60 protein-coding genes and 1 tRNA gene (2 of these 61 only partly in view) are annotated in these 52,060 nt (G+C 71.2%); 32 read left to right on the plus strand and 29 right to left on the minus strand.

Going from position 1 to position 52,060, the window contains the following annotated elements; translation table 11 throughout:
- Together B2W79_RS00335 and B2W79_RS00340 are read left to right on the plus strand one after the other, a co-directional pair.
- Nucleotides 1-406, plus strand: the 3' portion of a protein-coding gene (locus B2W79_RS00335; RefSeq protein ID WP_071329064.1) for a MarR family winged helix-turn-helix transcriptional regulator. The gene continues 62 nt to the left of window position 1, outside the view; the window shows 406 of its 468 coding nt (coding positions 63-468); its start codon lies beyond the left edge, outside the window; its stop codon occupies nt 404-406.
- 39 nt (nt 407-445) lie between these two features.
- Nucleotides 446-1,558 carry an alkene reductase gene (locus B2W79_RS00340; RefSeq protein WP_071329063.1) on the plus strand — a complete coding sequence of 371 codons (1,113 nt, stop codon included), beginning with the start codon at nt 446-448 and terminating at the stop codon, nt 1,556-1,558.
- A gap of 16 nt (nt 1,559-1,574) precedes the next feature.
- On the opposite strand, the gene B2W79_RS00345 is transcribed toward B2W79_RS00340, so the two are convergent.
- A complete protein-coding gene (locus B2W79_RS00345) occupies nt 1,575-2,360 on the minus strand; it encodes a DNA/RNA non-specific endonuclease (RefSeq protein ID WP_071329062.1) in 786 nt (261 codons plus the stop codon).
- A gap of 52 nt (nt 2,361-2,412) precedes the next feature.
- Between B2W79_RS00345 and B2W79_RS00350 the strand changes: the two genes are divergently transcribed.
- The 3 genes from B2W79_RS00350 (at nt 2,413) to B2W79_RS00360 (ending at nt 5,382) form a co-directional block, all read left to right on the plus strand.
- Nucleotides 2,413-3,285 (plus strand): phosphotransferase, encoded by an 873-nt coding sequence (locus B2W79_RS00350; RefSeq protein ID WP_292785882.1) that lies wholly within the window; start codon nt 2,413-2,415, stop codon nt 3,283-3,285.
- A gap of 133 nt (nt 3,286-3,418) precedes the next feature.
- The gene (locus B2W79_RS00355) at nt 3,419-4,852 is read left to right on the plus strand and encodes an MFS transporter (protein WP_292785884.1); all 1,434 of its coding nucleotides are present in this window, start codon (nt 3,419-3,421) and stop codon (nt 4,850-4,852) included.
- Between the two features lie 44 nt (nt 4,853-4,896).
- Complete coding sequence (locus tag B2W79_RS00360) at nt 4,897-5,382, plus strand: universal stress protein (RefSeq protein WP_292785886.1); 486 nt, start codon at nt 4,897-4,899, stop codon at nt 5,380-5,382.
- A 57-nt stretch (nt 5,383-5,439) separates the two neighbouring features.
- Here the strand turns inward: B2W79_RS00360 and B2W79_RS00365 are convergent, their stop codons facing one another.
- Nucleotides 5,440-6,129: a DedA family protein gene (locus B2W79_RS00365; RefSeq protein WP_292785888.1), complete on the minus strand. Its 690-nt coding sequence runs from the start codon at nt 6,127-6,129 to the stop codon at nt 5,440-5,442.
- 182 nt (nt 6,130-6,311) lie between these two features.
- Here B2W79_RS00365 and B2W79_RS00370 point away from each other — a divergent pair, with 182 nt between their 5' ends.
- The 4 genes from B2W79_RS00370 (at nt 6,312) to B2W79_RS00385 (ending at nt 10,152) form a co-directional block, all read left to right on the plus strand.
- Nucleotides 6,312-7,667 (plus strand): aminotransferase class I/II-fold pyridoxal phosphate-dependent enzyme, encoded by a 1,356-nt coding sequence (locus B2W79_RS00370; protein ID WP_292785889.1) that lies wholly within the window; start codon nt 6,312-6,314, stop codon nt 7,665-7,667.
- Nucleotides 7,664-8,911, plus strand: coding sequence for an aminotransferase class I/II-fold pyridoxal phosphate-dependent enzyme (locus tag B2W79_RS00375; protein WP_292785891.1), 1,248 nt, complete (start codon nt 7,664-7,666; stop codon nt 8,909-8,911). The genes B2W79_RS00370 and B2W79_RS00375 overlap by 4 nt, the downstream gene beginning before the upstream one ends.
- Nucleotides 8,912-8,924: 13 nt before the next feature.
- Nucleotides 8,925-8,995, plus strand: a tRNA-Cys gene (locus B2W79_RS00380).
- Between the two features lie 44 nt (nt 8,996-9,039).
- The gene (locus B2W79_RS00385; protein WP_071329057.1) at nt 9,040-10,152 is read left to right on the plus strand and encodes a DegT/DnrJ/EryC1/StrS family aminotransferase; all 1,113 of its coding nucleotides are present in this window, start codon (nt 9,040-9,042) and stop codon (nt 10,150-10,152) included.
- Nucleotides 10,153-10,154: 2 nt separating this feature from the next.
- Here B2W79_RS00385 and B2W79_RS00390 read toward each other — a convergent pair whose 3' ends face one another.
- Nucleotides 10,155-11,006: an AraC family transcriptional regulator gene (locus tag B2W79_RS00390; RefSeq protein WP_071329056.1), complete on the minus strand. Its 852-nt coding sequence runs from the start codon at nt 11,004-11,006 to the stop codon at nt 10,155-10,157.
- Nucleotides 11,007-11,128: 122 nt separating this feature from the next.
- On the opposite strand from B2W79_RS00390, the gene B2W79_RS00395 reads away from it, so the two are divergent.
- Nucleotides 11,129-11,674 carry a carboxymuconolactone decarboxylase family protein gene (locus B2W79_RS00395; protein ID WP_071329055.1) on the plus strand — a complete coding sequence of 182 codons (546 nt, stop codon included), beginning with the start codon at nt 11,129-11,131 and terminating at the stop codon, nt 11,672-11,674.
- 65 nt (nt 11,675-11,739) lie between these two features.
- Here the strand turns inward: B2W79_RS00395 and B2W79_RS00400 are convergent, their stop codons facing one another.
- Nucleotides 11,740-12,453, minus strand: coding sequence for a glutamine amidotransferase (locus B2W79_RS00400; protein WP_292785895.1), 714 nt, complete (start codon nt 12,451-12,453; stop codon nt 11,740-11,742).
- Between the two features lie 26 nt (nt 12,454-12,479).
- Between B2W79_RS00400 and B2W79_RS00405 the strand changes: the two genes are divergently transcribed.
- A complete protein-coding gene (locus B2W79_RS00405) occupies nt 12,480-13,160 on the plus strand; it encodes an HAD-IA family hydrolase (RefSeq protein WP_292785897.1) in 681 nt (226 codons plus the stop codon).
- Here the strand turns inward: B2W79_RS00405 and gabT are convergent.
- Nucleotides 13,144-14,487 carry a 4-aminobutyrate--2-oxoglutarate transaminase gene (gene gabT / locus B2W79_RS00410; RefSeq protein ID WP_292785899.1) on the minus strand — a complete coding sequence of 448 codons (1,344 nt, stop codon included), beginning with the start codon at nt 14,485-14,487 and terminating at the stop codon, nt 13,144-13,146. The genes B2W79_RS00405 and gabT overlap by 17 nt on opposite strands.
- Before the next feature lie 72 nt (nt 14,488-14,559).
- On the opposite strand from gabT, the gene B2W79_RS00415 reads away from it, so the two are divergent.
- Entirely contained in the window at nt 14,560-15,339 is a 780-nt protein-coding gene (locus B2W79_RS00415; protein WP_292785901.1) for a YggS family pyridoxal phosphate-dependent enzyme, read from the plus strand.
- Between the two features lie 7 nt (nt 15,340-15,346).
- Here B2W79_RS00415 and B2W79_RS00420 read toward each other — a convergent pair whose 3' ends face one another.
- From B2W79_RS00420 to B2W79_RS00445, 6 genes are all read right to left on the minus strand, one after another.
- Complete coding sequence (locus B2W79_RS00420; protein WP_292785903.1) at nt 15,347-15,553, minus strand: CDGSH iron-sulfur domain-containing protein; 207 nt, start codon at nt 15,551-15,553, stop codon at nt 15,347-15,349.
- Nucleotides 15,550-16,596 carry an iron-containing redox enzyme family protein gene (locus tag B2W79_RS00425; protein WP_071329049.1) on the minus strand — a complete coding sequence of 349 codons (1,047 nt, stop codon included), beginning with the start codon at nt 16,594-16,596 and terminating at the stop codon, nt 15,550-15,552. Before B2W79_RS00425 ends, B2W79_RS00420 begins: the two co-directional genes overlap by 4 nt.
- A 104-nt stretch (nt 16,597-16,700) precedes the next feature.
- Complete coding sequence (locus tag B2W79_RS00430) at nt 16,701-17,564, minus strand: endo alpha-1,4 polygalactosaminidase (protein ID WP_292785906.1); 864 nt, start codon at nt 17,562-17,564, stop codon at nt 16,701-16,703.
- The gene (locus tag B2W79_RS00435; RefSeq protein WP_292785908.1) at nt 17,561-18,967 is read right to left on the minus strand and encodes an MFS transporter; all 1,407 of its coding nucleotides are present in this window, start codon (nt 18,965-18,967) and stop codon (nt 17,561-17,563) included. The genes B2W79_RS00430 and B2W79_RS00435 overlap by 4 nt, the downstream gene beginning before the upstream one ends.
- 38 nt (nt 18,968-19,005) lie before the next feature.
- The gene (locus B2W79_RS00440; protein WP_292785910.1) at nt 19,006-20,082 is read right to left on the minus strand and encodes a carboxylate-amine ligase; all 1,077 of its coding nucleotides are present in this window, start codon (nt 20,080-20,082) and stop codon (nt 19,006-19,008) included.
- A 5-nt stretch (nt 20,083-20,087) separates the two neighbouring features.
- On the minus strand, nt 20,088-20,354 hold the full coding sequence (locus tag B2W79_RS00445) for a DUF7218 family protein (protein ID WP_025102516.1): 267 nt from the start codon (nt 20,352-20,354) through the stop codon (nt 20,088-20,090).
- A gap of 121 nt (nt 20,355-20,475) precedes the next feature.
- Between B2W79_RS00445 and B2W79_RS00450 the strand changes: the two genes are divergently transcribed.
- A complete protein-coding gene (locus B2W79_RS00450; RefSeq protein ID WP_164498167.1) occupies nt 20,476-20,640 on the plus strand; it encodes a hypothetical protein in 165 nt (54 codons plus the stop codon).
- A 69-nt stretch (nt 20,641-20,709) separates the two neighbouring features.
- On the opposite strand, the gene B2W79_RS00455 is transcribed toward B2W79_RS00450, so the two are convergent.
- On the minus strand, nt 20,710-20,898 hold the full coding sequence (locus tag B2W79_RS00455) for a CsbD family protein (protein ID WP_370670658.1): 189 nt from the start codon (nt 20,896-20,898) through the stop codon (nt 20,710-20,712).
- A gap of 210 nt (nt 20,899-21,108) precedes the next feature.
- Here B2W79_RS00455 and B2W79_RS00460 point away from each other — a divergent pair, with 210 nt between their 5' ends.
- Entirely contained in the window at nt 21,109-21,510 is a 402-nt protein-coding gene (locus tag B2W79_RS00460; RefSeq protein WP_292785914.1) for a hypothetical protein, read from the plus strand.
- A 21-nt stretch (nt 21,511-21,531) separates the two neighbouring features.
- Here the strand turns inward: B2W79_RS00460 and B2W79_RS00465 are convergent, their stop codons facing one another.
- Nucleotides 21,532-21,879, minus strand: a complete 348-nt coding sequence (locus tag B2W79_RS00465) for a hypothetical protein (protein ID WP_292785916.1) — start codon at nt 21,877-21,879, stop codon at nt 21,532-21,534.
- 291 nt (nt 21,880-22,170) lie between these two features.
- Between B2W79_RS00465 and B2W79_RS00470 the strand changes: the two genes are divergently transcribed.
- Nucleotides 22,171-22,662 carry an FBP domain-containing protein gene (locus B2W79_RS00470; protein WP_292785918.1) on the plus strand — a complete coding sequence of 164 codons (492 nt, stop codon included), beginning with the start codon at nt 22,171-22,173 and terminating at the stop codon, nt 22,660-22,662.
- Here the strand turns inward: B2W79_RS00470 and B2W79_RS00475 are convergent.
- The 5 genes from B2W79_RS00475 to B2W79_RS00495 all read right to left on the minus strand — a co-directional run bounded on the left by B2W79_RS00475 (nt 22,659) and on the right by B2W79_RS00495 (nt 27,404).
- Nucleotides 22,659-23,480: a PaaX family transcriptional regulator C-terminal domain-containing protein gene (locus tag B2W79_RS00475; protein ID WP_292785920.1), complete on the minus strand. Its 822-nt coding sequence runs from the start codon at nt 23,478-23,480 to the stop codon at nt 22,659-22,661. The genes B2W79_RS00470 and B2W79_RS00475 overlap by 4 nt on opposite strands.
- The gene (locus B2W79_RS00480) at nt 23,470-24,741 is read right to left on the minus strand and encodes a kynureninase (protein WP_292785921.1); all 1,272 of its coding nucleotides are present in this window, start codon (nt 24,739-24,741) and stop codon (nt 23,470-23,472) included. Before B2W79_RS00480 ends, B2W79_RS00475 begins: the two co-directional genes overlap by 11 nt.
- Nucleotide 24,742: 1 nt before the next feature.
- Complete coding sequence (locus tag B2W79_RS00485; RefSeq protein WP_292785923.1) at nt 24,743-25,729, minus strand: amidohydrolase family protein; 987 nt, start codon at nt 25,727-25,729, stop codon at nt 24,743-24,745.
- On the minus strand, nt 25,729-26,580 hold the full coding sequence (locus B2W79_RS00490) for a tryptophan 2,3-dioxygenase (RefSeq protein WP_071329041.1): 852 nt from the start codon (nt 26,578-26,580) through the stop codon (nt 25,729-25,731). Before B2W79_RS00490 ends, B2W79_RS00485 begins: the two co-directional genes overlap by 1 nt.
- 299 nt (nt 26,581-26,879) lie before the next feature.
- Nucleotides 26,880-27,404 carry a TetR/AcrR family transcriptional regulator gene (locus B2W79_RS00495; protein WP_292785925.1) on the minus strand — a complete coding sequence of 175 codons (525 nt, stop codon included), beginning with the start codon at nt 27,402-27,404 and terminating at the stop codon, nt 26,880-26,882.
- 78 nt (nt 27,405-27,482) lie between these two features.
- Between B2W79_RS00495 and B2W79_RS00500 the strand changes: the two genes are divergently transcribed.
- A complete protein-coding gene (locus B2W79_RS00500; protein WP_292785927.1) occupies nt 27,483-28,193 on the plus strand; it encodes an MBL fold metallo-hydrolase in 711 nt (236 codons plus the stop codon).
- A 243-nt stretch (nt 28,194-28,436) separates the two neighbouring features.
- On the opposite strand, the gene B2W79_RS00505 is transcribed toward B2W79_RS00500, so the two are convergent.
- Genes B2W79_RS00505 through B2W79_RS00515 form a run of 3 tightly spaced genes read right to left on the minus strand, consistent with a single transcriptional unit; the run spans nt 28,437 to nt 31,791 of the window.
- Complete coding sequence (locus B2W79_RS00505; RefSeq protein WP_292785929.1) at nt 28,437-29,027, minus strand: cysteine hydrolase; 591 nt, start codon at nt 29,025-29,027, stop codon at nt 28,437-28,439.
- A complete protein-coding gene (locus B2W79_RS00510; RefSeq protein ID WP_292785931.1) occupies nt 29,024-30,463 on the minus strand; it encodes a purine-cytosine permease family protein in 1,440 nt (479 codons plus the stop codon). The genes B2W79_RS00505 and B2W79_RS00510 overlap by 4 nt, the downstream gene beginning before the upstream one ends.
- 44 nt (nt 30,464-30,507) lie before the next feature.
- Nucleotides 30,508-31,791 (minus strand): M18 family aminopeptidase, encoded by a 1,284-nt coding sequence (locus B2W79_RS00515; RefSeq protein ID WP_292785933.1) that lies wholly within the window; start codon nt 31,789-31,791, stop codon nt 30,508-30,510.
- A gap of 227 nt (nt 31,792-32,018) precedes the next feature.
- On the opposite strand from B2W79_RS00515, the gene B2W79_RS00520 reads away from it, so the two are divergent.
- The gene (locus B2W79_RS00520) at nt 32,019-32,882 is read left to right on the plus strand and encodes an EamA family transporter (RefSeq protein WP_071329036.1); all 864 of its coding nucleotides are present in this window, start codon (nt 32,019-32,021) and stop codon (nt 32,880-32,882) included.
- Between the two features lie 9 nt (nt 32,883-32,891).
- Here B2W79_RS00520 and B2W79_RS00525 read toward each other — a convergent pair whose 3' ends face one another.
- Complete coding sequence (locus tag B2W79_RS00525) at nt 32,892-33,545, minus strand: response regulator (protein ID WP_256209438.1); 654 nt, start codon at nt 33,543-33,545, stop codon at nt 32,892-32,894.
- 226 nt (nt 33,546-33,771) lie between these two features.
- On the opposite strand from B2W79_RS00525, the gene B2W79_RS00530 reads away from it, so the two are divergent.
- A complete protein-coding gene (locus B2W79_RS00530; RefSeq protein WP_292785938.1) occupies nt 33,772-34,914 on the plus strand; it encodes a sensor histidine kinase in 1,143 nt (380 codons plus the stop codon).
- 215 nt (nt 34,915-35,129) lie between these two features.
- On the opposite strand, the gene B2W79_RS00535 is transcribed toward B2W79_RS00530, so the two are convergent.
- Complete coding sequence (locus tag B2W79_RS00535; protein ID WP_292785940.1) at nt 35,130-35,873, minus strand: GntR family transcriptional regulator; 744 nt, start codon at nt 35,871-35,873, stop codon at nt 35,130-35,132.
- 170 nt (nt 35,874-36,043) lie between these two features.
- On the opposite strand from B2W79_RS00535, the gene phnD reads away from it, so the two are divergent.
- From phnD to B2W79_RS00565, 6 genes are read left to right on the plus strand one after another with little or no spacing between them, the layout of a single operon-like run.
- On the plus strand, nt 36,044-36,967 hold the full coding sequence (gene phnD, locus B2W79_RS00540) for a phosphate/phosphite/phosphonate ABC transporter substrate-binding protein (RefSeq protein ID WP_071329032.1): 924 nt from the start codon (nt 36,044-36,046) through the stop codon (nt 36,965-36,967).
- Nucleotides 36,968-36,995: 28 nt separating this feature from the next.
- Nucleotides 36,996-37,823, plus strand: a complete 828-nt coding sequence (phnC, locus tag B2W79_RS00545) for a phosphonate ABC transporter ATP-binding protein (protein ID WP_071329031.1) — start codon at nt 36,996-36,998, stop codon at nt 37,821-37,823.
- A complete protein-coding gene (gene phnE / locus B2W79_RS00550; protein WP_292785943.1) occupies nt 37,820-39,589 on the plus strand; it encodes a phosphonate ABC transporter, permease protein PhnE in 1,770 nt (589 codons plus the stop codon). The genes phnC and phnE overlap by 4 nt, the downstream gene beginning before the upstream one ends.
- The gene (locus tag B2W79_RS00555; protein WP_292785945.1) at nt 39,586-40,725 is read left to right on the plus strand and encodes a TIGR03364 family FAD-dependent oxidoreductase; all 1,140 of its coding nucleotides are present in this window, start codon (nt 39,586-39,588) and stop codon (nt 40,723-40,725) included. Before phnE ends, B2W79_RS00555 begins: the two co-directional genes overlap by 4 nt.
- A complete protein-coding gene (locus B2W79_RS00560; protein WP_292785947.1) occupies nt 40,722-41,429 on the plus strand; it encodes an HAD family hydrolase in 708 nt (235 codons plus the stop codon). The genes B2W79_RS00555 and B2W79_RS00560 overlap by 4 nt, the downstream gene beginning before the upstream one ends.
- Nucleotides 41,430-41,439: 10 nt before the next feature.
- Nucleotides 41,440-42,528, plus strand: coding sequence for an alcohol dehydrogenase catalytic domain-containing protein (locus B2W79_RS00565; RefSeq protein ID WP_292785949.1), 1,089 nt, complete (start codon nt 41,440-41,442; stop codon nt 42,526-42,528).
- A gap of 4 nt (nt 42,529-42,532) precedes the next feature.
- Here B2W79_RS00565 and B2W79_RS00570 read toward each other — a convergent pair whose 3' ends face one another.
- Complete coding sequence (locus tag B2W79_RS00570; protein ID WP_292785951.1) at nt 42,533-43,042, minus strand: CinA family protein; 510 nt, start codon at nt 43,040-43,042, stop codon at nt 42,533-42,535.
- Nucleotides 43,043-43,215: 173 nt separating this feature from the next.
- Complete coding sequence (locus B2W79_RS00575; RefSeq protein WP_071329024.1) at nt 43,216-43,749, minus strand: FHA domain-containing protein; 534 nt, start codon at nt 43,747-43,749, stop codon at nt 43,216-43,218.
- 198 nt (nt 43,750-43,947) lie between these two features.
- On the opposite strand from B2W79_RS00575, the gene B2W79_RS00580 reads away from it, so the two are divergent.
- The 3 genes from B2W79_RS00580 (at nt 43,948) to B2W79_RS00590 (ending at nt 46,275) form a co-directional block, all read left to right on the plus strand.
- Nucleotides 43,948-44,286 carry an ATP-dependent DNA ligase gene (locus tag B2W79_RS00580; protein ID WP_071329023.1) on the plus strand — a complete coding sequence of 113 codons (339 nt, stop codon included), beginning with the start codon at nt 43,948-43,950 and terminating at the stop codon, nt 44,284-44,286.
- A gap of 112 nt (nt 44,287-44,398) precedes the next feature.
- Nucleotides 44,399-45,298 carry an SDR family oxidoreductase gene (locus tag B2W79_RS00585; RefSeq protein ID WP_025102487.1) on the plus strand — a complete coding sequence of 300 codons (900 nt, stop codon included), beginning with the start codon at nt 44,399-44,401 and terminating at the stop codon, nt 45,296-45,298.
- 59 nt (nt 45,299-45,357) lie between these two features.
- Nucleotides 45,358-46,275 (plus strand): EamA family transporter, encoded by a 918-nt coding sequence (locus B2W79_RS00590; RefSeq protein WP_071329021.1) that lies wholly within the window; start codon nt 45,358-45,360, stop codon nt 46,273-46,275.
- A 22-nt stretch (nt 46,276-46,297) separates the two neighbouring features.
- Here the strand turns inward: B2W79_RS00590 and B2W79_RS00595 are convergent, their stop codons facing one another.
- Both B2W79_RS00595 and B2W79_RS00600 read right to left on the minus strand, forming a co-directional pair.
- Nucleotides 46,298-47,062, minus strand: coding sequence for a YidC/Oxa1 family membrane protein insertase (locus tag B2W79_RS00595; protein ID WP_292785957.1), 765 nt, complete (start codon nt 47,060-47,062; stop codon nt 46,298-46,300).
- Between the two features lie 64 nt (nt 47,063-47,126).
- On the minus strand, nt 47,127-47,399 hold the full coding sequence (locus B2W79_RS00600; protein ID WP_071329019.1) for a DUF6412 domain-containing protein: 273 nt from the start codon (nt 47,397-47,399) through the stop codon (nt 47,127-47,129).
- A gap of 93 nt (nt 47,400-47,492) precedes the next feature.
- Here B2W79_RS00600 and B2W79_RS00605 point away from each other — a divergent pair, with 93 nt between their 5' ends.
- Genes B2W79_RS00605 through B2W79_RS00615 form a run of 3 tightly spaced genes read left to right on the plus strand, consistent with a single transcriptional unit; the run spans nt 47,493 to nt 49,205 of the window.
- Nucleotides 47,493-48,530 carry an NAD(P)H-dependent flavin oxidoreductase gene (locus tag B2W79_RS00605; RefSeq protein WP_292785961.1) on the plus strand — a complete coding sequence of 346 codons (1,038 nt, stop codon included), beginning with the start codon at nt 47,493-47,495 and terminating at the stop codon, nt 48,528-48,530.
- A gap of 31 nt (nt 48,531-48,561) precedes the next feature.
- Nucleotides 48,562-48,819, plus strand: coding sequence for a type II toxin-antitoxin system Phd/YefM family antitoxin (locus B2W79_RS00610; RefSeq protein WP_025102482.1), 258 nt, complete (start codon nt 48,562-48,564; stop codon nt 48,817-48,819).
- Complete coding sequence (locus tag B2W79_RS00615; RefSeq protein ID WP_292785963.1) at nt 48,816-49,205, plus strand: type II toxin-antitoxin system VapC family toxin; 390 nt, start codon at nt 48,816-48,818, stop codon at nt 49,203-49,205. Before B2W79_RS00610 ends, B2W79_RS00615 begins: the two co-directional genes overlap by 4 nt.
- Before the next feature lie 11 nt (nt 49,206-49,216).
- Here B2W79_RS00615 and purU read toward each other — a convergent pair whose 3' ends face one another.
- On the minus strand, nt 49,217-50,068 hold the full coding sequence (gene purU / locus B2W79_RS00620; RefSeq protein ID WP_292785965.1) for a formyltetrahydrofolate deformylase: 852 nt from the start codon (nt 50,066-50,068) through the stop codon (nt 49,217-49,219).
- 83 nt (nt 50,069-50,151) lie between these two features.
- Here purU and B2W79_RS00625 point away from each other — a divergent pair, with 83 nt between their 5' ends.
- On the plus strand, nt 50,152-51,366 hold the full coding sequence (locus tag B2W79_RS00625) for a cation:proton antiporter (RefSeq protein ID WP_071329014.1): 1,215 nt from the start codon (nt 50,152-50,154) through the stop codon (nt 51,364-51,366).
- A complete protein-coding gene (locus B2W79_RS00630) occupies nt 51,363-51,833 on the plus strand; it encodes a glutaminase (RefSeq protein ID WP_292785967.1) in 471 nt (156 codons plus the stop codon). The genes B2W79_RS00625 and B2W79_RS00630 overlap by 4 nt, the downstream gene beginning before the upstream one ends.
- A gap of 78 nt (nt 51,834-51,911) precedes the next feature.
- On the opposite strand, the gene B2W79_RS00635 is transcribed toward B2W79_RS00630, so the two are convergent.
- Nucleotides 51,912-52,060: the 3' portion of a hypothetical protein gene (locus B2W79_RS00635; protein WP_292785969.1), read on the minus strand. It continues 37 nt past the right edge of the window; 149 of the gene's 186 nt are visible here — the last part of the coding sequence; its start codon lies off the right edge, out of view; its stop codon occupies nt 51,912-51,914.

Raw genomic sequence — 52,060 nt, forward strand, 5'->3', positions numbered from 1 at the left:
CGCTCGCGTCGAGCACGAGCTCGGCCGGCTGTTCGCGCGCATTCGTGTGGGATGGCGGGAAGCCGCCGTCACCGTGCATCCGGACCTCCAGCCGCTGGGCTACCAGGTCCTGACCTCGATCCTGGCCGGACGGGCGACCTCGGCCGGCGCCCTCATCGAGCGGCTGCAGACGGACAAATCCGCCGTGAGCCGACAGGTGCGCCAGCTCGAGCAGCTCGGACTCGTCGAGAGCATCCCGGATCCGGACGACCGCCGCGCCCGCGTCTTGGTGGCGACCCCGCTGGCCGAGGAGCGCGTCGCCCTCGCCCGCTCCCGCTACGAGGGACGCATCGGCGAGCGCCTGCGCGGCTGGACGGCCGCCGATCTCGACCACTTCGCGAACCTCGTCGCCGACCTGGGCGGTTGATGCACCCGGACCACGTGGTCGATTCACGGGAATACAGCGATGGGCCGTGTCCTTTGCCTCTCTGTGACTCTCTACGACTCTGCCGACTTCGGCTCGCTGCACCTGTCCAACCGCGTCGTCATGGCGCCCCTCACCCGCACGCGTGCGGACGCCGACGGCGTGCCGACCGCGATCATCGAGGAGTACTACCGCCAGCGCGCGGGGCAGGGGCTGATCATCTCGGAGGGGGTCTGGCCCGTCCTCGAAGGCAAGTCGTACCCCGGGCAGCCGGGCATCGTGACTCCGGCGCAGATCGACGGATGGCGTCGTGTGGCCGACGCCGTGCACGCCGAGGGCGGCACCATCGTCATGCAGCTCATGCACGGCGGCCGGGTCGGCCACCCGGAGATCTCCGGTGAGCCCCGCGTCGTCGCGCCGAGCGCCCTGGCCGCCCCCGGCCAGACGCGGACGCCCCAGGGCAAGGCCGACCTGCCGGTCGCGCACGCCCTCACCCTCGACGAGATCCCTGTGGTCGTCGAGGAGTTCGTCCAGGCCGCGCGCAACGCGATCACGGCCGGCTTCGACGGCGTCGAGGTGCACGGCGCCAACGGCTACCTCGTCCACGAGTTCCTGTCTCCCGTCTCCAACGTCCGCGACGATCAGTACGGCGGCTCGCCGGAGAACCGTGCGCGCTTCGCGATCGAGGTGACCACGGCGGTCGCCGCCGCGGTGGGTGCCGACCGGACCGGTATCCGGCTCTCGCCGGCCCACGGCATCCAGGGAGTCATCGAGGACGACGCGGCCGACGTCCTCGCGACCTACACCGCGCTCGCCGAAGGGCTCGCACCTCTGGGACTGGCCTTCGTCGATGTGCTGCACCCCGAGCCGGCCGGGGAACTCGTCCAGACCATCCGCCGGGCGTCGGGCGCTCCGCTCATCGTCAACACCGGCTTCGGCGTCGAGACCACCCGTGCCGCGGCCGAGGAGCTGGTGGCCGAGGACTGGGCGGACGCGGTCGCGGCCGGGCGTCCGGTCATTGCCAACCCCGACCTCGTGGAGCGCTGGCGGACCGGGGCCGAGCTGAACGAACCGCGCCCGGAGTTGTTCTATGGTTCGACCGCCGAGGGCTACATCGACTACCCCTCGCTGGAGGTCGCGCGCGCCGGCGAGTGAGGCGGAGCGTCCGCTGTCACACGACGATGTCGTCGGCCGTGTGCAGCGGGCGCCATCCGCTCTCTCGGATCCCGCGTCGGGGGAGGACGTCGGCGTCGGACAGCGGGCCGAGGTCGATCCCGGTGAGGGCGGACACCTCGGCGACCCGCACCTGGAAGGTGCGGAAGGCTTCGAGCGACGCGACGGCGAGAGCACCCTCCCGGGTGTCCACGAGCGCGGACTGGTCGAGGAGGAACGCGGCGGCGGCGAGTCGGCCCCCGGCATTCCAGGCTGCGATCTTCCAGTAGCGCAGAGGAACTCGGATGCCGCGATACGGCGGGTCGGCCTCGTCGAGCACGGGGGCGGTGAACACCGTGAGGCGCTGCGCGGTGGTCTCCGCATACACGAGCACGTGATCCTCCAGTCCGAGCCAGAGGTCTTTCGACTGGTTGAAGACGGCGGCCTGCGGCGCGGCGTTGGGGTAGGTGAATGTGGCCTCCATGGCCGCGCGCGCGTCGGCGAGCTCGCCCCAGCCCGGATCGCGGCGACGGACGAGATGCCCGCGGTCGAGGTCGTTCCCGGCGTAGACGGCGGGCCCCGCCTGCTCCTCCTCGGGAACCCGGGGGTCAAGATGCCACTCACCCGTCCGGGGGAGATCCCGCAGGCGGGCGCCGTCGATGGTGACGGCTGTCACCGCGGCGAGCCGCCGCTCCGGGTCCAGCAGCACCGTGAACCGCGGCGCCGGCAGGGTGCGCACCGTCATCGGAGGCGCGGGCAGGGGGAGCGGGATGCCGAGGAACCCGGGGTCGTAGCCGTCCGTCATGACCCCATCGTGCCCTGCCCCGCCGACACCGCCGCGCTTTCCCGACTGTCGCGTGCCGACTACGTTCGAGGATCAGGGCGAGACGGAGTTCGCGGGGAGGGCGTCGATGCAGGTCTTCGAAGGGTTCTATGCGACCGTCCGTGTCGAAGACATCGCCGGCGGGCGCCGGGTGGTGAAGGCCTTCCATCGCCCGGGGACCGCAGCGCGGGAGGCGGTGGCCCTCGCCGCGCTCGGCCGGATGACGCCGCCGGGGATCGCTGTGCCGGAGCTGATCTCGCTGCGGCGTGAGGGCGACCGCGAGGTCATGGTGCAGACCTATGTGCCGGGAGTGCCCCTCGCCGAAGCCACGCCGGAGCCGTCGTCCGCGGCGGCGCACGCTCTCGCCGAGCAGGTCGTGGACGTCGTGACCCACTGGCATGCGCAGGAGGGGCCCGCGTTCGAAGACCTCCGCGGCGGCACCCATCCCAGCTTCCTCGCCAGCTACTCCGCGGACGTCCGTGACCTCGGTTCCTGGCTCGAGGGGGCGGATCACATCGACCCAGGACTCCGGGAGCGTATCCGTGTGACGGCACGCGCGGTGCCCGACCTCCTCCGTCCGCTCGCCGATGACTCTCCCGTCTTCATCCACGACGACTGCCACGCCGGCAACTTCCTCGTCGATCCGGAGGGGTTCGTGTTGACGGGAGTGATCGATCCCGGTGCCGCGCGGTACTCGCACCGCGAGCTGGACCTGTTCCACCTCGCCGACGGGGCCGAGGGGCTCCGGCTCTGGGAGCGCGCAGCGGCCCGTCGTCCACTCGCCCGCGGGGCCTCAGAGCGGCGTGGCCTCTTCCGGATCTGGGACGACGTCAAGCATGCGCGCGCGACCGGCTGGTGGGACGACGAATGGTTCTTTCGGCGCCTCGGCGCGTTCGAGCGGCCCTGATCGCAAGCGCTGAGGGTTCCGGCGACTGCTCACGGCGATGGTCCCTCCGCTTGTCGGGAATACCGTACCCCCCTAGGGTATTAACACGAGAGGCGTCGTTCGGCGCCTCCTCCCGACGGAAATGGAGCACGACGTGTCATCGTCAACGAGAAGTCCCGCGCGCTGGTGGGGGCTGACCCTCATCGCCCTGGCGCAGTTCATGGTCATCATGGACGCATCCATCATCGGCGTGGCGCTGCCGCGGATGCAGGAGGATCTCGGGTTCACCCCGAACACCCTCTCCTGGGTCTTCAACGCCTATGTGATCGCCCTCGGCGGCCTCCTGCTCCTGGGCGGGCGCTTGTCCGATCTGTTCGGGCCGCGACGCATGTTCGCGACCGGGTGGGTCATCCTCGGAGCAGGGTCCCTGGTGGCCGGGTTCGCCGGCGACGTCGTCACCGAACTCGTCGGCCGAGTGCTGCAGGGCGCCGGCTCCGCCCTCATCGCGCCTGCCGCGCTCACGCTGCTGATGATGCTGTTCGGGCAGAACCCGCGCGAGCTCACGAAGGCGATGGCGTTTTACGGGGCGGCGGCGCCGGCCGGTGGTACCGCGGGCGTGTTCCTCGGTGGCGTCATCACCGAGTTCGCCTCCTGGCCGTGGGTGTTCTTCATCAACGTCCCGATCGCGGTGCTGGTCCTCGCCCTGATGTGGCGTGCGCTTCCCGGCGGTGCCCTCGGCGCGAAGGGCTCCGTCGATGTCCTCGGGGCCCTCACCGTGACCCTCGGGCTCGCCGCGTTGGTCTACGGCATCGTGCGCGCCGAGGTCGTCGGGTGGGTGGCGGCTGAGACCTGGATCGCCATCGGCGCCGGTGTCGTCCTGCTCGTGCTCTTCCTGATCATCCAGCGTGTGAAGCGGGAACCCCTCATGCGCCTGTCGATCTTCCGGTCGCCGAATCTCGGTGCGGCGAACCTCGCGCAGGTGCTGCTCGGCGCCGCGTGGATCCCGATGTGGTTCTTCCTCAACCTCTACCTGCAGCAGGTGCTCGGATTCAGCGCCTTCCCCGCCGGAGCCGCCCTGCTGCCGATGACGGCTCTCATCATGCTCGGGATGATCGTGCTGGCTCCACGGGTGATCGCCGCGTTCGGGCCGAAGGTGCCCATCGTCCTGGGTCTGGTCGTGCTCGCCGCCGGCCTCGGCTGGATGGCCTTCATCCGCCCGGACGGGAACTACTGGGTCGATGCCTTCGGGCCGTCGCTGGTCGTCGCTTTCGGGCAGGCGCTCGCGTTCATCCCCTCCCTGCAGGTGGCCATCTCGGCCGCACCGCCGGAGGAGGGAGGCCTCGCCTCCGGCATCGTCAACACGAGCTATCAGGTCGGTTCGGCGATCGGCCTCGCGGCGGTGTCGGCGGTTGCCGCAGGTTTCGGCGCGAGCCACCTGGGCGACGCCGTGGCCCTCACCTCCGGATACTCCGCGGCGTTCGTCGCGGCCGGAGGGATCGCTTTGGTCGGAGCCCTGCTCGTCGCGGTGCTCTTCCGCACCCGCCGACCCGACCGGACGGTGGAGACGATCTCCACCCGCACGCTGTGAACACCGCGGAACCGGAACTGCCCCGCCGAACGAAGGAGAACACCATGTCCTTTCCGAGAGTCCTGATCGCCTACGACGGATCCCCGAACTCCCGCACCGCGGTGCAGGCCGCTGCGGCTCTGTTCCCGGGGGCGGAGGCCGTGATCTTCTTCGCCCGGCAGCCGATGGAGGGTCTTGCGGCGCACCTTCAGGGGCACCCGGTGCTCGAGAGACTGGAGGACGTGGACGCGGCGCTCCTCGACGCGTCGGAGCAGGTCGCGGCTGAAGGAGCGGAGTTCGCCCGCACGCTCGGCCTCCGCGCCGAACCGCTGGTGTCGTCCAGCGTCGTCTCCGCGTCGGAGGCGATCATCGCCGCCGCGGAGGAACGCGACAGCACGCTCATCGTCCTCGGCTCGCGGGGTCGACGGGGGCTCGCCGCGACGGTGCTCGGCAGCACCTCCGCGAACGTCCTCCACCATGCCACGAGGCCGACGCTGGTCATCCCCTCCGACGTCGCCGCCGCGGCTCGTTCTGGCACTCCGAGGGGCTGAGTCCCGGTGCCCTTCGTCTCGGCGGACTTCTCTGTGGAGCCGCCGGACGGAGGGTGCTCAGGCCGCTCCGTTGTCCTCTGCGCGCCGTGCGGCGGCCTCGCGCATGCGGCGACGGATGCGAAGGACGACGAACGCCAGGAGCAGCAGGATGAGCAGGCCGACGACCACGTCGGAGATCACGCCGCTCCACTGCTCGAGGATCGGCCGGATGGCGGGGCCGAAGGCGAAGCCCAGGCCGATCCAGATGCCGTTCCAGACCGCCGAGCCGACCAGCGTGTACAGCGTGAACTTCCACAGGGCCATTCGCTCGATCCCTGCCGGGATCGAGATGAAGGAGCGCACGAGAGGCACGCAGCGGCCGAACAGCACGGCGCCGCCTCCCCAGCGGGCGAAGAACGCCTCGGCCTTGTCGAAGTCGTCGTGGTCGAGGAGGGGGATGCGCCCGACGATGCGCCGCGTGCGGTCCCGGCCCACCGCGGCGCCGAGCGCGTACCAGAGCCACGCACCGACGAGTCCGCCGATGGTGGCTGCGGCCCAGGCGCCCCAGGCGTTCATCCGCCCGTCGTACGCCAGGAAGCCCGCTGCGGGGAGGATCGCCTCGGAGGGGATGGGGGGAACGAACGTCTCGATGAGCACCGCGAGACCGACACCGACCTCGCCGAGGGTCTCGATGAGGCTGAGCACCCAGCCGATGAAGCCGTCGTAGCCGGGGGCGGAAGCGGCGAGGGGCGAAGTGCCGGGGGTCATCGTGTCCTCTGTCGGGGGATCGCGGTGATCGTGCGGGATGCGGGGGCGGTCCGGGGGACCGATCGCTCCTGAACGGTATCCGGTGTACCTGAACTCCGCCTGCGTGCGTCGGGCAGCGGGACGGACGGGAACGACCGATTCCGGATTTTGACATAGGTCAAAATCTCCCCTACCGTCGAGTCATGGCCACGGCGGAGAGCAGAGACGGCGACACCGACGCGATCAGCGGTGTCACCGCCGCGGAGATCTCGGAGAGCGTGCGCGACCTCGTCGAGCGGGGGACGCTCGTCGCGGGGGACCGTCTGCCCCCGGTCCGCACTCTCGCCGAGCGGCTGGGCGTGAATCGCAACACCGTCCTTGCCGCCTATCGCGCACTCGTCACCGCCCGCATCGCGACCACCGGCGGGCGCACCGGGACGACCGTGCTCGGCCCTGCAGCCACGCCGGATGAGGGCTTCACGCCCGGAACGGCACTCCGCGACATCGCCAACGGCAACCCCCAGGCCGCCTTGCTGCCCGACCTCGTCGCCGCTCTCGCGACCGTGCGTCCCCATCCCGTCCTCTACGGCGAATCCGTCATCGATGCCGAGCTCGCCGAGTGGGGGACCCGATGGATCGCGGAGGATCAGCCTCGTCCCTTCCGGCTCACGGTCACCGCGGGCGCGGTCGACGCGGTGGAGCGCCTGCTGGCCCAGACGCTCGTGCACGGCGACCGGGTGGGCCTGGAGGATCCGTGCTTCCTGTCCAGCATCCAGACCGCGCGGTTGGCCGGCTACACCCCGGTCGCGATACCGGTCGACGAGGAGGGGATGACGGTGGAGGGTGTCCGAGAGGCCCTGGAGAGCGGCGTGCGCGCGATCATCTGCACGCCTCGCGCCCACAACCCCACCGGCGCCAGCATCACTCCCGCCCGCGCCGAGGAGCTCCGCGAGGTGCTCGCTCCGCACCCCCACGTCCTGGTGATCGAGGACGACCACTTCTCGCTGCTCTCCCCGACTCCGTACGCCACCATCATCGGGCCCGCCCAGGAGCGCTGGGCGCTGGTGCGGTCGGTCTCCAAGTTCCTCGGCCCCGACATGCGGTTGGCCCTCACGGCGTCCGATCCGGTCACCGCTGAGCGGCTGGCCCTTCGGCTCAGTCCCGGCACCATGTGGGTGAGCCATGTCATGCAGCAGCTCGCGGCGACGATGCTGCGCGACGAGGGAGTGCACCGGCTGGTCGCGGAGGCAGGCGCCCGGTATGCCGCGCGCAACAGGTCCTTCGCAGCCCTCGCGTCCGCTCGAGGGCTGGATGTCGCCGCGGAGAGCGGGTTGAACGTGTGGATCGACGTCCGGGAGAATGCGGGGGTCGTCGCCACGCGGCTCGCGCACCGCGGATGGCTCGTGCGACCGGGGTCGGAGTTCGCGCTGGAGGACGAATCCGCCAGTGAACATCACCTGCGGCTGACCGTGCACGACCTCGATGACGCCGACCTGCGACGCCTGGCCGACGACGTGGCCGCCGCCTCCGGTCCGGCATCGGCCGAGGGGGACGGATGACGGCCGGAGACGCCGGGAGCGCGTTCCGGGTCGGGCGATCCTCGCGCCTCGACGGCGTGCTCTACGACCTGCGTGGCCCGGTCGCCGCGCGTGCGGCCGAGCTGGAGTCCCGCGGTGAACGGATCCTGCGCCTGAACATCGGCAACCCGGCGCCGTTCGGGTTCGAGGCGCCGCCGGTGATCGTGGAGGCTCTCCGCGAGGCACTTCCGCATGCCCACGGATACTCGGAATCCCCGGGGCTGCCGGAGACGAGGGAGGCGATCCGCGCGCACTACGCACGGCGGGCAGGCTTCCCGTCCCTCGGGATCGAGGCGGTGACCGTCGGCAACGGCGTGTCCGAGCTGGTGGGCCTCACGCTGCAGGCGCTGCTGGAGCCGGGCGACGAAGTCCTGATCCCGAGTCCCGACTATCCGCTGTGGACCGCATCGACCGTCCTCGCCGGGGGCGAGCCCGTGCATTACCCCTGTGTGGAGGAGGCCGGGTGGCTTCCCGACCTCGATGCCATGGCGGCTGCGATCGGCCCCCGGACCGTCGCCGTCGTCGTCATCAATCCGAACAACCCGACCGGGGCCGTGTACCCCAGGGAGACGCTGGAGGGCATCGCGGAGCTGGCCCGTCGCCACGGTCTGCTGCTGCTCTCGGACGAGATCTACGACCGGGTCGTGTACCCCGGGTTCACGCACGTCTCCACAGCGCAGGTCGCCCCCGACGTGCCGTGCATCACCTTCGCCGGACTGTCCAAGACCCATCGCGTCGCCGGGTACCGGGCCGCCTGGGCGCTGGCGACCGGGTTCGCTGCGGACGATCCGTTCCTGTCCGGCCTCCGGCTGCTGGCGTCGATGCGGATGTGTGCCTCGGTGCCCGCGCAGCATGCGATCACGGCCGCACTGGGGCACGACACATCGCTCGATGCGCTCGTCTCGGCGGACGGGCGGCTGACGGCGCAACGCGACGCCGCCACGGCGGCGCTCCGCGCGATCCCCGGCGTCGATGTGCACGAGGCGGGCGGTGGTCTCTACCTCTTCCCCCGCCTCGACCCTGAGGTCTACGGCATCCGCGACGACGAGCGCCTGGTGCTCGACTTCCTCGATGCGGAACGCGTCCTTCTCGTGCACGGTCGCGCCTTCAACGGTGCCGACACCGACCACGTGCGCATCGCCTTCCTGCCCGAGACGGAGACCCTGGTCGATGCGGTGCAGCGCTTCGGCCGCTTCCTGCAGGGGTACTCGCCGCCCGGCGCGTGAGGACACCTGACCCGGTGGAGTGACCGAGTGGCCAGGTCGCGGTCCGCAAGACCGTGTACGCAGGTTCGATTCCTGCCTCCACCTCCGATCCGGCTCTCGACGAGCCGTTCCCGACGAAGGGCATCTCCATGCAGAAGGACTTCATCCCGGCCGCCGCGCCGCTCATCGGCGACGACGAGGTGGCAGCCGTCGAACGGGTGCTCCGCAGTGGGATGCTCGCGCAGGGCCCCGAGGTGGCGGCGTTCGAGCGCGAGTTCGCGACCCAGTTCGTGGACGGTCGCACCACCGTCGCGGTCAACTCCGGTACGAGCGGGCAGCTCCTGGGACTGCTCGCCGCCGGTGTGGGGCCGGGCGACGAGGTGATCGTGCCCTCCTTCACCTTCGCGGCGGTCGCGAACTCCGTGGTGCTGGCCGGAGCGACGCCGGTGTTCGTCGACATCGAACCGACGCACTTCACCCTGGATCCGACCCGGGTCCGTGCCGCGGTCACCGCCCGCACGAAGGGCATCATGCCCGTGCATCTGTACGGGCACCCTTTCCTCGTGGACGGTATCGAGGAGGTCGCTCACGACCACGGTCTCGCCATCTACGAGGATGCTGCGCAGGCCCACGGCGCGGCGTGGCGAGGGAGGCCGGCGGGGACCATCGGCACGTTCGGCATGTTCAGCCTCTATCCGACGAAGAACATGACGGCGATCGAGGGCGGCATGGTGTCCTGTGCGGACGAGCAGGTGGCGCGCCGTATCCGTCTGCTCCGCAACCAGGGCATGGAGACGCAGTACGCGAACGAGGTCGTCGGCTACAACAACCGGATGAGCGAGGTGCATGCCGCAGTCGGTCGGGTGCAGCTCGGGCGGGTCGCCGCCTGGACCCGGCAGCGACAGGGGAACGCCGCGTTCCTCGACGCCGCGCTCGCCGGCATCGACGGCCTCACGGTGCCCGCGGTCGCGGAGGGCGCCGAGCACGTCTACCACCAGTATACGGTGCGGATCGCCGCGGGGGAGCGAGACCGGGTACGCGACGCTCTCCGCGACGAGCACGGGGTGGGTTCCGGCGTCTACTACCCGATCCCGAACCATCGGCTGCCCTCGCTGGCGCGCTTCGCTCCGACCGATGAGCTGCCGGAGACGGAAAGCGCGGCGCAGCAGGTGCTCTCCCTTCCCGTGCACCCGTCGCTCACGGCCGGGGATCTCGACCGGATCGTGACGGGGGTCGCGGCGGTGATGTCGGCCGGCGGCTGACTTCAGGCGGCGAGGCCGAGCCAGGCGCGGGGGGAGCGGCCCAGACGCTGGGTGAACGCCCGGGAGAAGGCAGAGGCGCTCGCATAGCCGAGGTCGGCGGCGACAGCGCTCACCGACATCCCCGCGCGGAGCTGCTCCTGAGCGATCGTGAGGCGCCACTCGGTGAGGTAGTCGCCTGGCGCGCGGCCCACGACGTCCTTGAAGCGCGCCGCGAAGGCACTGCGCGACATCGTTGCGGTCCGCGCGAGGGAGTCGAGCGTCCACGGTTCGCCGGGCGCCTCGTGCATCGCCACGAGCGCCGGGGCGAGGCGCTCGTCGGCCAGGCCGGGCAGCAGCCCCGGCGGCAGGGTCAGATCGCCGGAGTGGTCGAGCATCCAGCGCAGGAGCTGGATGAGGACGACCTCGAACATGCGGTCGGCCAGGAGGGGGCGTCCGCAGCGCACGTTGTCGACCTCGGCGAACAGGAGGTCGAGCGCCGGGCCGAGGGTGGACACCTCGTCGAGCGGAAGGACGATCACGGACGGGAGGGTGCGGACCAGGGGATGCGTCGCTCCGCCGTCGAAGTCGATCGTCGCGCAGGCGAAGTCGGATTCCTCGGTCGGGGCGTTGAGGAAGGTGTGATCGATCGGGCGGGGGAAGAACAGCAGGCTGGGGCGGGTGATCGTCTCGCGCTCGGTGCGGCCGTCAGGGCGCTGGTGCGTCACCTCCATCTCGCCGCGACGCAGCACGTGGAGGAAGCCGTGTCCCGCGCTCGCCGCGAAGGCGGTGGTGCCGCAGAGCGGTCCGGTATGGAACAGGCGACTGCGCACGCGGAAACGGTCGAGCAGTGGAGTGAGGCGGTCGAGCGGCGGCATACCCCCATTCTTCTGGACGATATGTGATGAACGCAAGACCAAAAGATGCGTATCGTACTTTCTTTTGCGGAAAGCTTAAGGAGAAGCCGAACCCGGCCCGTCCCGAAACAAAGGAGCAACCCATGCCCAACGTCCCTCTCGTCGACCGTGAGACCGCCACCGGCCCCGTCAAGGACCAGCTCGAGCAGATCGGCTCCGCCTTCGGCGCCGTTCCCGCCATGTTCCGTGCGGTCGCGAACTCGCCCGCCGCGCTCACCAGCATGTGGAGCGCGTTCGGCGCCTACGGTGGGGGCACGCTCGGCGCGGCCCTGGGCGAGCAGATCGCCGTCGCCGTCGCGAACCGCAACTCGTGCGGCTACTGCCTTGCCGCGCACACCGCGCTCGGCAGGAAGGCCGGCCTGTCGAAGGAGGTCCTCGCCGAGGCGCAGGAAGGCACCTCCGACGACCCGCGCACCGCGGCGCTGCTGGCCTTCGCGCTCAAGCTCGTCGAGGAGCGTGGCCAGGTGACCTCCGCCGATGTCGACGCCCTCCGCGCGCACGGCTGGAACGACGAGCAGATCGTCGAGACCATCGGCCAGGTCGCGCTGAACCTCTTCACGAACTACGTGAACATCGCGCTCGACGTGCCGATCGACTTCCCGACGGTGCCGCTGCGTCGCGCCGCCTGAGGTCGAGGGGAGCAGAGGCCGGATTCGCTGGGGGTCCGGCCTCTTCCGCTGCCCGGGCGTTCTCGTTAGACCTCGACCGCATCCAGCCAGTCGGTGAGGACGCGGGTGGCGAGTGTCTCGAGTCGGGGGCCGAGCGTGCGTGCCTGTTCCCGGATCCCCCGCGGGTCGATGCCGTGGTGATGCAGTTCGTGGGCGTGGCCGATGAGCCAGCGCTCGATGGCGCGGTGGTCGGCTTCCAGGTGGAACTGGAGGCCGAGAGTGCGCCCCACTGCGAAGGCCTGATGGGGGAAGCCGGGGGTGTGCGCCAGGGACTGCGCGCCGGCGGGGATCGCGAACTCGTCCCCATGCCAGTGCAGCACGGGCTCGCCGTCGAGAGGGGCCAGGACGGACTCGCGGCCCTCGGGGGTCAATGCGATCGGACCGAAGCCGATCTCGACCGCCCCGGTCGGCCGGACCGCTGCGCCCAGGGACTCGGCCAGGAGCTGCGCGCCCAGGCAGACGCCGAGCGTGGCGCCGCCGCTGTCCAGTCGCGCCGCGACGGCGGCCTTCGAGGAGCGCAGGAAGGGGTAGCGATCGTCGTCGTACACCCCGATCGGTCCGCCGAGGACGATGAGCAGGTCCGCTCCTGAGACGGTGTCCGCGTCGAGCTCGTCGATGCCGGCATCGAGGAGGGTGGTCTCGTAGCCGCGCTCCGCCAGCAGGGGAGCGAGGATGCCGAGGTCTTCGAAGGGGACGTGGCGGACGGCGACGGCCGTTCGGGGCGCGCGGGACGCAGACATGCACTCTCCTTGGATAGATTTGACCTATGCCAAAACTAGCACACGAGGTTCAGGGCGCCGAGGTGATCGTGCGCACGACGGGGATCCTGTTCGACTGCGATGGGGTGCTGGTTGATTCCGTCCCCTCGGCAGCGATCGCGTGGGGTGCCTGGGCCCGTCGGTATGCGCCGGGATTCGACTTTCTCCGAGACGCCCCGCATGGCATGCGGCCGAGTGAGGTGGTCGCCACGCTCGTGGAGCCGGAGCGGGTGGACGAGGCGACGGCCGACCTCCTCGCGCGGGAGCTCGACGTTGCGTCGGCCACGGCGGGTATCCCCGGGGCTGCCGCCCTGCTCGCCGCACTGCCGCCTGACCGGTGGGCGGTCGCGACGAGCAGCAACAGGGCCGTCGCGACCGCGCGGATGCGCGGAGCGGGCATCCCGACGCCTACCGTGCTCGTCGCTTCCGAGGATGTGGACCGCGGCAAGCCTGCGCCCGACCCCTACCTCCGCGCCGCGCGTCTGCTCGGGAGGGACCCGGGGGACTGCGTGGTCTTCGAGGACTCGGCTCCGGGGATCCGTGCGGCGAGGGCGGCCGGCGCGGGGTTCGTGGTCGGGGTGGGCGCAGCCTCTGCGACAGCCCACCCCGACCTCGTCGTGCAGGACCTTTCCCGGGTGCGGTGGAGGGGGGAGGCGCTGCGTCTCCGGGCGGTCAACGGAGCGCGCTGAGGGCCTCGTCGATCACGTCTACCGCGACGTCGAGCTGCTCGTCCGTCGTCGTGAGAGTCGGCAGGAAGCGGATCACGTTGCCGTCGCTCCCGGCGGTGAGCAGCAGGATGCCGCGCTGGGCGGCGAACTCCGCGATCATGGACGCAGCCCCGGCCAGCGGTCGTGTCGTACCTGGCGTGCTCAGCTCGAAGGCTTGCATGGCGCCGATCCCGCGAATGTCGCCGATGACGGCGTGACGGGCGCGCAGCCCCTCGAGCCGCGCGGACAGGTGGGCGCCGATCCGTCGGGCGTCCGCGAAGAAGGTCCCGTGCTCGAGCTCGTCGAACACCGCGAGGGCGGCGGCGATCGAGACCGGGTTGCCGCCGAACGTGCCGCCGAGACCGCCGGGGTCGGGCGCGTCCATGACCTCGGCGCGGCCGGTCACTCCCGCCAGGGGCAGCCCGCCGGCGATGCCCTTCGCCGTGAGCACGAGGTCCGGCACGAGGTCGAAATGCGTGCTCGCGAACCACGTCCCGGTGCGCCCGAGGCCCGTCTGGATCTCGTCGGCGATGAACACCACGCCGTTCCGGGTGCACCACTCCTGCAGGGCGGGCAGGTAGCCCGCGGCGGGAACGACGAAGCCACCCTCGCCCTGGATGGGCTCGGCGATGACGGCGGCGAGGTCGTGGACGCCGATGCGCTGTTCCAGATGGGCGATCGTGCGCGCCGCGGCCTCCATGCCGTCGAGTCCGTCCCGGTACGGGTAGGAATTGGGGACGCGGTGGATGTCGGGGGCGAACGGGCCGAACCCGGTCCCGTACGGCGCCGCCTTGTGGTTCATCGCGAGCGCGAGGTTGGTGCGCCCGTGGAAGGCGTGGTCCAGGGCGGCGACGACGCGACGCCCGGTGTGCCGTCGGGCGATCTTCACCGCGTTCTCGACGGCCTCCGCCCCGGAGTTCGCGAAGGCCGTGCGGGTCTCGTGGGTGCCGGGGACCCTCTCCGCGAGCAGCTCGGCGAGGCGCACGTACCCCTCGTAGGGGGTGACGGTGAAGAGCGTGTGCGTGACCCGATCGAGCTGCTCCGTCGCGGCGGTGACGGCGGCGAGGTTGGTGTGGCCGATCGTCGTCACGCCGATGCCGCTGCCGAGGTCGAGGAAGCGGTTGCCGTCGACGTCGGTGACCCAGGGTCCGTCGGCGTGCTCGATGTAGACGGGCAGCACGCTGCCGACCCCGCGAGGGACGACGCGTTGCCGGCGCTCGTGCAGGGCGCGGCTCCGCGGCCCCGGCACCTCGGTGCGCAGGCGCGGAGTCGACAGCGAGGTGTCGGAGAACAGGCCGGGTGCGGACATGGGCAGGCTCCTTCGTGAGGGGGTGTCGGCGGACGTGCGACGTGGTCCCGAAGCTATGTTAGATTTTGACCTATGTCAAAGTTCGAACCCGCGGAGGACGGCGCCGATCGCTACCCGACGGCGTTCACCGCCGCCGACTTCCAGGCCAACGTCGCGGCGGTGCGTGCGCGCATCGACGCCGCCGCCGAGCGGGCGGGACGCGAACCCGCTGCGGTGCACCTGCTCCCCGTGAGCAAGACCGTCCCGACCGATCGGGTGCGGGTGGCCATCGGTGCCGGCCTGCGTCGTCTCGGCGAGAACAAGGTGCAGGAGGCGGTACGCAAGAACCGGGAGACGGCCGACCTCGACGTCGATTGGGTGGTCATCGGTCACCTGCAGACGAACAAGGCGAGAGACGTCGCCTCCTTCGCCGCCGAGTTCCAGGCGCTCGACCGACTCCGCGTCGCGGAGGCCCTCGACCGGCGCTTGCAGGCCGCGGGCCGCAGCCTCGACGTGTACGTGCAGGTGAACACCTCGGCCGAGGACTCGAAGTTCGGGATGCCTCCGGAGGAGCTGCCGGGCTTCTTGAAGGCCCTGCCGTCCTACGGTGCCCTCCGTGTCCGTGGCCTGATGACGCTCGCGCTGCTCACGCCCGACGACGCCCGGGTGCGGGAGTGCTTCGCGCTCCTGCGCACGCTCCGCGACAGGGCGCGCGACGAGACTCCCGAACTCATCGGCGACGGTGCACTGTCGATGGGCATGTCCGGCGACTACGAGATCGCCGTCGAGGAGGGCGCGACGTGCGTGCGCGTCGGGCAGGCGATCTTCGGCGCGCGATCCGTCCCCGACAGTCACTACTGGCCGGAGGGCTGACCCCGGCTCAGTCCTCGGTGCGGAACCCGGCCGCCTTGTGCGTGCCGTCGCAGAACGGCTTGAGTGCGGAGAGCCCGCAGCGGCACAGCGCCACCGTGCGGCGCCGAGGATCGATCACCGTGCCGTCGCTCGCGCGCAGCTCGATCTCCCCGCGCACGAGCAGCGGGCCGTCGGAGTACGCGGTGACCGTGACCGGCTCCTCGCGACCGCTCATGCCGTCGTCCTCTCCCGCAGCGCCGAGCGACCCTCGGTCCAGGCGTCCAGGGTGTGGGCTCCGGCCCACCCGTCGACCGTGAGGCACGCGGCCGCGCCGAACAGGATGTCCGCCAGCAATTCCGGACGGTCCTCGGCGAGGCTGCCCGCGAGGTCGCGGGCGGCGATCTGCTCGTGCACCGCGTCGGCCTCCACATGCTCCTCGAAGTACGCGGCGACCTCGTCGGCGAACCCCAGCCGGTGCAGGCCGTCGGCGTAGAACCGGCAGGGGATCGACGAGGTCATCTCGTATGCGGCGAGATGGCCGACGATGGCGCCGACGAGCCGGCGGTTGAGTCCGAACAGGCTCATCATGTTGTGCGAGGCGAGCGTGATCGCCGGGGCGTCGTCGAGATAGGCGCCGTACGTGTCGTCGAGTCCTGCGGCGCGCAGGGCCCGCGCATAGAGCTCCGCATGCACCCGCTGGGGTCGGCCGCCGCCGTACTCGTCGGACTGGATCTCCACGAGCGCGGCCTTGGGGCGGCCGGTCAGCCGCGGAATCGCCCAGGAGTGCGGATCGGCCTCCCGCAACGTGTACACCGATCGCAGGATCAGGGACTCCTCGGCCTGCTCGCGGGTGGCCTTCCGGGCGATGTGCCGGGACAGGCTGGGGCCGGTGTCCGCGGCGGCGAGGGCGAACAGGGCGCGACCGACGGCGTCGACCGTGGGTTCGGGAAGCTCGGGCACCGGCACGGTGTCACGCAGTGCGGCCTCGAAGGCGTCCTCGAGGATGCGGCGTGCCGTGACCACCCCGGCATCCCACTCGAGACTCGCATCCAGCTGCGGAAGCGAGCCGTAGGACGACGCGTAGAGGACGAACAGGCCGAGCTGGATGTCGTCATCCCGGACCACGTCGTCGCTCGCGGCGACGGCTGCGGCGGCGAGGTCGGGGAGGGTCGCGGCGTCGTCACCGCGACCCGTGAGGACGCCGAGGACGGCGCTCGACAGGGGGCCGCGCGGCGAGAAGGCGACGGCGGTGTCGGCGTCGAGGGTGGAGAGGGTCATGAGGAGGGGCTCCCATCGGATCGATCACCCGCATCCTCACGCGCGCGAGCGGAGACCACCAGGGACTTGACGCCGAGCCGGTCGGCAGGCATGCGCGCCCGTCGTCACGGGCACCCGGCGAACACATAGCCCTCATCGTCCGGAGTGACGAGGTCACGATCGCGGAGCACGGTCGACGCCGGGGTGTCCGGGTCGGCGCACATCTCAGTGAACGGCCGGGGGAGCTGATCCGTGTACTCGATGTCGATCACGTGCGCCCCGTAGACCGCGGTGTACGCACCGCACTCCGCGTAGGCGGCGCATTCCTCCGTCACGGCGAAGTCGAAGCCCGCGCGCTCCTTCAGGACGTCCGCATGCTCGGCCGCGTTCTTCTGCCCGGCGGCGAGCCCGACACCGTGCGCCGCGTCGACGAGAAGCTCCGCGAGCGCGAGGTTGTCGTCCAGGCTCAGGGCGCCGCCGGAGCGCGAGAACGAATCGAGGTTGTCGAACTCGACCGCCTGGAAGCCGGAGTCCGCGCAGCCCTCGATCCACGGGATCACGATCTCGGCGATGCGGGATCGTTGCGCCGCGCTGCCGGTGTCCAGGAGGGCCTCGTCGGGCCAATCGGGGTCGAAGACCACCTCGTCGCCGTCGCGCAGGAGAAGGTCGTCGGGCCAGGCGTCGAGCTCGCCCGGCTGGGTCTGGAAGCCGTTGACGTAGCAGACGGAGTAGAGGCCGGCAGCCGGCTCCGCGCTGCGGTCGCGCCCGACGATGCCCACCCCCTCGGGCGGATCGTAGGCGCCGCCGAGCTGGTAGTCGGGAAGGGCGCCGGTCGGAGGAAGTGCGACATCGGCCGACGACCCCGTTCCCTCCGCGGGGGGAGCGGGCAGCGCGGTGCAGGCGGCGAGAGCGAAGACCCCGACCGCGACCGACGCCGCCAGGGAGAGGTGTGTCGTCCTTCGACGGCGCCGCGGACGCGGGACGCTCATCGCGGCTGAGGCGTCGGCTGCGCGGGAGCGCCGACGGGCGGGGCCGCCGTCTCCGAGGGGTTCCGGCGGATGCCGATCCACGACACGACGCCGCCGAGCACGAGGAGCGCCGCCGTGACCCATGCTGCGTTGTGGAAACCGTCGAGGTCGAGCGTGCCCCCGACGATGGTCGACAGCATCGCGACCACCAGCAGACCCGCGACGCGGGAGACGGCGTTGTTCACGGCGGAGGCGATGCCGGAGTGGTTCTCGTCGATGGCCCCGAGGATCGCGGCCGTCAGCGGGGCGACGGTGAGCGACAGACCGAGACCCATCACGATCATGGCCGGGAGCACCTGCGCCCAGTAGTCGAAGGTGGCGTTCACGGTCAGCAGCATCAATGCGCCGACGGCCATGATCAGCGGTCCGATCGTCATGAAGATGCGCGGGCCCCAGCGCCCCGCCCACCCGCCGGCGCGGGAGCTCAGCAGGATCATGAGGATCGTCATCGGCAGGCTCGCGAGCCCGGCCGCCGTGGCGCTGAGTCCCGCCCCCTGCTGGAGGTAGACGCCGACCACGAAGCCGTTGAGGGAGAGCGCGGCGTACACGAAGAGCGTGGCGAGGTTGCCCCACCCGAAGTCGCGCACCCGGAACAGCCAGAGCGGCATGAGCGGTGTGGCCGAGCGGCCCTGGCGCCACAGGAAGACGGCGAAGAGCACGGCCCCGACCACGGCGGGGATCCAGATCGCGAGGGAGGTCCATCCGAGGTTCGGCTGCTCGATGAGGGCGAAGACGATGGCGCCCAGACCCAGCGCGCACAGTGCTCCGCTCCACCAGTCCACGCGGACGCCTCGCGGGTGCTCCGGTAGATGCAGGCGGGCGAGCAGCACCAGCGTCACCCCGATGGGGAGGACGTTGATGAGGAAGACGAAGCGCCAGGACAGGAAGTCGACGAAGAGTCCGCCGAGCAGGGGGCCGACCAGCTGGGCGGCCGTGGTGAAGGCGGTCCAGACGCCGATGGCCCTTGCCTGCAGGTCGCCGCGCATGGTCGCGGTGATGAGCGCGAGGGAGCTGGGGACGAGCAGGGCTCCGGCCGCCCCCTGCGCCCCGCGAGCCACGATGAGCATGAGCGGGTCGATCGCGGCGGCGACGGCGACGGACGCGATGCCGAAGGCGATGAGGCCGATCCGCATCACCAGCACCCGTCCGTAGGCGTCGGACAGGGAGCCGGCGAGCAGGATCAGCGCGCTGAGGGTGATGAGGTAGGCGTCGACGACCCACTGCTGCGTGGTGATCCCCCCGCCGAGCTCTTCACTGATGGCGGGAAGGGCGACGTTCACCACAGTCCCGTCGAGGAACGTGACGAACGAGGCCAGCACGGCGATCGCGATGACGAGCCGCTGGAGCGGGGCGAAGGATGACACAGGCCGACCCTACTCCGGGCGACGGACGCGAGGGCCGGTCAGTCGGCCGGAGTTCCGGTACCTCCCTGCAGGAGCCGTCGGAGCGCGGGGAGCCCGTCCCGTGCGTGCGCCGCGCGCTGACGGGCCGCACCGGTCCCGTCGGCCCGCATCCGGTCGAGACCTTCCTGCACGGCGGCCGCATCGCCGAGGTCGTCCAGCACCGGCCCGATGTCGTCGATCAGGTGCTCCGCCACGGTCCAGGCCGGGCAGACCTCTCCGGTGAGCGGATCCACGATGCGGGCCGTCATCCCCGCTCTCGACGCCATCCAGATCGACGCGTCGATCGCCTCCGTCTCGTCGGCGACGATCCGCTGCCCGGACGACAGGGCGATCCCGCGGGTCAGCAGTGCGGAGAGAACGGCGTCCTCCGCAGTGAGCTGAGTGTCCGCGACGCGCGCCTCGACCGTCGGGTAGCGCTCCGAGAGGCGCACCGCCCACGAGAGGGAGGTGGCCTCGCCGATGGTCCCGAGGGCGAGGAGCTGGTCCACGCGCGCCCGGTAGTCGTCGAGGTCGGCGAACCGGGGCGGACACCAGGACGAGGGGAGCCGGCGGATGAGCATGCTCCGCCAGCTCGCGAATCCCGAGTCGAGACCGTTGCCGAACGGGCTGTTCGTGCTGAGAGCGAGCAGCAGCGGCAGCCAGGCGCGGAGACGGTTCAGGGCGCGGACCCGCTCCTCCTCGTCCGCCACCTCGACGTGCACGTGCAGACCGTTCACCTCGTGTTCGCGGGTGAGGTGCGCGAGCCGCCGCGCGACGTCGTCGTAGTGCGCCGACGGCGAGACGCGCGGCGAGCGGAGAGTGGTGAACGGAGAACCGGTCGGCGCCGCGATCGCGCGCCGGGCGCGTGCCTGCGTGCCGATGGCCGTGCGCATCGCCGTCAGCTGCTGGACGGCCTCGGCGCCGGTCCGCACCGGATCGGTGAGGGCCTCGACCTGCGAGGCCAGGTACTCGGTGGTCACGCGTCCGGCGATGACGTCATCGCCGATGCGCTCCAGGATGTCACCGCTGAGGGCGACGGGGACGAGCGAATCCTCGTCGAGCAGGAGGAACTCCTCCTCGATCCCGAAGCGCGTCATCCGGGTCAGTGGTTTCGCAGTTCGGAGATGAGCTCGGCCTTGCGCTTGCCGCTGTAGCCGGTGAGGCCCAGCTCCTTGGCGCGCTTGCGCAGCTCGGGAACGGTCCAGTCCTCGTAGTCCCCGTGCTTCCCGCCGCGGCGGCCGACCGAGCTGCGGCCGTCTCGTGCGGCGGCGTTCGAGATGCGGGCGGCCTTCTCCTTCGAAGCCCCGTCGTCGCGGAGCTCTTCGTACAGCTCCGGATCTTTCAGGGAGTTGTTGCGTCGTCCTGGCATTGCTCTGCTCCTTCGCGCATCGGGAGGGTCGAAGTCAACCCCCTCCAGAGAGGGTGTGGTTCGGGTCTAGCGTGAGGTCACCGCAGTCGGGCGCCCGCGCCCCCAGAGAAGGGAAAGACCGATGAACATCCTCCTGATCATCGTCATCGTCATCGCCGTGATCCTCGCGATCACCGGAGGACTGGTGCAGTCGCTCCAGTTCCTGCTGTGGGTCGGTCTGGTGCTCCTGGCCATCGCCGTGATCGCCTGGCTGATCCGAGCGATCACCGGCAGCCGCAAGGTCTGACCCGAGTGCGGAGGGGGAGGCTCGCCATCGGCGAGCCTCCCCCTCTTCATGGGATTAGCGGGTGGGGGATCAGCGGTTGAACGCGTCCTTGACGCTGTCGCCGGCCTTGCCCGCGGCGTCCTTCACGTTCTCGCCGGCCTGCTTCGCGTCGGCCTTGACCTGATCCGCCTGGCCTTCGGCCTCGAGCTTCTCGTTGTCGGTCAGCTTGCCGAAGCCTTCCTTGACCTTGCCACCCAGCTTCTCAGCGGAATTCTTCATGTCATCTGCGCCACTCATAAGAGGCTCCTCTCCTGGACGGATCGATTGCTCTTCGAGCGTCGCACCGGGCGCGCGGTCCGTCCACGGGATTGACATTCACCGAGCGGCGTGTCAGCGTTCCGCCCCCATCGACTCCCGTCCCACCCAGGGGTTAGCCTGGCGCCAGGCGGGTGTCCTGCCCGTCGTCCTCGACGAAGGGAGCGGTGTGCGATGGACGCGATGATGATGGGTGCCATGTCCAAGAACATGGAGTCGATGCCGGACATGGCGATGATGGACATGTCGGTGCTGCAGGCGTGTATGGACGCGTGTGCGGCCTGCGAGCAGGCCTGCACCGTGTGCGCGACGCAGGAGATGGACTGCGCCCCCGCGTGCATGAACTGCGCGGACATGTGTCACACGATGATGCGATCCATGCTCCGCGTGCAGGGGATGACCCCGGCCACGATGATGGCGATGCTGGACGCCTGCATCGCGATGTGCCAGATGTGCATGGACGAGTGCATGCAGCACGCCGATCACAGCGACGTCTGCCGCCTGTGCGCTCAGGCGTGCCAGGCCTGCATGAACGCCTGCATGGCGGTCCGCGACATGATGATGGCGAGCGCCTGACCCGAGGGGGTCAGTGCATCCTCACACGACGGCGACGTTGAAGCGGGTGCGCCCGACGGCGAGCACGGCGTAGTCGAGGTGGAGGGCGACCGGGCTGCCGACGGCGGCCTCCAGCGCCGCGCCGGAGCCGTTCCACAGCGTGTGGGTGGTGCCGTCGAGCGTGCGGACGACGAGGTCTCCGGCGACCGGATCCGCCTCGGTCACGAACGCGTCCGCCCATCGCGCCGGGGTCGCCGCCGCGAGGCGCTCCTGAATCAGGTGCAGGGCGTGGCCGGGGGCCGAGGAGGAGCAGCGGCCGCCGTTCCGGCACATGCACGTCGCACGCTCACGCACCTCGAGGGGCGGACGGCGGTGCAGCGGCGTGGACACGGGGACTCCTTCGGATCGGCGTCCGGCCAGAGTACGCCGACGAGGTCGGGATCCCGCAGCGCTCTCGACACGCGACGAAACAAACAGGTGTAGGCTCGCCGGGTGCTGTCGTCGATGAGCGCCCTCGGGGCGCGGAGCGGAGCTGCAGGCGCGTTCAGCGCCGCAGGCAGAGGCTGAGGATCGGCCGGAGGCGGAACCCCGTCCCCGGTGCTGCGTCGTACCCCGGCATCGTCCGGGTGATCCTCCGATCCGTCTCGCCGTTCCGGCGATCACACCGAAAGCTCTTCCCTCATGCGTCCCATCGACGAGCGCGCCGTGCGCGCCTCCTTCTGCAACGCCTCCCGCAAGGAGGTCTCCGACATCACCGTGCCGCCCGGCTTCGCCGAGACCGACTTCGACCGACTCGACTACCTCGGCTGGGTCGACCCGAAGCTGCCGCGGCGCGCCTATGTCGTCGTCTGGATCGACGACGAGCCCGTGGGCGTCGTGCTGCAGCGTGCCGAGCAGCGCGTGCTCGCCCGCGCCCAGTGCTCGTGGTGCGAGGACGTGACGCTCCGCAACGACGTGCAGCTGTACGTGGCCCGACGCGCCGGGGCCGCCGGTCGCAAGGGCGACACGGTCGGCGTTCTCGCGTGCGCGGAGTTCGGCTGCAACGCGGCGGTGCGCACGCTCCCGCCGCTGGCCTATCCGGGGTACGACCGCGAGCTCGCGCGCGAGATGCGGATCCTGCGGCTGCAGGAGCACGTGACCGGATTCGTGCGCGAGGTCGCCAGGACCGCCTAGGCCGTCACGGCGCGGACATGCGCGAGGGCGGGGGCCGCCCACGCCGCCGACAGTCGGGCGAACGCCTCGAAGCTGCGTCCGCCCGGCCAGTCGGCCGGCAGCATCGCCGGGGGCAGCCCCGGATCGGTGTAGGGCAGCACCCGCCACCGGTCGATGAGGTGCACGTACGCGGGGAACGGCGCATCGGGCATGGCCGTGAGCGACGCCTGGAAGGCCTCGTGCTCGGCGCGCAGCCCGTCCAGGTCCCACCACGCCGCAGCGGCCTCGGCCAGGGTGCCGGCCGGGGCCGGGGCCGAGGCGTCGAACAGGGTCGCCCAGCGGCGGGCATCCAGCTCGTCGAGGATCTGCTCCGCCTCCTTCCTGAGGTGCCCGGGACAGATCCACAGGGCGGGGGAGACGACACCGGCGCCGATCCAGTGCAGTCGACGGCGCAGTTGATGGCGCACGCTGCGCGCGCTCTCCGGGATCGAGAACGACACGAGGCACCACGGATCGTCGTCGGTCATCTCCTGCATCCGGAAGATCCGGCGGTCGCCGCGCTCCAGCATCGGCACGGCCGCCGGGCTCAGCCGGTAGCCGACGGCGTCGCGGCGTTCCGGCAGGAGCAGGCCCTTCTGCTTGAGACGGGCGATGCCCGTCCGGGCGGGAGCGGCGGGGATGCCGAGATCGGCGGCCAGCGCCACGAGATCGGCGGCCGAGATCCAGCCCCCGAGCGGGCGCAGATACAGGCCGATCAGGGTGCGCAGGAGCGAGGCGGTGCTGCCGGGGCGGGCGTCGATGTCATCGAGCACGACCGGCGCCGCGGGGTCAGGAGACACCGGACTCCAACGCATCCCTGACCGCGAGCACCCCGGCCACGGTCTCGGCGTGCGAGGTGCTCAGCGGCGACAGCCCGAGCCGGATCCCGTCCGGGAAGCGGAAGTCGGGGATGACGCCGTCGGCCCAGAGCCTCCGGGTGACCTCCCGGAAGTCGGGGTGGCCGATCGTGATGTGTCCGCCGCGTCGCGCGGGGTCGCGAGGGCTGAGCAGGCGGACGTCCAGCGGCGCGAGCAGCTCGTCGTACGCCCGGACCGCGAGCGCGGTGAGCGACTCCGACTTCGCGCGCACGCCGTCGATCCCCGACTGCTCGATGAGGTCGATCATGCCCTGCATCGCGAGCATCGAGGTCACCGGCGGCGTGCCGCTGAGGAGCTGACGGATGCCGTCGGCGGGGACGTACTCCGGGCCCATGGCGAAGATGTCGGCGGCGCTCCACCATCCCTGGATCGGCTGCCGCAGCAGGCCCTGCAGGTCGTGGCGGAGGTAGGCGAACGCGGGCGATCCCGGGCCGCCGTTGAGGTACTTGTACGTGCAGCCGACGGCCATGTCGACGCCCCAGTCGTCGAGCTGCATCGGCACGACGCCCGCCGAGTGGCAGAGGTCCCACATCATCAGCGCCCCGGCCTCGTGGACGACGGCCGTGATGCCGGGCATATCGGCGAGGGCGCCGGAGCGGTAGTCGACGTGGCTGAGCGAGACGAGCGCCGTCCGCTCGGAGACCACGGCCGCGACGTCGTCGATCGTGACGCCGTGCACCGGATCGGGCGTGATCCAGCGCAGCGTGGCCCCCATCTCCGCCGCGACGCCCTCGGCAAGGAACCGGTCGGTGGGGAAGTTCCCCTCCTCGATCACGAGCTCCGTCCGCCCCGTGGGCCCCTGAGCCGCGCCGCTGGGTCCCTGAGCGTGTCGAAGGGCCCCCCGCATGAGCTTGTAGATGAGGACGCTCGTGGAGTCGGACACGACCGTCTGCCCCGGCCCCGCGCCCAGGGTCACGGCGCCGATGCGGTCGCCGAGTTCCATCGGCAGGGCCATCCACTGCTCGTCCCAGGAGCGGATGAGGCGGGTGCCCCAGTCCTCGCGCACGAAGGCGGCGAGCTTCTCCGGCACGTCGCGCAGCGGGCGGCCGAGCGAGTTGCCGTCCAGGTAGGCGGTGACGCCCGGGGCCTCGACGAACGCGTCGAGGTGCGCGGCGAGTGGGTCCGCTTCGTCCAGGGCGCGGGCGGCGTCGAGGAGGGCGGTATCGGCGGAGCGGTCGGTCATGTCACACCTTCAGGTCGGCGGGGGTGAGCGGGCGGGCGGCCAGGGGATCGGCGGATCCCGGTGGCAGCAGGAGGAGGAGAGAGCGGGGATCGAGCGGGTCGACGGGCGCAAGGGCGCGGAGGAGAGCCTCGTCGTCGAGGCCGGCGGTGCGGAGGGCGGCGACCTCGGTCGGGTTCAGGTCGACGGGGGTCGGGCCGTTGCCCATGTCGGTGCCGTAGCGGACGGTGCCGCCGGCGGCGTGGAACCGGGCGACGTTGTCGATCGCGATGGCCCTCGCGGCGGGGTCGTGGATGGCGAGGGTGCTGATCCAGGCGGACCGGACGGCCTGCTCCGCGATCTCCTCGTCGTCCAGACGCTCGGTGAACGGAGCGTGCGCGAGCTGCGTCGCTCCGAGGCGGATGACGCGCTGCGCCTCGCCGGGGCCCTCCGCGTGGGCGACGACGGGGAGGCCGTGCGCCGCGGCGAGCTCGACGATCGCGCGGAAGAGGGCGTCGGAGAGGACCGGGCCGGCGGTGCTGTTGCTCGCGGCCTTGATGCCGGAGGCGCCGGCCGCCGCCAGCTCCTCGATCACGGTCGCCGCCGCCGCGGAGTCGGCGATCTCCCGGACCGAACCTGCCGGTGCCCACGCGCGGTCCGAAGGGTAACCGCCGGGAGGAGTGAGGAACGCGCCGGCGTAGTGGACGGTGCGCGACGCTCCAGATCCGTGTCGGGTCGACGAATCTCCGGAGTGGTGCCGGGCGATCCCCGCGACTGTGGACGGATCGCCGCCGAGGTCGACCACCCGACCGAGGCACGACGAGGCGAGGAGCGCATGGTCGACGAGCTGCAGATGCACGTGGTGGTCCGTGAAGCCGCCGACGATGCGTCCGATCAGGGCCGGGGTGCCGGGGGAGGGCGCCTCATCGCGGAGCTGGGGGCGCCCGTCCACGCCGAGCCCGGCGACGCCCTCGCGCCAGCGCTCACCGTCGAAGAACGTCGCCGCGCGCATCAGGAGCCGATCTCGGTGCGGACGGTGTAGAGCTCCGGGAAGAACGTCAGGTCGAGGGCACGCTGCAGGAAGCCGACGCCGCTCGATCCACCCGTGCCGACCTTCATCCCGATGGTGCGGGACACGGTCTTGAGGTGGCGGAATCGCCAGAACTGGAAGTTGTCCTCGAGGTCGACGAGGTCCTCGCAGGCCTCGTAGAGGTCCCAGTGGGTGCGCGGGTCCTGGTAGATCGCGCGGATCGCGGGCACGAGGGCGGGGGTCTCGCGGTACGGCTCGCGCACGTCCCGGTCGAGGATCTCGCGCGGGACGGGGAGCCCGCGGCGCGACGCGTAGCGGAGGAACTCGTCGTACAGTGTGGGCTTCTCCCACTCGGCGGTGAGGAGCGCGAGGTTCGCAGGGTGGTCGCGGAAGACGCTCAGCATCTTCTCGTTCTTGTTGCCCAGCGCGAACTCCACGGCGCGGTACTGCACCGACTGGAAGCCGGACGAGTTGCCGAGCGCGCCACGGAACTGGGCGTACTCCGTCGGGGTCAGTGTCGCCAGGACCGACCACTGCTGCGTCATCACGTCCTGGATGCGCTTGACCCTGGCGATGCGCTTGAGGGCTTCGCGCAGGTCGTCGGCCGCGAGCAGCTCCCGGGCGGAGCTGAGCTCATGCAGCAGCTGCTTCAGCCAGAGCTCCGTCGTCTGGTGCTGGATGATGAACAGCATCTCGTCGTGGTGCTGCGGGTCGCTCACCGGATGCTGTGCCGTGAGGAGCTGGTCGAGCGCGAGATACGAGCCGTAGGTCATGCGGCCGGAGAGGTCCGTGACGATCCCGGACTCGAGTGCGCGTTCGTTCTCGGTGTGCATCCCGCGAACATATCACTTCCGTGCCGGTCGTCACAGACCTGTTATGTTCGGTCTCGGCTCACCTGCACGATCCGGAGACAGTTGCACGGGTATCTCCCCGATTCGGTCGTGCATCCGTGCCCGGCTCGTGCGCTCGTGCCCAGGACCGCCCGCACGACCGGGGGACGGATTCGTGACGAGCGTCCCCAACTGGCTGGCGAGCTGGGCCCCGGCGGAGTCTCCCGCCAGCACGATGCGGCGCCGTCCACGGCCTCAGTGCGCCGGCATCCGCCGTCGTGGACCGGGAAGGGCGGGCGTCCTCACCCAGCGAGGCTCGTGATGAGGCGCCGGAGGCCGTACTCGAAGGCGCGGTCGACATCACCGCCGAGTCGGAACGCCCCGGACAGCTCCATCTGCAGGAATCCGGTGGTCCAGGCGGTGAAGAGACGCGCGGCGTCGAGGGCGTCCGTCTCGCCGACCGCGGTGGCGCAGGCGCGGATGACGGGGGCGGCGGAGCGTTCCAGGGTCTCGCGGGAGACCGCGGCGTTGAACATGAGGCGGAAGCCCTCCGGGTGCGCGTGAGCGAAGGCGCGATAGGTCCGGGCGAGGGTGGAGAGGTCGTCGCCGGCCGCCTCGAGCCGGGTCGCGAGGGCATCGACGGATGCCGTGGCGACCGCGGCGCGCAGGGCCTCGCGATCGCGCACGCGCTTGTAGAGGGAGGGGGCGCGCACGCCCACACGCTCCGCGACCGCCTGCATCGTGAGTCCCGCAGGCCCCTCGGCCTCGATGATCGCCTGGCCGGCCGCGACGATGGCATCGATCGATGTGCGCTCGGGGGTGGGCATGGATCCTCCTCGATGGCTATTGACAGTAGCCATGATAGCTACGTAACGTAGCCATCGCAATCGCCCGAGAGGATCATCATGAAGCTCGCCCCCCACCTCCACCGCCTCGGCAACGACATCGTCGCCTCGTACCTCATCGATCTGCCCGAGGGCATCACCCTCATCGACGCCGGGTTGCCCGGGCACTGGCATGACCTGCAGCGGGAGTTGGCCGCGATCGGGCGATCGCTGTCCGACATCCGCGGACTCGTGCTGACTCACGGCGACAGCGACCACATCGGATTCGCGGAACGACTGCGGCGCGAGTCCGGCGTTCCGGTGTTCATCCACGGCGCCGATGCCCACCGCGTGCGTACCGGGGAGAAGCCGAAGACCCCGATGGGTCCTGCCCGGCTCGGTCCGATGCTCGGGTTCCTGGCCTACGGCCTCCGCAAGAGTGCGGTCCGCACGCGCCACGTCACCGAGGTGTCCGAGGTCGCGGACGGTGATGTGCTCGACCTCCCCGGGGCCCCGGTCGTCGTGGGGCTCCCGGGGCACTCCCCGGGGAGCGTCGCAGTGCACATCCCGGCGGTCGGCGCGGTGTTCGTCGGCGACGCTCTGACCACGCGGCATGTGCTCACGGGGGTGGAGGGCGCGCAACCCGCCCCGTTCACCGACGCGCCCACGGAAGCCCTGGCCTCGCTCGACCGTCTCGCGGCGCTCGACGCCGAGTGGGTCCTTCCCGGCCATGGTGCGCCCTGGCACGGATCTCCCGCCGACATCGCCGCCGCGGTCCGCGCCCACGCCTGACCCTCGCCCCAGTCGGGCTCAATAACGCTCCTCCCCGCGGCTGCCGAGGTGCGTTTCGCGTCCCGCGACGGAGGCTCCGTGCGGGATCGAAACCGTGCCCGGTGGACCCACGCGAGGGGCGGAATCCGTCCCGCTGGGAGAGCTCGCCGGGGTGCGGGATCGAAAACGGGCGGGAAATGGTGTGTGGAGGTGCGAATTCCGTCCCGCACGGGGGCGGGGCGCGGGGGCGGGGCGGGGCCGGGGTCAGGGGGAGAGGAGGGTGGCGGTGTCGGTCACGGTGATCTGCGGGGGATACAGGGACATGACCTGCACGGCGGCGACGTGGTTCTCGGCCGTGGAGCCGGCGCAGGCGTCGGCGGCGAGCGTCACCCGTGCCCCGGCATCCGCGGCGGCGAGAGCGGTGGACACGACGCAGCAGTCCGTGGACACACCCGCGAGCACGATCCGACCACCGTGACCCAGGATGGCCTCTAGCTCCTGGCCCCACTTGCCGAAGGTCGGCAGGTCCACGGTGGGATGAGGAGACAGGCCTTCCGCCTCGGGGACCAGCGCGTACACGGGGTCGTCGGCGGGGCGGTCGGCGAACGGCCACGCGGCGAAGTACTCGCCCCAGGAGGTGGAGCGGTCGGCCGTCGGAAGCCACCGGGTCACGAGCACTCGCTCGCCGAAGGCGTCCGCGAGGCGCCGGATGTTCGTCATCGCGTCGGCGAAGAACGGCGAGCCCCAGGCAGAGTCGGGCGACGCGAAGATCACCTGCGGGTCGATCACCACGAGCCAGCTCTCGGCTCCGGAGCCTGCCGCCTCCTGGGTCCCGGAGCCTGTCGAAGGGCTCACGACTCCTGCCGCCGGATCTTCCCCGCCCGCGCGAACCAGGTGACGAGGAACGAGAGCACGAGGGCGACGAACACCCCGAGGTTCGCGTACGCCCAGTCCCCGTCCGTCCCGCCGACGAGGAACAGGAGGTATCCCTGCCAGTTGTTCCACGGTGCGGCGTCCGCGAAGCCGTTGAGGACGAGGCCCCAGCCGATCACGCTCGCGACGACCATGGTGCCGATCGAGGTCCAGTCCCAGGCGCCGTAGCGGCCGCGGCTGTCGAACAGGGCCGCCTCGTCGTAGTCCTTCCGGCGACGCAGGATGTCGGCGATGAGGATGCCGGCCCAGGAGGCCAGCGGCACGCCCAGGGTGATGAGGAAGCTCTGGAACGGGCCGAGGAAGTCGGTCGCGAAGAACACCACGAAGATGGTGCCCGCGGTGAGGATCGCGCCGTCGATCGCCGCCGCCGACGGCCGCGGGATGCGGATGCCGAGGCTGAGCAGGGTCAGGCCGGAGGAGTAGATGCCGAGCACCGCGCCGGAGACGAGCGCGAGCACGGCCGTGAACAGGAACGGCACGAGGACCCAGACCGGCAGGATGCTCGCGAGCGCACCGATCGGATCCGCGGCGATCGCGTCCATGAGCTCGGCGTCCGATCCCGCGAGGAGCAGACCGAAGACGACGAGGATGACCGGTGCCACCGAGCCGCCGATGGTGTTCCAGGCGATGATCGCCCCGTCGGACGCGGTGCGCTTCTGGTAACGCGACCAGTCCGCGGCGATGTTGATCCAGCCCAGCCCGAATCCGGTCATCACCATGACGAGCGCGCCGACCACCTGGCCGATGCCGCCGTCCGGCCGGGCCAGCACCGCGGCGAGGTCGATGGTCGGCGCGGCGAGGATGATGTAGACGATCGTCACGACGCCGGTGATCCATGTCAGCACCGACTGCAGCCGCATGATCGTGTGGTAGCCGAGCACCGAGGCGGCGACGATCAGCGCCGCGACGATGACGGTGGCGAGGATCTTCAGCCAGAGGCTGTCGCCGTCGCCGCCGAGCTGCGTGATGACGGTCGCCGTCGCGAGCACCGCCATGATCGCGAGGAACGTCTCCCACCCGATCGACGTGAGCCAGGACACGATCCCTGGGACCTTCTGACCCTGCACGCCGAACGCGGCCCGGGAGAGCACCATCGTCGGCGCCGACCCCCGCTTGCCCGCGATCGCGATGAGGCCGCACAGCAGGAATGACACGACGATGCCGACGACCGACACCACCGTCGCCTGCCAGAACGAGATGCCGAAGCCGAGCACGAACGAGCCGTACGACATCCCGAACACCGAGACGTTCGCCGCGAACCACGGCCAGAACAGGTCGCGGGGCTGGGCGGTCCGCTCGGACTCGGGGATGATCTCGATGCCTGCACGCTCGATGAGAGCCGGCCTGATGTCGGTCATCCTCACATCCTGGCACTGTGTGGGCGCACTCCGCGCGGCCCGATTCAGCCGGCGAAGAAGGCCCCGGCCACGCGGGTCAGGTCGTGCAGGTCCGAGACCCCGGCGAGTTCGCGGGCGGAGTGCATCGAGAGGATCGGGATGCCCACGTCGACCGTGCGGATGCCGAGCCGGGTCGCGGTGATCGGGCCGATGGTCGAGCCGCACGGCACGCTGTTGTTCGAGACGAACTCCTGCGTCACCACCTCGGCCCGATCGCACCAGTTCCGCCAGGACGCGGCGCCGACCGCATCGGTCGCGTAGCGCTGGTTGGCGTTGAGCTTGAGGATGGGTCCGGAGCCGAGCACGGGCTGCACGACGGGATCGTGCCGGCCGATGTAGTTCGGGTGGACGGAGTGCCCCACGTCGCTGGACAGGCACCACGACGACGCGTACGCCTGGCGGCGGGCGGAACCGTCGGCGCCGAGCCCCTGGTAGAGCCTCTCCAGCACATCCTCGAGGAAGGGGCCCGCGGCGCCAGAGCGCGACTCGGAGCCGAGCTCTTCGTGATCGAACGCGGCGAGGATCGCGACGGGCGCGCCCGCGGCGGGCTCGTGAGCCGCAAGGGCCACGACGCCCGCGTGCACCGAGGCGAGGTCGTCGAGCCGGCCGGAGGCGAAGAACGCGTCGTCCTTGCCGAACACGGCACCCCGCGCGGCGTCGGCGACGACGACGTCGTACCCGCGGATCTCCGCCGCGGTCACTCCGGCGGAGTGGGCGAGCTCGCCCAGCACATCGGCCTCGGTCGGATCCCCCAGGCCCCACACCGGCTGCGTCTCGGTCTGCTTGTCGAGCGCGAGGCCGTTGTTGACGCCGCGATCGAGGTGGATGGCGAGCTGGGGGAGGCGCAGCAGCGCGCCGGTGTCGGCGAGGACGACCCGGCCGTCGGCGAGGGCCAGCCGGCCGGCGAGGCGCAGCTCCCGGTCGAGCCAGGAGTTCAGCAGCGGACCGCCGTACACCTCGACGGCGGCCTGCAGCCAGCCGCGCGCTCCGGTGGTCGGTTGCGGCTTGAGCTTGAAGCCGGGGGAGTCGGTGTGCGCCCCGAACACGTGCACGGGCGTCGTGGCGGTCGCATCCTCCGGCACCACCCACGCGATCGTCGCGCCGTCGCGGACCACGAGGTACCGGCCGCCGGGCTGCGCGGGCCAGGCGTCCTCCTCCTGCAGCCGCGCGAAGCCGGCCTCTTCCAGACGGCGGGCCGTCTCGGCGGCGGCGTGGTAGCTCGACGGCGAAGCGGCGACGAAGTCGGCGAGGTCCTCGGCGTGGGCGAGGGCGTCCGGGGTGACGGGCATGGCATGACCTTCCTGCGCGGGGTGTCCTTCGAGCGTAGTCGCGCCCGGTCACCGCGCCCTTCCCGGTCGGGGATAGGGTGGTGGCGATAGCGCCTAGGGTTCCGGGGTCTGCACCCGTCTGGTCCGAGCGGCGCCACGGACCTCCTCCGCAGGAGGGCCGTCATCTGACAGGACAAAAGCCCGGAGGACCCGATTCGTCGCGCCCGCGGCGGAGGGAAGGGTCTGCCGTGTCCGCTGTCGCTCTCGTCCTCGTCCTCGCCGCCGCGATCGCCCACGCGTCCTGGAACGTCATCGCGCACGGCATCAGCCGCGCCGGCTCGCCGTTCCTGTGGTGGGGTGCGGTCGCCAGCACCGCCGTCTGGATCGGGGCCGTGCCGTTCACGGGCGGACTCGGTGCGGCCGACCTCGGCTCGTTCGCACTCGGGGTCTCCGTCTCCGCGGTCCTGCACGTCGCCTACATGGCCGTGCTGCAGCGCGGCTACCGGGAGGGCAGCCTGTCGACCGTCTATGCGACGGCACGCGGCACCGGCCCCTTCCTCTCCGTGATCGTCGCCGTGCTCCTGCTCGGCGAACGCCCCTCGGCCCTGGCGCTCGTCGGCGTCGCCGCGGTGATCGCCGGTGTGGTCGCGATCGGGTTCGTCGACCGTCGTCCGGCGGGCAGCGGGCGCCGCATCGACCCCGGCCTGTTGTTCGGCGCCCTCACCGGCGTGGCGATCGCGGTCTACACGATCTGGGATGCTCACGCGGTGCGGGAATGGGAGCTGTCCCCGGTGGCGTTCATGGTCGGCACCACGCTGCTGCAGGTGCCGTTCTACTCCGTGGCGGTGCGCGGACGATGGGCTGCGGTCCTGGCGCTGGGCCGCACGCAGTGGCGGCGCATCCTGGCCTTCGGCATCCTGTCCCCGCTGTCGTACATCCTCGTGCTGACCGCGATCCAGATCGCTCCGGTGGCGCTCGTGGCACCGCTGCGGGAGGTCAGCGTCGTGCTCGTGAGTCTGTTCGGCGCCTTCGTCCTGCGGGAGTCCCAGCCGGGATGGCGGATCGGCGCTTCACTGATCGTCCTCGTCGGGATCGTGCTGCTCGCGCTCTGACGCCGCGGTTCAGCGGAAGGTGACGAGGCCGGCGTGGGCGGCCGTGACGAGGATCTGCACGCGGTCGCGCAGGTGCCACTTCGACATCATGCGACCGAGGTGGGCCTTCACGGTTCCCTCCGAGACGATGAGCGCCTTGGCGATCTCGGCATTGGACATGCCCTTCGCGAGGCACTGGAGCACTTCCTCCTCGCGCTCGGTGAGCGGTTCCAGGGTCTCCGCGGCCGCGGTGGGCGTGGAGTCGCGCACGTGGCGGATGAGCATCGACGCGATGCGGGGGGACAGCGAGCTCGCTCCCGCGAACACCTCGCGCACACCCGTGACGATCTCCTCCGCGCTGGAGTCCTTGAGCAGGTAACCGGAGGCGCCGGCGCTCAGCATCGGCAGGACGGTGTCGCTGCCATCGAGCGTCGTCACGGCGAGGACGCGCACGTCGGGCCACCGCTCGGCGATCGCCGCGGTCGCCTCGATGCCGTTCATCTCCGGCATCTGGACGTCCATCATCACGACGTCCGGCTTCTCGCGCTCGACCGTCGTGAGGGCCTCCCGGCCGTCCTCTGCCTGCGCCACGACCGTGATCTCGGGCGCGCGCGACACGAAGTGCGACAGCGCGGAGCGGACCAGAGGATCGTCATCGACGATCACGACGCGGATTTCCTGCATGGAGGAAGCCTAACGGCGTGAAGCGGGCGCTCTGAGGATGTAGACCTTTGGCTATCGAGGTCTGGACGAACGCCAGATGTGCGCTCCGCGCGCCGCCGAGAAGATGAATACAGACATCGACAAACGGCACTAGAACGGAGGTGAATGTAATGACTTTCTGGCAGCAGGTTGGCAAGTTCTTTGGTCTCGTCCGCTAGAGTACCTGGCGAATAGGAGATAGTGAACCATGGCCTTCGACCATTCGATTCGCGGTTCCGCGGATTCGCTCCGACTGGTTCGAGGCGAGAAGCTCACTCCCATCGAGCGCATCGTCGTTCTGGCGATCATCTCCATCACCGTCGCCGTCGACGTCATCGGCCTCATCGTCGCCCCGGGTGTGAATCCCGCGGCCGTCCTGGTGAGCATCGCGTCGTCGGCAGTGTTCGCCCTCTATCTCTGGAAACCCCTCATCGCGACATGCGCCCTCGGCGTCGTGTTCGCCCTCTCTTTTCTGGCAGGAACCGAATCCCAGGTCTTGACCGCCGCCGCTGTCGCGGCCGGGCTGGTCATGCGACTCGGGTGGACCGCGTTGATCCTGTCCTACACGGGGGCCTTTCTCGTCTCTGCCGCTATCGTCGCCTTCGGCGATGCGGATTCCGGCGTGAACGTCGCCCTCTATCTCGTCTTCGCCGCAGTCGCGGGTGCCGTCGGCTTCGCCCTCCGATTGGCGTTCGCCCGCGGCAGCAGACTCGAGCGTCAGCTGGAGGCTGCGGCCGAGCAGGAACGGGAAGCCGTCCTCGCCGAGCGACGATGGATCGCCGGCGAGTTGCACGACAGCATCGCGCACCACCTCACGGTGGTGTCCCTGCACGTGCAGATGCTCGAAGACCCCGACGCCAGCGACGGCTCCCGGGAGGCGATCCGTGTCGCCGCCCGCAAGGCCATGACAGACCTCCGCTTCGTGATCGACCTCGCCGACGACGGCCCGCGAGCTGCGGGCATGCCGACGGGCGACCTCGTCGCTGCGGTCGAGGAGGCGCAGGCCGAGTTCGAAGCAGCAGGGCACGATGTCATCCTCGACGGCGACCCCGGCGACGAACGGATCCCTCGTGCCGTCGAGATCGTGCTCGCGCGGATCGTGCGCGAGTCGGCCACGAACGTCCTGAAGTACGCAGGTCCCGGCACCGTCGAGATCCGTCTCGCCGTGGACGACGACAAGGCGCACCTGTCGTTGCGCAGCCCGCTGCCCACGACGCCGCGTCGTGAGCTCTCCTCCAGCCGGACCGGGCTCGGGCGCATGGCCGAACGCGTCATGGGCGCCAGTGGCGAGTTCAGCGCCGGTGAAGTGGACGGACACTGGCTCGTGTCCGCCGTGTTGCCGGTGGTGTGAGCCCCGCGTATCCTGAGATGAAGCCCGTGATCCCGGGCCTGAGACCGTAGACGAAAGTCTACGAGTGTCTCGACATTCGGCACTTCAGCGGCCGCGCGGAGCCGACATATCCTGAAGGCTCCCCAGATAAAGCGTCCCCAGCGCTGCGATCGCGGGCGCGATCTTTCTGGCTTCTTAGACTCCCGCGCCCGCGGTCGCGAATCTGTCTCCGGGTCTCATCCGCCCACCGCTCTCATGAAGTGCCCGTCCGTCGATCTCCCGGACGCCGCCACCGTGAAGCGCACCACCTCACTGAGGTAGCGGTCTTCCGACGCTTCGAAGATGCGCCCCTCCGTGTCCCTGGACGTCCGCGTCAGCCGCAGGATGGGCGTGCCGCGAGGCACGCGCAGAAGCGCCGAGTCCTGATCATCGGCGGCCACGGCATCGATCACGTGCTGCAGGGTGACGATCGGGTGTCCGACCGACGCGAGGTGCTCGGTGATCGACACCTCGTCGAGGTCCACCTCGAACAGCCGGCGCCCGACGTCCTCGGTGTAGGCCAGGCGCTCCAGCATGGTCGGCCGCCCGTCGAGCAGCCGCAGTCGTACCACGCTCACGATCGTGTCGTCGGGTCCGACGCCCAGTGCCGGTCCGAGATCGCCCGCGCGTCGCAGGCTCAACTCCTGCGTCTGCGCGCCCGGCGTGACGCCGAGATCCCGCGCCCAGCGGGTGAACGGGACCGAGACGTCGACCGCCTGATTCGCCTTGCGCGCCACCACGCGGGCAGGGCGCCCCCGACCGGTCTCGATCAACCCCTCGGCGCGGAGGGCCGCCAGCGCGTTGCGGATCGGACCCCGCGACGTGTGCCAGCGCTCCGCGAGCTCCGCCTCCGTGGGTACGTCGTCGCCGGGCCGGAGCGTGCCGTCGACGATCCGCGCGCGCAGGTCGTCGGCGATCTGGGTGTACACAGGTTCGGCCACATAGGTACATTACTTCGTCTGCCGCTCCCGGAGTCCCCGTGTTGTAGGGCCGTTCATCCAAGAGAATCGCGGGTGAACGCCGCCTGAACTCTTCCGAGATAGGTATACATGTCGGCCCGAGGGCTGGGAGAGTCGTCCCTGGATCACTCCTCCCACCCTGAAAGGTCCTCATGAAGCTCCGCGCTCTCCCCGCCCTCGCCGGCGCTGCGATCCTCGCGTTCGGCCTCGCCGCCTGTTCCGGATCGGCCGATGCCACCGACGCCCCTGGCGACGCACAGTCCGCCGGTGGATTCGCCGTGGACGAGAACACCCTCGTCTTCGGCGTCGTCCCCGATTCGGTGGACACCGAGACGAACTACCAGCCGCTCATGGACTACATCGCCGAGGTCACCGGCAAGAGCGTCGAGTACCACGAGTCGACCGACTACGCCGCGCTCATCGAGGCCGCCGTCGCCGGCAAGGTCGACGTCGCCTCGTTCTCGGGGTTCACCTACGTCACCGCGACCAACAACGGCGCGAAGCTCACCCCGATCTCCTCCATCGTGACCGAGGAGGGCCAGGAGCCCGGCTACTACTCGCAGGCGATCGTGCCGGCGGACAGCGACATCTCCAGCCTCGAGGACTTCGCGGGCAAGAAGGTCTGCTTCGTGGACCCCTCGTCCACCTCCGGCTACCTCTTCCCGTCGTACAACCTCCTCGAGGCGGGCGTCGACCCGAAGACCGACATCACGCCCGTGTTCGCGGGCAAGCACGACGTGAGCGTGCAGAAGGTCGGCGAGGGCGTCGAGTGCGAGGCCGGCTTCGCCGAGGACTCCGAGGTCGAGAAGTCCGACAAGGTGAAGGTCATCGCCGAGACCATGGTCCCGGGTGCTCCGCTCGTCTACTCGTCGTCGCTGCCGGACGACGTGGCGAAGCAGCTCGTCGACGCCCTCGGCGAGGTCACCATCGACGACATCATCGCGGCGGGCATCGACAGCGCGGACTCCGACGCGTTCCGCAGCGTGTTCTTCGCCACTAAGCCGGTGGACGACGCGTACTACGACCTCATCCGCGACATCTGCGCCGAGACCGACGCCGAGCAGTGCCAGGGCTGACGCCCCGCGCCTGACGACAGGAGAAGCCATGACCGCGGCATCCGACACCCTCATCCGCCTCGCCGGCGTCACGAAGACCTTCGGCAGCACCACCGCCCTCAAGGACGTCACGCTCGAGGTGGCGCGGGGAGAGATCGTCGTGCTGCTCGGGCTCTCCGGTTCCGGCAAGTCCACGCTGCTGCGGCATCTCGACGGCCTGGAGCTGCCCAGCTCCGGGTCCGTCGAGGTGCTCGGCGCGTCCGTGCCCTCGATGAAGGGCCGGGCGCTGCGACAGCTCCGCAGCAGCGTGGGCTTCATCTTCCAGCAGTTCGAGCTCGTGCCCTCGCTGACCGTGCTGGAGAACGTGCTGACCGGGTCGCTCTCGCGGATGCGCGGCCCGCGGCTCGGGCTGTGGAGCTACCCCCGCGCGGCGAAGCTGACCGCGCTGGAGCACCTCGACCGCGTCGGCCTCCTCGACCGCGCCTACCAGCGCAGCGACACCCTGTCCGGTGGCCAGCAGCAGCGCGTGGCCATCGCCAGGGCCCTCATGCAGAAGCCGGCGATCCTCCTGGCCGACGAGCCCGTCGCCTCCCTCGACCCGGAGTCGAGCGAGCAGGTGATGGCCCTCATCCGCGAGATCGCCGCCGACGAAGGACTCACCGTCGTGTGCAGCCTGCACCAGGTCGACCTCGCGATCAGCTGGGCCGACCGGATCGTCGGGCTCCGGCACGGCGAAGTCGTCCTGGACACTCCGACGGACGGACTCACCAAGGCCGAGGTGATGGAGATCTACGGCCGCGTCGCGACGACCACGGCCGAGATCCGCGCCGTGCAGGTGGAGCTCGTCGATGCCGTGACCACGGTGGCGGCGTCATGACGGCGGTGGAAGCCTCGACGCGGGGCGCTTCGACAGGCTCAGCGACCCACGGAGGCGGCGCAGCGAACCAGCGAAGGGGGAGCGTCGCGGAGCGCGCGCCCAAGCGGACGCTCTCGGCGGAGCGCATCGCCGCCGGCCTCACCCTCGTCGTCCTCGTCGTGCTCGGGATCCTCGCGGTGCGCGATGTGGGCATCTCGATCCCCGCGATGGTGCAGAGCTGGGGCAACGCGGAGAACTTCCTCGCCCGGGTCGGCGGACTCTCCTTCCCGGCGCCGGCCGACCTCGCCTGGCTCATCGCCCTGACCGTGGGCCTCGTGTTCGTCGGCACGCTGCTGGCGGCCGTGCTCTCCGTGCCCCTCGCCTTCCTCGCCGCCGCCAACACCACCCCGGGCGCCGGGTGGCGCGCGGCCGCCCGGTTCCTCGGCGTCCTCACCCGCGCCCTGCCGGACGTCGTGCTGGCCATGGCGTTCGTGCTCATGTTCTCGCTCGGCACGCTGCCGGGCATCCTCGCCATCGGCATCCACTCGATCGGCATGATCTCCAAGATGTTCGCGGATGCCATCGAGCAGATCGACGAAGGGCCGCGTCTCGCGATCCGCGCCGCCGGTGGCTCGAAGCTCCAGGAGTTCACCGCGGGCATCCTCCCGCAGGTGCTGCCGAGCTGGGTGGCCACCGTGCTGCACCGCAACGACATCAATCTGCGCGGGAGCGTCGTGCTCGGCTACGTGGGCGTCGCCGGCCTCGGGCTCGAGATGTCGTATGCGTTCAAGGCGCTGAACTACGGCAAGGGGCTCGGGATCGCGCTGGTGATCTTCGTGCTCTGCATCGTGATGGAGATCGTCTCGAGCACGGTGCGCGGCGCGATGCTCGGCGAGCAGAAGCACACCCGGTCGTGGATGGACCGCATCGTGCACCCGCGCCTGCCTCGGCGGTCGCAGGCGCCCGCCGACGGCCGCCCGGCGTGGGCGGCGAGCCCGGAGACCGCGGTGCGTCGTCCGTGGACCGCGCAACGCATGCGCCACACCGCCGCCGGGATCGTCGCGGTCCTCGTCGTGGTCGGCAGTGTCGTCGTGAGCCAGATCACCTGGTCCGACCTGTTCACCTTCTGGGCGAAGCTGCCCGACGTCGCCGCCCGTTTCTGGCCGCCGTCGTTCGGCAGCTACGACACGGTCGCGATGCTGGAGGCCATGCGGGAGACCGTCGCCATCGCGCTCGCCGCCACCGTGCTCACCCTCCTGCCCTCGCTGCTGCTCGGATCGTTCGCCGCGCGCAACGTGGCCCCGCATGCCGCAGGGCGAGGCACCGCCCGTCTGCTGCTCGTCGGCATCCGCGGCATCCCCGAGCTGATCCTCGCCATCGTCCTCGTCGTCATCACGGGTCTCGGCGCGCAGGCCGGCGTCATCGCGCTCGCGATCGGCGGGATCGGGCTGCTCGGCAAGCTCATCGCCGACTCCTTCGAGGAGGTCGACCGCGGGCCTGAGCGCGCGCTGCGGGCGGTGGGCGCCACCCGGATGCAGACGTACACGTCGGCCACGCTGACACAGGGCACCCGAGCCCTCATCGGGCACAGCTTCTACATGCTCGACACCAACATCCGCGCGGCCACGATCCTCGGCATCGTCGGCGGCGGCGGGGTCGGCTACTACCTGCTGAACGCCAGCCAGGGTTCGCGCTACGAGACCGTCACCGCGATCGTCCTGATGATCCTCGTCACCGTGCTCGCGGTCGAGGGGCTCGCGATGTGGATGAGGAAGGTGTTCCGATGACCGGGGCGAGGCAGAATCCCGACCTCGTCGTGGTGGGGGCCGGCATCGTCGGTCTCGGCGCCGCCTTCGCCGCCGTGCGCCGCGGGCTCCGGGTCGTCGTCGTCGAGCGCAGCGCCGCCCCGACCGGCGCCACGATCCGCAACTTCGGCCACCTCTGCATCGGCGCGCAGGGCGGAGAGGCACGGCGGTACGCGGATGCGTCCCGTGAGCTCTGGCTGCAGCTCGCCCGCGACGCGGGGTTCTGGCTCCGCGAGTCGGGCACCCTCGTGGCCGCGCGCCACGAGGACGAGCTCGCCGTGCTCTCCGCGGCGGCGCAGGACGGCGGCATCCGGATGCTGGAGGCCGCCGAGCTCCTCCGCCGTGCGCCGCTGCGCCGGGACGGGCTCGTCGGTGGTGCCCTCATCGAGGCCGACCTGCAGACGGACCCGCGCACGGCGGCGACCGCGATCGTGCGCTACCTGACAGCCCAGGGCGTCGAATTCCGCTTCCGCACCGCCGTGACGGCCCTCGGCGCGGGACGGGTGGAGACCACGCGCGGGGCGATCGACACCGGGGCGGTGGTCGTAGCCGTGAATCATGACATCGACCAGCTGCTTCCCGAGATCGCGGAACGGCACGGGGTGGTGCGCTGTGCGCTGGACATGATGCGGGCGGCCGTCTCCTTCCCTCGACCGTTGACCGCGCCCCTGCTGACCGGCTGGTCCCTCATCCGGTACGGGAGGTTCGCCGACAGCCCCGAGGCCCGCACCCTCCGCGAGCGCCTGCACGCCGAACGCCCCGACCTCGCGGCCCTCGATCTCAACCAGATGTACACGCAGATGCCGGACGGCACGCTCATCCTCGGCGACTCGCACGTCACCGACGCCGCCCCCTCGCCGTTCCAGCCGGAAGCCGCCTTCACCGCGTTCCTCGATGAGGCCGAAGCCCTCTTCGAGGGGACGGCGCCTCGGGTGATCGAGCGCTGGCAGGGCGTGTACGCGAAAGCCCTTGGCGAGTTCCTCGTCGACCGCGGAGATGACGGCGCCCTCGTGCTCGCCGCGACCACCGGCATCGGCATGACCTGCGGCCTCGGGCTCGCCGACCTGAACTTCACCACCGCCCTCGGCGGCACCCCTGCTCTGGAAGGAACACCATGACCACTCCGATCGAACTCGTCGTCCTCGACATGGCCGGCACCACCGTCGTGGATGACGGCGTGGTGGAGCAGGCGTTCCAGCGCGCCGCCGAGCGCACCGGCGTCGCTGCGCGGCTGCCCTGGGAAGACGCCCTGGGCTACGTCAGGGAGACGATGGGGCAGTCCAAGTTCGACGTCTTCCTCCATCTCGCGGGCGGCGATGCAAACGCGGCGCGGCAGGCCACCGCGGCGTTCGAGACCGCGTACGCCGCGATCGTCGCCGAGGACGGCGTCGCGGAGATCCCCGGAGCGGGGGACGCGATCCAGGGCCTGAAAGACGCCGGGCTCACCGTCGCCCTGACCACCGGCTTCGCTCCGGTCACGCGACAGGCGCTCATCGACGGCCTCGGATGGGGTGGGCTCGTCGACCTCGCGCTCTCCCCGGTCGATGCCGGCCGCGGACGCCCCGCGCCCGACCTCGTCCTCACCGCCCTTCTGCGCACGGGAGCATCCGCGGTGCAGGCCGTCGCCGTCGCCGGCGACACCGTGAGCGACGTCGCGTCGGGCCGCCGTGCGGGTGCCGGCTTCGTGGCGGGCGTGCTCACCGGGGCGCACGACCGGGCGGCCCTGAGCGGAGCCGGGGCCCACGCCGTGCTCTCCGACGTCACGGCTCTGCGTGGGGCTCTGGCCCAGCGCGAACTCCTTCCTGCCGTCGCCTCCGTCTGAGGGTCGGGTCATGGGAACGCTGCTCATCCGCCCACCCGGTCACCGGAGAGACGTCGCGCTGCGCCCCGCCGCCACCGCGATGGTCTGGATCGGCGAGGGCCACCCGCACGAGACGATCGCGGTCCCCGGGGTCGCACTCGGGGACCGCGACGTGCTCGTCGCGGTGGAGATGTCGACGATCTGCGGATCGGACGTGCACACCGTGCAGGGGCGGCGGCCCGCGCCCGCCCCTCTCGTCCTCGGGCACGAGAGTGTCGGGCGGGTCATCGCGATGGGCGACGACGGTGCGGAGGCGGTGGACGGCACCCCGCTGCGCATCGGCGACCGCGTGGTGTGGTCGGTCACGGTGTCGTGCGGCACCTGCGACCGCTGTCGGCGGGGCCTCACGCAGAAGTGCCGCGACCTCGGCAAGTACGGCCACGACCGGGTCGGCGCCCACGGCGACCTGACCGGGGCGTTCGCGAGCCACGTGCAGCTGCGGGCCGGTACCGCGATCGTGCGCGTGCCGGAGGCGCTGCCCGCCGCGGCGCTGGCTCCGGCCGGCTGCGCGACGGCGACCGCGTGGGCCGCTGTGGCGAGGGCCGCCCGCGACATCGATCTCGACGGCGCCGCGGTGCGCGTCCACGGCGCGGGACTGGTGGGGGTCAGCGCCGCGGCGATCGCGGCCGAGCAGGGTGCCGTCGTCGAGGTCCGGGATCCGGACGACGATCGCCGGGCCTTCGCCTCCCGTTTCGGGGCCACCGCGCTCGACCGCGACCCGGACGTGGTCATCGAGGCATCGGGGCATGCGGTGGGGGAGGCCCTCGCCGGCGTCGCCGTCGGCGGCACGGTCGTCCTCGTCGGCAGCGTCTTCCCGGCCGCACCGGTCCCGCTGGACGCGGAGGATCTCGTCCGCCGGCTCGTCACGGTGGCCGGCGTGCACAACTACGGCGCCGACGACCTCGCGGCGGCGGCGTCGTTCCTCGCGGGTCGCGGGCGCGCATATCCGTTCGCCGAAGCCGTGGGCACCGTGCGACCGCTGCTCGACATCGACGCCGCCCTCACGGACGCCGCGGCGCCGAGCGCCCCGCTGCGGGTGGGGCTGGTGCCGGGGCGCTGAGCCCTCAGTCGGACCCGGTGCGCCGGGGACCTGCCGGGTGCAGCCCTTCGGCGTGGAAGGCGAGCAGCCGCACCGCGGCGTCGATGCTCGCGGACAGGATCTCGTCCGGGTCGCCGGTCAGGGCCAGCCTCCGGTGCCCGGCGTCGTCGGCGGTCGCCCAGCCGAGGTACACCGTCCCCGCGGGGTGGCCGCCCTCGGGGCCCGGTCCGCCCACACCGGTCGTCGAGACGCAGATGTCGGCGTCGAAGAGCTCGCGCGCCCCGCTGGCGAGCTGCTCGGCGCAGGCGGCGGAGGTCGGGTCGGTCCCCGGGGTCAGTCCCAGCACCCTCTCCTTGACTTCCGTGAAGTACGCGACGATGCCGCCGGCGAACCAGCCCGAGGCTCCCTCGCCCGCACCGATCGTGTTCGCGAGGCGTCCGGAGGTGAGCGACTCCGCCACGCTCACGCGCAGACCACGACTGCGGGCGAGCTCGCCCAGGTGTTCGAGGTCGGGGGTCTCGTTCGGTGCGGTCATCGGGGCGCTCCTCTCGTCGGTTCCCCTACGCTACGGACCCGGCGGCGCCGAGTCGCAGGGGATTTAACTCGCTGCTGCTCGTGATGGGGGCGGTGTTCGTGCTGTCGTGGTTCGCGCAGTCGCTCGCCGGGACGGGGGTCAGCGGAGTCGAAGCCCGTCGGCACACCGCACCATCAGTCGTCCCGGGAGTCCGACTGAGACCGCTCGTCGTTGACGTCGGCCTGCGAGAACCGCTCGTCGTCGGCGTCGTAGCCAGGACGTGCCTCCTGCAGCGGCTGGTCGGAGTACTCGCCGCCCTGGCGTCCGCCGAACGGACGGCCGTGGTCGGCGAACTCCTCGCGGGCGAAGACCAGCTCCCACGGGCCCACCGTGAAACGCGATCCGGTACGCAGCGTCTCGGTGCGCTCGCCGGGGTGGGTCGCGTCGGCGTCAGGGTTGGAGTTCATCTCGCCGTCGGCGTGCAGGGTCACGACGTACTCGTCGCGGTCGTCGTGCACGACCGTCGCATGGACGGGCTCGGTGTCGGCCAGGCGCAACTCGTTCCCGGCGGCGGAACCGATGCGGACCTCCTCCACATCGAGCGCGAACTCCGTGCGCTCGTCGTCGCGCCGCACGCGCAGTCGCGGGTTGCCGGCGCCGCGCTCGGCGTGGGTGGTGCCGGGCGTGTAGCCCTCCTCGGGACGGTCGTCGATGTGGCGGTCAGTCATGGCGGTGCCCTCCTCGGGTGTCGATGCTTCGAGGCTAATCGCCGCGCGGATCGTGCGCAGGGCCTTGACTTCGGCCGCCGCGTCGCCCTTGCAGACGGATTTGCCGTGCGCCCCGTCCGATGGCTTACCCTCTACCCATAGGCCGATCCCGGCAGTGTCTGCCGGGCTGAGGACCACCCGACCGAGGAGCATCACCCGATGGGCAAGTTCATCTACGAAGGCAGCGTGAAGACCGAGATCGAGGATCGGGCGCTCACGCACCTGCAGCTCGTCATCACGGCCAAGCTGCGTCGCGGCGAGCCTTTCCCGTTCAGCTGGCGCGAGGACGCCGGCGTCGGGGGCGGCCGGACCACCGTCTGGATCCAGCCGGGCAGCTCGCTCGTCTTCAAGTACTTCGGCAGCCGCCAGCCCGCCGTCAACCGGGCCTGGGTCGAAGCGCTCGCCTTCACCGCGAACTCCCCCAGCGGGCTCTACCTCGTCCCGGAGCCCGCCGAGGGCGCCGAGCCCCCGCACGGCGACGTCCCCTCCGCCGGCTGACACCTGCTGTCGCGGAGACCGCCCCGGGCTGTCAACCCCCTGCCGTCCCTCCTCCGGAGCCACGAGGCTCGATCACGACCTGATCGACAGCCCCATGACAGGAGGAGCGGACATGACCGACACCACCCGCGACGGCGGCCTTACCGACCCCCGACACGCCCACCACGAGGACGGCTTCCCGGCGCAGAGCCAGGACCAGCCGGGCTTGACCGAGAAGACCACCCCGGAGCCGGACCACGGCGAGCAGTCCTACGTCGGCCACGGGCGGCTCGAGGGGCGGCGCGCTCTCATCACCGGTGGTGATTCCGGCATCGGCCGCGCCGTCGCCATCGCGTTCGCCCGTGAGGGAGCCGACGTGGCCATCGTGCACATGCCCGAGGAGCAGGCGGACGCGGAGGAGACGCTCGCGCTCGTCCGCGAAGCCGGTCGCACCGGCGTCAGCATCCCCGGCGACGTCCGCGAGGAGGCCTTCGCGACCGACGCCGTGCACCGCGCGCGCCGCGAGCTCGGCGGACTCGACGTGCTCGTCCTCAACGCGGCCTATCAGCACGACATCGACGGCTTCGAGAACCTCGACACCGAGAAGATGCGCCGCGTGTTCGATACGAACCTCGCCGGCCTCGTGTTCTCGGCCCGTGCCGCCTTCCCCGACCTCGAGCCCGGATCCAGCATCATCGTGACCTCGTCGGTGCAGTCGGCGCAGCCGTCACCGGGGCTCATCGACTACGCCATGACGAAGGCGGCGCAGGTCGCGTTCGTCAAGGCGCTCGCGGAGGAGGCCGGACCGCGCGGCGTGCGCGTCAACGCCGTCGCGCCGGGGCCGATCTGGACGCCGCTGATCCCCGCGACCGGATGGGGGCCGGAGCGCCTGGAGACGTTCGGTCAGGACACCCCGCTCGGACGCGCGGGGCAGCCCGCAGAACTCGCCGGCGCGTACGTGTACCTCGCCTCGGCGGAGTCGTCGTACGTATCCGGCGCGGTGCTCGCGGTAACGGGTGGCAAGCCGCTCTGATCCGCGCGAGGACGACGCAGGCGGCGGGGAGGCAGGGCCCCGCCGCCTAAGCTTGTCTGGTGCAGAGACCCGCGGCTTCCGGACCCCTCGTGGGCGTCGCGCTCGTCATCGGATCCTGCCTCTCGCTGCCGTTCGGCGCCGCCGTGGCCGCGCAGCTCTTCCCCGTCCTCGGACCGTGGGGCGTGACGTCGCTCCGCGTCGCGATCGCCGCGCTGCTGCTGGTCGTCATCGTGCGCCCACGGCCCCGTGCCTGGACCCGGTCGCAGTGGCTCGCCGCCGTGCTGTTCGGGGTGTCCCTGGCCGCGATGAACGGGTTCTTCTACGCGGCCATCGACCGCATCCCCCTGGGGCCGGCGGTGGCCATCGAGTTCCTCGGTCCGCTCGTGCTCGCCGCCGTGCTGACCCGCCGTCTCGCCGACGCGGTCTGGGTGGGCGTGGCCCTGCTGGGCATGGCGCTGCTCGGGGTCGACGGCCTTGTCGGCGCCGAACCCCTCGACCCGCTCGGCGTCGTCTTCATCCTCATCGCAGCCGGATTCTGGGTCATGTACATCCGGATGAGCGCGCGTGTCGGCGCCCTCATCCCCGGCAGCAGCGGGCTCGCGATGGGACTCGTCGTCGCGGCCGTGCTCCTCATCCCCGTGGGCGTGCCCGCGGCGGCGACGGTGGCGCTGGACCCGCAGCTCCTCGTGCTCGCCGCGGTCACCGCGGTGCTGTCGTCCGTGATCCCGTACAGCTTCGAGCTCGCGGCGCTCCGACGGCTCCCGCAGCGGGTGTTCGGCGTGCTGCTGAGCCTGGAGCCCGCGTTCGCGACCCTCGCCGGGTGGCTCATCCTCGGACAGGATGCCACGCCGCTGCGGCTGCTCGCGGTGGCGCTCGTGATCGCCGCGAGCGTGGGCACGACGCTGGGCGTGCGCCGCGATCGGAGGGGCGACGGCCCCGCGGGACCGTTCACCGCGCCGATCCCGCTTCCCGACTGACGCCCCTCCGATCGGGCGGCTCTCACGCCCGGACGGCCACCGCCTGCGGCAGCGGGTAACGGCGGCGCAGGATCACTCGCTGCACGAGGGTCCACACCACCGTGACCGTGAGGTAGAGCGCGGCGGCCAGGGGCACGAAGGCCGCGAAGACCGCGGTGAGGTAGTGCAGCGCGGCCATCATCCGGAGCACGCCGGGGGAGCTGAGCGGGGAGTCGTCGCCCTCGACGGGCGCCGGTCGGAACACCCGCCGGGTGACCTCGGCGACGGCGATCATCACGGCCAGCAGCACGCCGAAGACCGCGAACGTCGCCGGGGTCGCGGTGCCGCCGAACAGGGCAGACACCAGGCTCGTGCCCAGCGGGGCGCCGAAGAGGTCGTGGGTGAGCAGCTCGTTCGGGTGCCCGGCGATCTCCGGTCGCAGGAACAGCGTGTAGAGCAGGCCGACGACCGGTGCCTGCGCCAGCACGGGCAGCATCCCGGCGAAGGGCGAGGTGTTCTCGGCGCGGTAGAGCGCCATCATCTCCTGCTGCAGGCGCTCCGGGTTCTTCCGGTGGCGCTGCTGCAGCGCGCGCAGCTTCGGGGCGAGGCGGGCCCTGGTCTGCTCGGCCCGGGCCTGCGAGATGCCGACGGGGATGAGGAGGGCGCGCACGAGGAGGGTCACGAGGACCACGGCGAGGGCGGCGGCGGAGGGGCCGGCGAGGGGTTCGAGAAGGGTGGAGAGGCCGTTCAGGGCACCGTAGGCGGCGTCCAGGAGCGCGGCGAGGGGAGGGAAGGCGAAGATGTCCACGGGACGGTCCGTTCGATGAGGTCGGGAAGGGTCGGCGAAGGCCGCGCGGTCCCGGTCGGACGGACTACGCGGCGGTCGCGACTCCCGGCGCTCGCGGACGAGGGTGTCCTGCGGCATCCGGATCGCTCTGCGGGAGGAGCGTTCCGACATCGATCGCCCGCAGCGGGTGCGGGGCATCGGCGGAGGTCTGGTGGCGCACGCTCAGCGCGAGTGCGAGCGTGAGGACGGTGACGGCGAGCATCGCGATGGCGAGGCCGAGCGCGGCGGCATCCGGCATCGTCACGAGGCCGATCGCGGCCGCGACGAAGCCGAGCATCTGCCCGAACCACTCGCTCATGCCGCGAGCTTACCCCGTTCGAATCGCCTGAATTGCTGTATCCGGGCCGCCGATGGAGCCATTCAGGCGATTCGAAGGGCGTACGGTCGGGGTATGGCGACAGAACTTCTAGGAGTCGAGCAGCCGATCGTGCTGGGGCCGTTCGGGGGGAGCTCATCCGTGGAGCTGACGGCGGCGGTCAGTGCCGCCGGTGGGCTGGGATCGTACGGGCTGTACGGCTACGACGGCGACCGGATCCGCTCCGTCGGGACTGAGCTGCGCCGAGCCACGGACCGGCCCTTCGCCCTGAACATCTGGCTGCCGCTGGGGGACGAGGTCGCGCCGAACCCGCAGCACGTGGTCTTCGCTCAGGCGCTGGAGCCGTTCTACGAGGCCGTCGGGGTTCCGGTGCCGGCCCGGCCCGAGCGCTACGTCCCCGAGCTCGACGAGCAGCTCGACGCGATCTGGGAGGTCGCTCCGGCCGTGCTGAGCGTGGTGTTCGGGGTGCCGTCCGCCGCTCTCGTCGCCGAAGCCCGCGACCGCGGCATCCGCGTCGTGGGCACCGCCACCACCGTCGCGGAAGCCGTCGCGCTCGCCGACGCCGGAGTCGATGCGGTCGTCGCCTCGGGAGCCGAGGCGGCCGGGCACCGCGTGTCCTTCCTCCGCCCCGCTGCCGAGTCGCTCGTGGGCACCGTCGCGCTCGTGCCGCAGGTCGTGGACGCCGTCGACGTGCCGGTCATCGCCGCCGGCGGGATCGCGGACCGCCGCGGCGTCGCTGCGGCCTTCGCCCTCGGTGCCTCCGGCGTGCAGGTGGGGACGGCGTTCCTCGCGACCGCCGAGTCCGCCGCGACGACCGCGCACCGCGACGCCATCCGGAGCACCGCCGCCGACGAGACCGTGCTGACCAGGGCGATGAGCGGACGCCTCGCCCGCGGAGCCCGCAACCGCGCCGTGCGGGCGATCGAGGCGAGCGGCACGATCGCCCCGTTCCCGATGCAGAACTGGCTCACCGGACGCTTCCGCGCGGCGGCAGGAGAGCAGAACCTCGGCGAGCTGCAGTCGCTGTGGATGGGGCAGGCCGCCCCTCTCGCCCGGGGGACCACCGCTGCCGAGGTCTTCGCGGAGCTGGCAGCCGGAGTCCCCGGCCGGTGAAGAACGCCAGGTTCCTGGCTAGAATGGCGTCATGTCCACGCAGAACGTCTTGGAAGCGCGCAACAACCTCTCGCGCCTGATCGCCGAGTCCCAGGCGGGTGAGGACGTGGTCATCACGAAGCGGGGCACTCCGGTCGCCCGTCTGGTGCCCATCGGGCCGGTCGACGTGGTGCGGAGCGGCCGCCTCCTCGTCGAGTGGATCGAACAGCATCCGCTTCCGCCGCGGCTCGCACGGACCGCCGAGGAGCTGGACGCGCAGGTCGCCGAGAACCGGGACGCCTGGGAATGATCTATCTCGACTCGTGCATCCTCAGCTACGCCATCGAGGACCGCGGTCCGAGGGGGGATGCCGTGCGGCACGCGCTCCGCGACGTCGATGACGAGGTGGCGTCGAGTCCGCTGGCGCTCCACGAATGCCTCGTGCTCCCCGCCCGCGAGCGCAATCCGGAGCTCCGTGACCGGTACCTGGCTCTCTTCGAGCGGATGGAGATCGTCGCGCTCGATACGGCCGCGTTCGTCCGATCGGCCGAGCTCCGGGCCGACTTCGGCCTGAAGACCCCGGACGCGCTGCACCTCGCCGCCGCCCAGCTGTCGGGGTGCACGGAGCTGTGGACGAACGACAGGCGCCTCGCCGCCGCGTCGCACGGGCTCGCCGTGGACATCCTCGACCGCTGAGCGGTCGGGCGCTACAGGATGACGGTCGAGCGGCCGTGCACGATCACCCGGTCCTCGGCGTGCCACTGCACGGCCCGTGCCAGCACCAGACGCTCGACGTCGGCGCCCCGGCTCTGCAGTTCGGCCGCGGACTCGGAGTGCGTGACCCGCGTGACGTCCTGCTCGATGATCGGCCCCTCATCGAGGTCGGCCGTGGCGTAGTGCGCCGTGGCCCCGATCAGCTTCACGCCGCGCTCCTTCGCCCTGGCGTAGGGGTTCGCGCCGATGAACGCGGGCAGGAACGAGTGGTGGATGTTGATGACCGGGGCTTCGAGGCGCGTGATGAAGTCGTCGCTGAGGATCTGCATGTAGCGGGCGAGCACGACGAGGTCGACGTTGCCGCGGAGGAGGTCGAGCTGACGCTCCTCCATCGCCTGCTTGTCCGTCGAGGGGATGTGCACGAACGGCACTCCGAAGGAGCGGACGGCCTCGGCGAGGTCGGGGTGGTTCGAGACGACCATGGTGATGTCGATGTCGAGCTGACCGCGCTGCGTGCGCCACAGCAGCTCCATGAGGCAGTGGTCGTACTTCGACACGAAGATCGCCACGCGCTTGCGGCGGGCCACGTCGTGCAGCGACCACTCCATGCCGAAGCGCTCGGCGACCGTCGCGATGTCGGCCTCCAGCGCGGGGCGCGCGGCGGCCAGCCCGTCGAGGTGGAGGACCGTCCGCTGGAAGAACCGCCCGCCCTCGGAGTCGGTCGAGTGCTGGTCGAGCGAGATGATGTTCGCCCCGTGCCGGGCGAGCACGCCGGCGACCGCGGCGACGATGCCGGGCTGGTCGTCGCAGGCGATCAGCAGGCGGGCGGTATCGGGCTGGGTCATGGCTGCTCCTCGGGGTGTGCATCGATTCTGCCGTGCCGCGCGGGTGGGGAGCGAATCGCCCACGGCGTCGCTACCCTGAGACCGTGGATGCGAGCGACGTCGGACTGGTGCTGATCCCGCTGCTGGCGGTGGCCGCACCGCTTCTCGCACGCGGCGTCCGTCCGCTCGTCCGGGTGCCGATCGTCGTGTTCGAGCTCGTCCTCGGGATCCTCGTCGGTCCCGCCGTGTTCGGCTGGGTGGAGCCAGGGCCCCTCCTGGAGAAGCTCAGCGACTTCGGCCTGGCCGTGCTGTTCTTCGTCGCCGGCTCCGAGATCGACTTCCGCCAGGTGGCCGGGAAGCCCCTGGCCCGGGCGTCGCTGGGCTGGCTGCTCAGCGTGCTGCTGGGCATCGGGCTCGGTTTCTTCTTCGCCCCGGGCGAGGGGATGGTCGTCATCGGGATCGCGTTGAGCTCGACCGCTCTCGGCACGCTGATGCCGATCCTGCGCGATGCGAAGGAGCTGGACACCCCGTTCGGCCGTGCCATCAGCACCATCGGCGCCGTGGGGGAGTTCCTGCCGCTGATCGCGATCTCGATCTTCCTGAGCACCCGGACGACACCGCTGGCTACTGCGGTGCTGCTGACCTTCGTCGTGCTGGCGGGCCTCGCCGTCGTCGTCGCGCACCGGGTGCCGCACGGGCGCCTGCACGGCATCGTGCGCGCGACCCTGCACACCTCCGACCAGTTCGGGGTGCGTTTCGTGATCCTCCTCATCGCGGCCCTCGTCGGCCTCAGCGTGATGCTCGACCTGGACATGCTCCTCGGCGCCTTCGTCGCGGGGGCCATCTGGCGCATCATCATGGCGCGGGCGCCCGAGAAGGATGCGGCGGAGGTCGAGAGCAAGATCGAGGGGCTCGCGTTCGGCTTCCTCGTCCCGGTGTTCTTCCTCTACACGGGTGTGACCTTCGACCTGCAGGCGCTGCTGACGTCTCCCTCGGCGATGTCGCTGGTGCCGGTGTTCCTGCTGGCGCTCCTGGTGATCCGCGGGTCGGCTGCGCAGCTCTCCGCCCCGGCGGGCGCGAGCGGACGTGACCGCGCCGCGCTCGGCCTGCTCGCGGCCACCGGGCTGCCGATCATCGTCGCGGTCACCGCGATCGGCGTGGATCAGGACATGCTCGATTCCGGGACCGCGGCCGCGCTGGTCGGGGCGGGCATGCTGTCGGTGCTCCTGTACCCGCTGATCGGGATGACGCTGCGTGGCGATCGGGCGCAGGTCGCCGGCCCGCGCCTCGCCGACCAGACCACGCTGGGGGAGCTGTGACCACCGCCTCCGCCCTATTGACCCAGGCCGTGCAGGAGCTCGCCGGCGCACCCCGCGAGGGCCTCGGCGAGGAGAAGGACTCGCGCTGGCGCGGGCGTCGGATCGTCCGTGTCGGCGAGGCCTGGCACCTCGGCGTTCTCCTGATTACGGACACACATGCGCTGGCGACGGCGGAGGTGCTGCGAGCCGCCGACCCCGGACGGCGGGGATACACCGCCGAGTCCGCGCGGGCACGGGCCGAGCGTCGCGCGCTGGCCCTCCGCGGCGGCTTCCACGAGGGGGATGTCGTGCACGTCGGCTGGAGCGTGATCGACGTCGACGCGGTGGACGCGGGAGGATCCTCCGGTCCGCTCGCGCTCATCGACGGCGTGCCGTCGGTGCGCTGGAGTCAGGCGGGCGGGTTCATGCCGCTGGGGGCCTACCTGCGCGAGCGCATCCCGCTGCTCCGCGGCGATGCCCTGGCCTGATCTCCGCCGAACATCTCGGCGTCGACCGTCGCCTCGTCTGTAAGAGCGAGCACATGCGCTCCGACCCACCGCAAGGTGTCAGATCTCTATGCGAGTGGCCCTGTCCGTCAGGCGCCATGGCGCCGGAAAATCCGCAATCTTCATGCCATTCGAGGACATGTGACTGACCTCATCGGCATAGGTATCCGCGTCTTCGCGGTTGTCGAAGACGCCGTAGATGCCAGCGT

This window comes from Microbacterium sp. UBA7513 (assembly GCF_002478345.1).
Taxonomy (GTDB): domain Bacteria; phylum Actinomycetota; class Actinomycetes; order Actinomycetales; family Microbacteriaceae; genus Microbacterium.

What these genes read in the sequence shown, in the direction of transcription:
- B2W79_RS00340 (WP_071329063.1), top strand. Translation starts at nt 446, where the DNA reads ATGGGCCGTGTCCTTTGCCTCTCTGTGACTCTCTACGACTCTGCCGAC.
- B2W79_RS00345 (WP_071329062.1), bottom strand. Translation starts at nt 2,360, where the DNA reads ATGACGGACGGCTACGACCCCGGGTTCCTCGGCATCCCGCTCCCCCTG.
- B2W79_RS00360 (WP_292785886.1), top strand. Translation starts at nt 4,897, where the DNA reads ATGTCCTTTCCGAGAGTCCTGATCGCCTACGACGGATCCCCGAACTCC.
- B2W79_RS00365 (WP_292785888.1), bottom strand. Translation starts at nt 6,129, where the DNA reads ATGACCCCCGGCACTTCGCCCCTCGCCGCTTCCGCCCCCGGCTACGAC.
- B2W79_RS00370 (WP_292785889.1), top strand. Translation starts at nt 6,312, where the DNA reads ATGGCCACGGCGGAGAGCAGAGACGGCGACACCGACGCGATCAGCGGT.
- B2W79_RS00375 (WP_292785891.1), top strand. Translation starts at nt 7,664, where the DNA reads ATGACGGCCGGAGACGCCGGGAGCGCGTTCCGGGTCGGGCGATCCTCG.
- B2W79_RS00385 (WP_071329057.1), top strand. Translation starts at nt 9,040, where the DNA reads ATGCAGAAGGACTTCATCCCGGCCGCCGCGCCGCTCATCGGCGACGAC.
- B2W79_RS00390 (WP_071329056.1), bottom strand. Translation starts at nt 11,006, where the DNA reads ATGCCGCCGCTCGACCGCCTCACTCCACTGCTCGACCGTTTCCGCGTG.
- B2W79_RS00395 (WP_071329055.1), top strand. Translation starts at nt 11,129, where the DNA reads ATGCCCAACGTCCCTCTCGTCGACCGTGAGACCGCCACCGGCCCCGTC.
- B2W79_RS00400 (WP_292785895.1), bottom strand. Translation starts at nt 12,453, where the DNA reads ATGTCTGCGTCCCGCGCGCCCCGAACGGCCGTCGCCGTCCGCCACGTC.
- B2W79_RS00405 (WP_292785897.1), top strand. Translation starts at nt 12,480, where the DNA reads ATGCCAAAACTAGCACACGAGGTTCAGGGCGCCGAGGTGATCGTGCGC.
- gabT (WP_292785899.1), bottom strand. Translation starts at nt 14,487, where the DNA reads ATGTCCGCACCCGGCCTGTTCTCCGACACCTCGCTGTCGACTCCGCGC.
- B2W79_RS00415 (WP_292785901.1), top strand. Translation starts at nt 14,560, where the DNA reads ATGTCAAAGTTCGAACCCGCGGAGGACGGCGCCGATCGCTACCCGACG.
- B2W79_RS00420 (WP_292785903.1), bottom strand. Translation starts at nt 15,553, where the DNA reads ATGAGCGGTCGCGAGGAGCCGGTCACGGTCACCGCGTACTCCGACGGC.
- B2W79_RS00425 (WP_071329049.1), bottom strand. Translation starts at nt 16,596, where the DNA reads ATGACCCTCTCCACCCTCGACGCCGACACCGCCGTCGCCTTCTCGCCG.
- B2W79_RS00430 (WP_292785906.1), bottom strand. Translation starts at nt 17,564, where the DNA reads ATGAGCGTCCCGCGTCCGCGGCGCCGTCGAAGGACGACACACCTCTCC.
- B2W79_RS00440 (WP_292785910.1), bottom strand. Translation starts at nt 20,082, where the DNA reads ATGACGCGCTTCGGGATCGAGGAGGAGTTCCTCCTGCTCGACGAGGAT.
- B2W79_RS00445 (WP_025102516.1), bottom strand. Translation starts at nt 20,354, where the DNA reads ATGCCAGGACGACGCAACAACTCCCTGAAAGATCCGGAGCTGTACGAA.
- B2W79_RS00450 (WP_164498167.1), top strand. Translation starts at nt 20,476, where the DNA reads ATGAACATCCTCCTGATCATCGTCATCGTCATCGCCGTGATCCTCGCG.
- B2W79_RS00455 (WP_370670658.1), bottom strand. Translation starts at nt 20,898, where the DNA reads ATGAAGAATTCCGCTGAGAAGCTGGGTGGCAAGGTCAAGGAAGGCTTC.
- B2W79_RS00460 (WP_292785914.1), top strand. Translation starts at nt 21,109, where the DNA reads ATGGACGCGATGATGATGGGTGCCATGTCCAAGAACATGGAGTCGATG.
- B2W79_RS00470 (WP_292785918.1), top strand. Translation starts at nt 22,171, where the DNA reads ATGCGTCCCATCGACGAGCGCGCCGTGCGCGCCTCCTTCTGCAACGCC.
- B2W79_RS00480 (WP_292785921.1), bottom strand. Translation starts at nt 24,741, where the DNA reads ATGACCGACCGCTCCGCCGATACCGCCCTCCTCGACGCCGCCCGCGCC.
- B2W79_RS00485 (WP_292785923.1), bottom strand. Translation starts at nt 25,729, where the DNA reads ATGCGCGCGGCGACGTTCTTCGACGGTGAGCGCTGGCGCGAGGGCGTC.
- B2W79_RS00490 (WP_071329041.1), bottom strand. Translation starts at nt 26,580, where the DNA reads ATGCACACCGAGAACGAACGCGCACTCGAGTCCGGGATCGTCACGGAC.
- B2W79_RS00495 (WP_292785925.1), bottom strand. Translation starts at nt 27,404, where the DNA reads ATGCCCACCCCCGAGCGCACATCGATCGATGCCATCGTCGCGGCCGGC.
- B2W79_RS00500 (WP_292785927.1), top strand. Translation starts at nt 27,483, where the DNA reads ATGAAGCTCGCCCCCCACCTCCACCGCCTCGGCAACGACATCGTCGCC.
- B2W79_RS00510 (WP_292785931.1), bottom strand. Translation starts at nt 30,463, where the DNA reads ATGACCGACATCAGGCCGGCTCTCATCGAGCGTGCAGGCATCGAGATC.
- B2W79_RS00515 (WP_292785933.1), bottom strand. Translation starts at nt 31,791, where the DNA reads ATGCCCGTCACCCCGGACGCCCTCGCCCACGCCGAGGACCTCGCCGAC.
- B2W79_RS00525 (WP_256209438.1), bottom strand. Translation starts at nt 33,545, where the DNA reads ATGCAGGAAATCCGCGTCGTGATCGTCGATGACGATCCTCTGGTCCGC.
- B2W79_RS00530 (WP_292785938.1), top strand. Translation starts at nt 33,772, where the DNA reads ATGGCCTTCGACCATTCGATTCGCGGTTCCGCGGATTCGCTCCGACTG.
- phnD (WP_071329032.1), top strand. Translation starts at nt 36,044, where the DNA reads ATGAAGCTCCGCGCTCTCCCCGCCCTCGCCGGCGCTGCGATCCTCGCG.
- phnC (WP_071329031.1), top strand. Translation starts at nt 36,996, where the DNA reads ATGACCGCGGCATCCGACACCCTCATCCGCCTCGCCGGCGTCACGAAG.
- phnE (WP_292785943.1), top strand. Translation starts at nt 37,820, where the DNA reads ATGACGGCGGTGGAAGCCTCGACGCGGGGCGCTTCGACAGGCTCAGCG.
- B2W79_RS00555 (WP_292785945.1), top strand. Translation starts at nt 39,586, where the DNA reads ATGACCGGGGCGAGGCAGAATCCCGACCTCGTCGTGGTGGGGGCCGGC.
- B2W79_RS00560 (WP_292785947.1), top strand. Translation starts at nt 40,722, where the DNA reads ATGACCACTCCGATCGAACTCGTCGTCCTCGACATGGCCGGCACCACC.
- B2W79_RS00565 (WP_292785949.1), top strand. Translation starts at nt 41,440, where the DNA reads ATGGGAACGCTGCTCATCCGCCCACCCGGTCACCGGAGAGACGTCGCG.
- B2W79_RS00570 (WP_292785951.1), bottom strand. Translation starts at nt 43,042, where the DNA reads ATGACCGCACCGAACGAGACCCCCGACCTCGAACACCTGGGCGAGCTC.
- B2W79_RS00575 (WP_071329024.1), bottom strand. Translation starts at nt 43,749, where the DNA reads ATGACTGACCGCCACATCGACGACCGTCCCGAGGAGGGCTACACGCCC.
- B2W79_RS00580 (WP_071329023.1), top strand. Translation starts at nt 43,948, where the DNA reads ATGGGCAAGTTCATCTACGAAGGCAGCGTGAAGACCGAGATCGAGGAT.
- B2W79_RS00585 (WP_025102487.1), top strand. Translation starts at nt 44,399, where the DNA reads ATGACCGACACCACCCGCGACGGCGGCCTTACCGACCCCCGACACGCC.
- B2W79_RS00600 (WP_071329019.1), bottom strand. Translation starts at nt 47,399, where the DNA reads ATGAGCGAGTGGTTCGGGCAGATGCTCGGCTTCGTCGCGGCCGCGATC.
- B2W79_RS00605 (WP_292785961.1), top strand. Translation starts at nt 47,493, where the DNA reads ATGGCGACAGAACTTCTAGGAGTCGAGCAGCCGATCGTGCTGGGGCCG.
- B2W79_RS00610 (WP_025102482.1), top strand. Translation starts at nt 48,562, where the DNA reads ATGTCCACGCAGAACGTCTTGGAAGCGCGCAACAACCTCTCGCGCCTG.
- B2W79_RS00615 (WP_292785963.1), top strand. Translation starts at nt 48,816, where the DNA reads ATGATCTATCTCGACTCGTGCATCCTCAGCTACGCCATCGAGGACCGC.
- purU (WP_292785965.1), bottom strand. Translation starts at nt 50,068, where the DNA reads ATGACCCAGCCCGATACCGCCCGCCTGCTGATCGCCTGCGACGACCAG.